35 protein-coding genes and 2 tRNA genes are annotated in these 41,270 nt (G+C 37.2%); 19 read left to right on the top strand and 18 right to left on the bottom strand.

The genetic code is table 11. The features are described from left to right. The 5 genes from AN34_RS16730 to AN34_RS16710 all read left to right on the top strand — a co-directional run. The coding region (locus AN34_RS16730; protein WP_029287221.1) for a hypothetical protein at positions 1-339 on the top strand (339 nt) is incomplete at its 5' end. Between the two features lie 89 nt (positions 340-428). Continuing rightward, complete coding sequence (locus tag AN34_RS21955; protein ID WP_231625572.1) at positions 429-1,610, top strand: Ig-like domain-containing protein; 1,182 nt, start codon at positions 429-431, stop codon at positions 1,608-1,610. Between the two features lie 18 nt (positions 1,611-1,628). After that, positions 1,629-2,642 carry a type IX secretion system membrane protein PorP/SprF gene (locus tag AN34_RS16720; RefSeq protein WP_029287217.1) on the top strand — a complete coding sequence of 338 codons (1,014 nt, stop codon included), beginning with the start codon at positions 1,629-1,631 and terminating at the stop codon, positions 2,640-2,642. A gap of 25 nt (positions 2,643-2,667) precedes the next feature. Continuing rightward, positions 2,668-4,626, top strand: a complete 1,959-nt coding sequence (locus AN34_RS16715) for an OmpA family protein (RefSeq protein WP_082468449.1) — start codon at positions 2,668-2,670, stop codon at positions 4,624-4,626. Between the two features lie 274 nt (positions 4,627-4,900). Next, positions 4,901-5,599: a LytTR family DNA-binding domain-containing protein gene (locus AN34_RS16710; RefSeq protein WP_029287213.1), complete on the top strand. Its 699-nt coding sequence runs from the start codon at positions 4,901-4,903 to the stop codon at positions 5,597-5,599. A 510-nt stretch (positions 5,600-6,109) separates the two neighbouring features. On the opposite strand, the gene AN34_RS16705 is transcribed toward AN34_RS16710, so the two are convergent. The 9 genes from AN34_RS16705 to AN34_RS16665 all read right to left on the bottom strand — a co-directional run bounded on the left by AN34_RS16705 (position 6,110) and on the right by AN34_RS16665 (position 17,524). Beyond that, positions 6,110-7,399 carry an HlyD family efflux transporter periplasmic adaptor subunit gene (locus AN34_RS16705; RefSeq protein ID WP_051666690.1) on the bottom strand — a complete coding sequence of 430 codons (1,290 nt, stop codon included), beginning with the start codon at positions 7,397-7,399 and terminating at the stop codon, positions 6,110-6,112. A gap of 36 nt (positions 7,400-7,435) precedes the next feature. Then, entirely contained in the window at positions 7,436-9,619 is a 2,184-nt protein-coding gene (locus tag AN34_RS16700; RefSeq protein WP_029287209.1) for a peptidase domain-containing ABC transporter, read from the bottom strand. Further along, a complete protein-coding gene (locus AN34_RS16695) occupies positions 9,616-12,690 on the bottom strand; it encodes a lantibiotic dehydratase (protein ID WP_029287207.1) in 3,075 nt (1,024 codons plus the stop codon). Before AN34_RS16695 ends, AN34_RS16700 begins: the two co-directional genes overlap by 4 nt. Positions 12,691-12,702: 12 nt before the next feature. Then, positions 12,703-13,935, bottom strand: a complete 1,233-nt coding sequence (locus tag AN34_RS16690) for a lanthionine synthetase LanC family protein (RefSeq protein ID WP_029287206.1) — start codon at positions 13,933-13,935, stop codon at positions 12,703-12,705. A 1-nt stretch (position 13,936) separates the two neighbouring features. Then, complete coding sequence (locus AN34_RS16685) at positions 13,937-16,357, bottom strand: erythromycin esterase family protein (protein ID WP_197285548.1); 2,421 nt, start codon at positions 16,355-16,357, stop codon at positions 13,937-13,939. A gap of 142 nt (positions 16,358-16,499) precedes the next feature. Then, entirely contained in the window at positions 16,500-16,745 is a 246-nt protein-coding gene (locus tag AN34_RS16680) for a class I lanthipeptide (protein WP_029287201.1), read from the bottom strand. Next, positions 16,735-16,944: a class I lanthipeptide gene (locus AN34_RS16675; RefSeq protein ID WP_029287199.1), complete on the bottom strand. Its 210-nt coding sequence runs from the start codon at positions 16,942-16,944 to the stop codon at positions 16,735-16,737. Before AN34_RS16675 ends, AN34_RS16680 begins: the two co-directional genes overlap by 11 nt. A 27-nt stretch (positions 16,945-16,971) precedes the next feature. Further along, positions 16,972-17,184 (bottom strand): class I lanthipeptide, encoded by a 213-nt coding sequence (locus tag AN34_RS16670; protein WP_029287197.1) that lies wholly within the window; start codon positions 17,182-17,184, stop codon positions 16,972-16,974. Positions 17,185-17,308: 124 nt separating this feature from the next. Next, positions 17,309-17,524, bottom strand: a complete 216-nt coding sequence (locus AN34_RS16665) for a class I lanthipeptide (protein WP_029287195.1) — start codon at positions 17,522-17,524, stop codon at positions 17,309-17,311. A 267-nt stretch (positions 17,525-17,791) separates the two neighbouring features. Here AN34_RS16665 and AN34_RS16660 point away from each other — a divergent pair, with 267 nt between their 5' ends. Further along, on the top strand, positions 17,792-18,502 hold the full coding sequence (locus AN34_RS16660) for a LytTR family DNA-binding domain-containing protein (protein ID WP_029287193.1): 711 nt from the start codon (positions 17,792-17,794) through the stop codon (positions 18,500-18,502). Between the two features lie 64 nt (positions 18,503-18,566). On the opposite strand, the gene AN34_RS16655 is transcribed toward AN34_RS16660, so the two are convergent. Further along, positions 18,567-18,640 (bottom strand) — tRNA-Asp (locus AN34_RS16655). Between the two features lie 445 nt (positions 18,641-19,085). Here AN34_RS16655 and AN34_RS16650 point away from each other — a divergent pair. The 7 genes from AN34_RS16650 to AN34_RS16625 all read left to right on the top strand — a co-directional run bounded on the left by AN34_RS16650 (position 19,086) and on the right by AN34_RS16625 (position 25,343). Further along, positions 19,086-19,646, top strand: a complete 561-nt coding sequence (locus AN34_RS16650) for a hypothetical protein (protein WP_029287191.1) — start codon at positions 19,086-19,088, stop codon at positions 19,644-19,646. 74 nt (positions 19,647-19,720) lie between these two features. Further along, a complete protein-coding gene (locus tag AN34_RS16645; protein WP_029287189.1) occupies positions 19,721-22,765 on the top strand; it encodes a fibronectin type III domain-containing protein in 3,045 nt (1,014 codons plus the stop codon). A 50-nt stretch (positions 22,766-22,815) separates the two neighbouring features. Then, complete coding sequence (locus tag AN34_RS16640) at positions 22,816-23,205, top strand: hypothetical protein (RefSeq protein WP_036677450.1); 390 nt, start codon at positions 22,816-22,818, stop codon at positions 23,203-23,205. Between the two features lie 217 nt (positions 23,206-23,422). Further along, positions 23,423-23,719, top strand: a complete 297-nt coding sequence (locus tag AN34_RS16635; protein ID WP_157263341.1) for a hypothetical protein — start codon at positions 23,423-23,425, stop codon at positions 23,717-23,719. After that, a complete protein-coding gene (locus AN34_RS21725) occupies positions 23,716-23,871 on the top strand; it encodes a hypothetical protein (protein WP_157263340.1) in 156 nt (51 codons plus the stop codon). The genes AN34_RS16635 and AN34_RS21725 overlap by 4 nt, the downstream gene beginning before the upstream one ends. Before the next feature lie 5 nt (positions 23,872-23,876). Then, positions 23,877-24,464, top strand: a complete 588-nt coding sequence (locus tag AN34_RS16630; RefSeq protein WP_082468447.1) for a PoNe immunity protein domain-containing protein — start codon at positions 23,877-23,879, stop codon at positions 24,462-24,464. Between the two features lie 42 nt (positions 24,465-24,506). Then, complete coding sequence (locus tag AN34_RS16625; RefSeq protein ID WP_029287181.1) at positions 24,507-25,343, top strand: hypothetical protein; 837 nt, start codon at positions 24,507-24,509, stop codon at positions 25,341-25,343. A gap of 317 nt (positions 25,344-25,660) precedes the next feature. On the opposite strand, the gene AN34_RS16620 is transcribed toward AN34_RS16625, so the two are convergent. The 3 genes from AN34_RS16620 to AN34_RS16610 form a co-directional block, all read right to left on the bottom strand. After that, positions 25,661-25,745: transfer RNA gene (locus tag AN34_RS16620), tRNA-Ser, on the bottom strand. 184 nt (positions 25,746-25,929) lie between these two features. Further along, complete coding sequence (pyk, locus tag AN34_RS16615) at positions 25,930-27,360, bottom strand: pyruvate kinase (RefSeq protein ID WP_029287180.1); 1,431 nt, start codon at positions 27,358-27,360, stop codon at positions 25,930-25,932. 150 nt (positions 27,361-27,510) lie between these two features. Beyond that, positions 27,511-27,930 carry an IPExxxVDY family protein gene (locus tag AN34_RS16610; protein ID WP_029287178.1) on the bottom strand — a complete coding sequence of 140 codons (420 nt, stop codon included), beginning with the start codon at positions 27,928-27,930 and terminating at the stop codon, positions 27,511-27,513. Between the two features lie 157 nt (positions 27,931-28,087). On the opposite strand from AN34_RS16610, the gene AN34_RS16605 reads away from it, so the two are divergent. The 3 genes from AN34_RS16605 (at position 28,088) to rnc (ending at position 30,423) form a co-directional block, all read left to right on the top strand. Further along, positions 28,088-28,324 carry an acyl carrier protein gene (locus tag AN34_RS16605; RefSeq protein ID WP_008508386.1) on the top strand — a complete coding sequence of 79 codons (237 nt, stop codon included), beginning with the start codon at positions 28,088-28,090 and terminating at the stop codon, positions 28,322-28,324. 21 nt (positions 28,325-28,345) lie between these two features. Continuing rightward, positions 28,346-29,599, top strand: coding sequence for a beta-ketoacyl-ACP synthase II (gene fabF, locus AN34_RS16600; RefSeq protein ID WP_029287176.1), 1,254 nt, complete (start codon positions 28,346-28,348; stop codon positions 29,597-29,599). A 95-nt stretch (positions 29,600-29,694) separates the two neighbouring features. Next, entirely contained in the window at positions 29,695-30,423 is a 729-nt protein-coding gene (rnc, locus tag AN34_RS16595; RefSeq protein WP_029287174.1) for a ribonuclease III, read from the top strand. On the opposite strand, the gene AN34_RS16590 is transcribed toward rnc, so the two are convergent. Next, complete coding sequence (locus AN34_RS16590; protein WP_029287172.1) at positions 30,424-31,146, bottom strand: hypothetical protein; 723 nt, start codon at positions 31,144-31,146, stop codon at positions 30,424-30,426. A 457-nt stretch (positions 31,147-31,603) separates the two neighbouring features. Between AN34_RS16590 and AN34_RS16585 the strand changes: the two genes are divergently transcribed. The 3 genes from AN34_RS16585 to nadD all read left to right on the top strand — a co-directional run bounded on the left by AN34_RS16585 (position 31,604) and on the right by nadD (position 33,833). Continuing rightward, on the top strand, positions 31,604-32,467 hold the full coding sequence (locus AN34_RS16585) for a YicC/YloC family endoribonuclease (RefSeq protein ID WP_029287170.1): 864 nt from the start codon (positions 31,604-31,606) through the stop codon (positions 32,465-32,467). A 69-nt stretch (positions 32,468-32,536) separates the two neighbouring features. Further along, on the top strand, positions 32,537-33,106 hold the full coding sequence (gene gmk / locus AN34_RS16580) for a guanylate kinase (protein ID WP_029287168.1): 570 nt from the start codon (positions 32,537-32,539) through the stop codon (positions 33,104-33,106). A gap of 124 nt (positions 33,107-33,230) precedes the next feature. Beyond that, positions 33,231-33,833, top strand: coding sequence for a nicotinate (nicotinamide) nucleotide adenylyltransferase (gene nadD / locus AN34_RS16575; RefSeq protein ID WP_082468446.1), 603 nt, complete (start codon positions 33,231-33,233; stop codon positions 33,831-33,833). A gap of 71 nt (positions 33,834-33,904) precedes the next feature. Here the strand turns inward: nadD and AN34_RS16570 are convergent, their stop codons facing one another. The 4 genes from AN34_RS16570 to dapF form a co-directional block, all read right to left on the bottom strand. Next, complete coding sequence (locus AN34_RS16570) at positions 33,905-35,305, bottom strand: efflux transporter outer membrane subunit (RefSeq protein WP_029287164.1); 1,401 nt, start codon at positions 35,303-35,305, stop codon at positions 33,905-33,907. Positions 35,306-35,318: 13 nt separating this feature from the next. After that, the gene (locus tag AN34_RS16565; protein ID WP_029287162.1) at positions 35,319-38,498 is read right to left on the bottom strand and encodes an efflux RND transporter permease subunit; all 3,180 of its coding nucleotides are present in this window, start codon (positions 38,496-38,498) and stop codon (positions 35,319-35,321) included. Between the two features lie 52 nt (positions 38,499-38,550). Next, the gene (locus AN34_RS16560) at positions 38,551-39,717 is read right to left on the bottom strand and encodes an efflux RND transporter periplasmic adaptor subunit (RefSeq protein WP_029287160.1); all 1,167 of its coding nucleotides are present in this window, start codon (positions 39,715-39,717) and stop codon (positions 38,551-38,553) included. 483 nt (positions 39,718-40,200) lie between these two features. Continuing rightward, the gene (gene dapF / locus AN34_RS16555; protein WP_029287158.1) at positions 40,201-40,983 is read right to left on the bottom strand and encodes a diaminopimelate epimerase; all 783 of its coding nucleotides are present in this window, start codon (positions 40,981-40,983) and stop codon (positions 40,201-40,203) included. Between the last annotated feature and the right edge of the window lie 287 nt (positions 40,984-41,270).

The following is a 41,270-nucleotide window of genomic DNA, read 5'->3' as shown; positions in this document are numbered from 1 at the left end:
CCTGCCATCCGTTTAACCAAAACCGGATCATTCGCTGATGCGAACAACAACGGCAAGGCTGAAGTAGGCGAGACGATCAACTATACCTTCAAGGTAGAGAACACGGGTAACGTAACGGTAAGCGACCTAAACATCACCGATACCAAAGTTACGGTAACAGGTGGCCCAATCACTTTGGCCCCTGGTGCAACAGATAATGCCACTTTCACAGCTGCTTATACGATTACACAAGCCGATGTGGATGCAGGAAGAGTGGACAACCTAGCTACTGCTACGGGTAAAGATCCAAAAGGAAACAACGTTACGCTACGGGTAAAGACCCTAAAGGCAACCCGGTAAGTGATGATTCAGAAAGCGGTAACCCTGCCGATCCGAACAACCCGGCTACCCCGGCTTGTCCGACTTGTACGGTAACACCATTGCCTCAAGTGAGCAGTATAGCGTTGGTTAAAACAGTAACCAACACAGGTACTGGTTTGAATGGAAGTTTTGTGCTCGGAAATAGCATTGAATATTCATTTACAGTGACCAATACCGGAACTACCATTTTAAGTAACATCGTTTTGAATGACCCAATCATAACAAGTGCAGCAATTAATATACCTGGAGTGTTAGCTCCAGGTGCTGCTGTAACAGTTAAACGTACATACTTAGTTACCTCTACAGATATTAATCGTGGAAACGTGACGAATACGGCAACTGTGACTTCAAAAGATGGCCAAGGTAGAACGGTTAGTGATGTTTCCGGATCAGGTGTAAGTAACGATAATCCAACAGTTACTAAACTGGAGCAACCACCAATTGCTACAAATGATAATGCGACTACCAACCAGGGTGTTCCAGTTAACATTCCAATATTAACCAATGATAAACCTGGAAGTACGCCGCTTGACCCGCTTACAATAGTAATTATTACGCCTCCGTCGCATGGTACTTTAACCATTAATAAAGATGGAACGGTTACTTACATTCCGGATCCTAATTATAGCGGACCAGATAGCTTTGTTTATACGGTGAAAGACCAATCTGGTGTAATATCCAGCCCTGCAACAGCCAATATCACTGTAATAGGTACAAAACCGGTTGCAGTGAATGATGTGACTACAACAGGATTTAATACACCTGTACAAATAGATATATTAGGAAATGACAAAGGAGATGGGTCTACAATAGACCGAAGTACGATCCAGATTATTACCCAGCCGAAAAATGGTAGCGTAAAAGTAAATACGGATGGTACGGTAGTGTATACCCCTAATCCAGGCTTTACAGGAGTAGATACTTTTATCTATCGTGTTAAAGATGCCCTAGGAAACTTTACGAATGAGGCTATAGGAACCATCACCATAGAAGGGTTCTTTATTCCAAATGTATTCACACCGAATGGCGATGGTAAGAATGATACATTCTTCATTGTCGGGCTGGAGGCTTATGATTCAGTAGACCTCGAAATCTATAATCGTTGGGGTAATCAGGTTTACAGAATGAAGGGATATAAAAATGACTGGACAGGTTATGGCTTAAATGAAGGTACTTACTTCTATAAGATCACACTTAAAAAAGGTGGTACTTCACAAACCGTTGCCGGACCAGTTTTATTAAAAAGATAATATTAAACAGAATCAACGATGAAGAAGCCTGTTATAAAAAAAGCCTTACTTGCTTTAGCAATAATTGTATTGCTAAAGCTACCCGCAATGGCACAGCAAAATATCCAGTTTTCACAATATATATTCAATTCACTGAGTGTAAACCCGGCTTATGCAGGTTATAAAGAAGAACTCTTTGCTCAACTTGCACTCCGTACACAATGGGCTGGATTAAAAGGCGCACCGCAAACGGGGCAACTTTCTTTGGATGGTGTAACGGAAAGCACTAAGAAAAATGTGGGCTTAGGTGTTCAGATTACGGCAGATAAGCTTGGCTCACAAACGGCCAATTCCATTTATTTAAATTATGCCTACCGGATAAGATTAAACAGTGATGATACTAAGCGGCTAAGCTTTGGCTTAGGCGCGGGTGTAACCAACTATGCTATTGACGGTGAATCTCTTCGTCCTGTTGAGTCGGATGATCCTACGGTTACCAGTGGCAACCTTAGTAGTTTTATCCCTGATGCCCGATTTGGTGTCTATTATAGTAGTCCCCGATATTATGTCGGGGCATCTGTAATGGATTTGTTTTCTGGTGATGCATCAAATGATATATTTAACTGGGACACCGCAACACAACAAAACATCAAGCGAAAACGCCATTATTATATCATGACAGGCGCGCTGTTTGAACTATCAGAAGGATTAAAGCTCAGACCAAGTTTGTTATGGAAAGAGGACTTTAAGGGGCCCAGCAGTTTGGATCTTAATGCCATGTTCGTGTTTGCTGATAAATTCTGGATTGGTGGTGGAATACGTACAGGTGTTAACCTTTGGGATAAAGCTTTCAGACAAGGACAAACATTGAGCAATTCTAATTCTCTATCAGGGATTGTACAATTCTATGCTTCTAATCGATTTAGGATAGGCTATTCATATGACTATATCACCAGTGGGTTGAGTAGTGTACAAAATGGTTCACATGAAATCACCCTTGGCTTAACCTTTCCATCAAAGTTAAACCGTTTGCTTAGCCCACGCTTCTTCTAATTCAGTATCATAACCAGTATAAGTCATGAATATAAATTTAAAATACATCTTACTTCCTCTTTTTACTGCAATGTTTTTTTATAATGAAGGTAAAACACAGGAGCAGCTTTCTTTGAGGGATCGGGCAAAACTTAAGTATGACAGTTACGATTATGCTCAAGCCATTCCAGCCTATCTTAAACTGGTGGATGTAAAAAATCCGAAAATGGCTGATATTGAAAAACTCGCTTATTGTTATGATCAGATCAACGATTACGAAGCGGCTGAAAATTGGTTTTCCCGATTAGTTACCTTTCCGGAAAGTAAAGATGAAAATCTACTAACTTACGGTTCTGTACTTAAATCAAATCTTCGTTACAAGGAAGCAAAAAAGGTGTTTGAAAGTTATGCGCAAAAAACTGGTGATCATAAAAAGGTGCTTAACGATATAATGGGATGTGATTCAGCTCAAGTATGGTTATCTAAGCCTACAGCTCATATGATCAGGAATGAAGCTGCAGTGAATACAGCAAACGCTGAGTTCAGTGTATTTCCAATGGTTGGAAATGCTTACTATACCGGAGAGGCAGAAACCAGTGAGTCTATTAAAATATCAGGAAGAACCGGCAATCCTTATTTGCGTATTTTTAAAGCAGAAATGGCTGAGAACAGTACACTAAGTATGCCAGCTCTTGATGCTGCTTCTTATAATATAGGAACTTATCATATTGGTCCTGTTGCCAGTAATAGGGCTGGAGATATGCTTTTTGTATCCCGTACGTATGTAGGTAAAAAGGATAGCGAAATTGAGAAGGTTGGAAATAGAAAGTTTAGAACAAATAATATAGAGCTCTTTATTTATACAAAAAAAGGTGACCAATGGGAAATGAAACCTTTTCCATATAATAATGTATCCAAATATTCACTTGGGCAGGCTTGTCTGAGCCTGGATGAGAAGACTTTATATTTTTCTTCTGATATGCCAGGCACAATGGGAGGTACAGATATCTGGTACAGTACTTTACATAGAGATGGCGGCTGGAGTAAGCCAGAAAATGCAGGTAAAGATATAAATACCAGTGGCAGCGAGATGTTTCCAGAGATGGGTGTAGATGGCCAGTTATATTATTCCAGTAATGGTTTACCGGGCATGGGCGGCTTGGATATATTCGTTGCCAAAGGCGAACAACATAGCTGGACTACCCCCATCAATCTGCATTATCCTATTAATTCACCAGGTGATGATTTTGCCTTTATAAAAATGTCTCTTCCTTCGGCGAATTTGGGAACAGGTTACCTGTCTTCTAACCGTAAGGGGGGGAAAGGTAATGATGATATTTACAGTTTTGGTATTCAAAAACCTAAAATCATTCTGGCTTTAAAGGGAATTACATTTGATAAAACCACGAGAGCCACACTTCCGCTTACCGATGTAACACTTATGGCCGATGCACGACGGGTTGTTGGCAAACAATTAACGGCAGATTCTGGCAAGTACTTTTTTGAACTGGATCAAAATATGAATTATACCTTGCTTGGGCAAAAAACTAAATATTATAGTGATTCTGCGAGTATAACTACAGTTGGTTTAATAAAATCAGATACATTAGAAGTGAACCTCTATTTACAGCCACTTTTTGTGGTAGGAACGAAGATCGAAATTAAAAATATTCATTATGATTTTGATAAAGACAATATCAGGCCAGATGCTGCTAAAATTTTAGATGAAACGGTTAGGATCATGAGAGACAATCCCACGCTGGAAATTGAAATGGGATCGCATACAGATAGTAGAGGCGTAGATATTTACAACATAGATCTTTCACAAAGAAGGGCACAATCTGCCGTGAACTATTTAGTGAGTCGGGGTATTGACAGAAGTAGGATGAAGGCCAAAGGTTATGGCGAAACTCAATTGTTAAACAGATGTAAGAATGGGGTTGCATGCTCTGTAGCTGAACATCAGGCAAATAGAAGGACCGAATTTAAGATCGTAAAATATTAAGGTATTTTTATAAAACACTATGCATTAAATCAATGCCTAAGGTGAGTTACAAGACCATAAGTTCGGGATAAATTCCTTGCTTTAGAAGTTAGTTTATCAGCTATAAATGGATGGTTACAGTTCTGGTAAACCAAGCTTATTTTTAGCTCATCATTAAAGGCTAATATAAAAAGCTAGATATAGTGTTGAAGGTATTATGGCTGTAAGATAGATTTATGATGAAGATATTCTTTCGTTGTAACCGTATTATGTATGTTAGTATAATATGTATTTAATGAATTGCTTAATTGTTGATGATAACCAGGTTTTTAGACTGCTACTTAAAAAATTAATAGCCATGGATAGTTCACTTGTACTTGTTGCAGAATGTGAAAATGCAATGGAAGCGCATCATCATATTATGAACAATCAGGTTGATATCATTTTTCTTGACATTATGATGCCCGGTATGAGTGGACTGGAGCTGGCAAAAATTCTGGAAGATAAGCCACCGCTAATTATTTTTACTACATCTGTGGCAGAACATGCCGTTGAGGCTTTTAGCCTAAATGTAGTTGATTTTTTGCTGAAGCCAATTTCGCCGGCAAGATTTTTAAAGTCTATTGAAAAAGCTAAATCAGCTAATCATAAACAACAAAAGAGTAGTGATACGCATTTTCCTGAATTCATATTTATCAGAGCTTCTAATACTGTACGAAGGGTAAAAGTTACGGATATTTTATATTTTGAAGCGATTGGCGACTATGTTAGAATTCAATTGGTAGGAAATATTGATTATTCTATTCATTCCTCATTGAAGAATATCGAAAATAAGTTGCCTCAACAAATTTTCTTGAGGGTGCACCGTTCTTTTATCATCAACTTAAATAAAATAGATGGTATTGAAGGTAAGACATTAATTCTAGATAAAAATTTGATTCCTGTATCAGATAGTTTTAGGGCTAATCTGAATAAGACTATGAAGTTTTTATAAACAAAAAAGCCTCAACTTTTTCAAGTTAAGGCTTTTGTTGCGGAATGGACGGGACTCGAACGTCCAACATATATCTTTGATTGTAAGAGTATTAAAATAAAATGATTAAAAATGCTCACCACATGCTCACCATTTTTTTGCAACCATTTGACTGTAATTGACTATCCTAAAGATAGGGATTAATTTGCATAATTTATTTATTTTCAGCTAGTATATATGCTAGACATGGAAAGCTCCGATATTTCTAATTAATATTAGTCACCAAGGTGATTCCCGGGCAACTAATAGGAAAGAGAAAAACGTATCAGACCAAACTATAAGTAAATTCAGGTTGGACAGTTGTTTAGAAGTCGAACGAGCGACCATTTCACCTGAAATATCCATCTATTTGAGCTAATGAAATTCCAATATCCGTTACCAAAATTAAAACTTCTAAATTTTTAAAGTTCGCTCATTAATAAATATTAATATAAACAGCTAACAGTAAAATAATCAGTTCTCCATAATTGGCTAGTTCAAATCGCTCCCTGTCATCTTGTAAAGCTTATTAAATAGTCTCTTCAACAAAGAGCTTTCCTCTGTAATTATATCTGCCTCTGCCTGCATTCCATTTTTCAGTAAAATCTTTTGTACAGGGTGTTTATTTTCAATTTGGTCAAAAGAAATTTTTCCGATAAAGACACTATCTCTATACGCAACATCTGATATATAGCTGAGATGCCCTCTAATCAATCCATATTCCTGATATGGAAAACTTTTAAGCTTAATCAATGCCCGTTCACCTTTACGAATTTTCCCCATATTATATTGCGGAATTTCCACCTCGCCAAAAAAAATGCTATTTCCTGGATTAATTATGAAAACTTCTTGATTTAAGGCCACGTTCTGATTCTGCTGAATAATTCCTGCGAAGCTAAGCTTTCCTGAGATTGAAGACGAAAGTATATGTTGCATCATCCAGTTATCGGTTTCATTAATAAGGCGATTGACACTTTGAAGAAACTTTGACTTCTCATCCAAAATAACATGCTGTATTTCAAGCAACTCCTTCTTTTTTGAATTGTAATTTGAGTTATTAATTAAGATCGAGCTCTCAACATCTTCCAATGGAGATTTTGAACTTAGGAATTTGTTCTCCTGGGCTAAAAACTCACTTCTAGAGATGACTTTATTTTTATATAGCTGTTTATAGGCTTGATACTCCTGTTCTTGATTTATATATTCCAGCTTTTTGATTTCTTTTTGTGCCAATATGGGCTGTTTTTGCAAATTGATATTTAACAGATCCTTTTTAAGATAATCCATTTTATCCTGATGATATCCCCCTTTGAGCGTAGAAAAATAATTCATACTTTCTTGAAAAAGATCTTGATAGCTAGCCTGGACCTCTCCCAAATTCAAGGTGGATGGAATAGTCTCTGTAATTTGAATGTTGGCAAGCAGCTTCTTTTTGAGATCTCTTAAATAATTGCTGATAAAACGAATATCATCTGGATTTGCGGTGCTTTCCAAATAAGCAAGTGGTTGACCTACCTTAACCATTTGCCCCTCTGTAACGAGTAAACGAACTAATTTTCCATTTTGTCTGGCTATTACCGTTTTCGGCGCATTAAGCGAATTGATTTTGAGATTTGTTGTAACTACATCAGGATATTTTAAAAATCCAGAAAAGATAACAACACCTAGTAATATTGAAAAAACCAGCGTAATTCCCCAGCGTAATATCCATGAAGGCACCGCAGTGATGATCTCATGTACTTCTTCACTATTGATCTGTTCACTAAAGTTTTGTGATGGCATGTTATTCTCTATTTTATTGTTATTTAGCGTCTTAAATTATGCTCCCAGTTCCAGTTGATTCTGCACAAGTCTGAAATAATCCCCCCTGTTCTGCGTGAGTTCTGCATGAGTCCCTTGTTCAATTACCCTGCCTTTTTCCAAAACAATTATATTGTCAGCATTCTTAACTGTACTTAATCTGTGAGCGACCACAACTACTGTTCTCCCTTTAAAAAAGGTTTCAAGATTTTCCATAATTACCTTTTCATTATTAGCATCTAAAGCATTGGTAGCCTCATCGAAGAAAATGTATTCAGGATTTTTATACACCGCACGAGCAATTAGTATACGCTGACGCTGCCCTTGGCTTATCCCGTTCCCCTCTGGTCCAATCTTGGTATTCAATCCCATGGGTAAACCTTCAATAAAATCAGATATATTGGCTACCATAACAGCATTCTGAAGTTTGGTCACGTCAGGATATTCATCACCAACTGCAATATTTTTTGCAATGGTGTCAGAAAAAATAAATCCGTCTTGCATAACTACACCACAAAGACTCCTCCACATCTTAAAACTGATATTTTCAAGAGGCATATTCCCCACTCTTAACTCACCATTCGATGGTGAATAAAATCGTAAAAGCAGCTTAAGGATAGTGGTTTTTCCACTACCGCTCATACCTACAATAGCAGTTGTTTTTCCTTCTGGAATATAAATATTAATGTCTGTCAGCACATTTTCATTGGCTGCACTAGGGTAAGAAAAATTCAATTTCGAGAGGCTTATTCCCTTCTCGAATGGTAGTTCATGGATAAACTCTATTCCTAATGGCTCTTCATCGTCCATTGCGTGAATCTCATTTAGTCGTTCAATACTAATCTTTGCATCCTGTAGCTGCTGAATAAATCCCACCAATTGCTCAATGGGACTGTTAAGCTGGCCCACAACATACTGAATTGCCATCATGGCTCCCAAAGTCAGCTGTCCCTCAATTACCGCCTTTGCAACGATAAAGGTGATTAATATATTTTTACCTTCGTTAATAAATGATGATCCAGCCTGCTGTATTTGACCAAGTGAAAGGCTTTTTACACTAAACCGAAACAGCCCTGTCTGCAACCTTTCCCATTCCCAACGCTTCTGTTGTTCACAATTATTCAATTTGATTTCTTGCATACCACTAATCAGCTGAACAACAAGACTTTGGTTTTTAGCGGAGATATCAAACCTCTTGAAATCCAACTCCCGTCTACGACGGAGAAAAAGAACAATCCAAATTCCATATAAAATACTACTTACTGCAAATACGATAAAGATAGTATAGTCATAAAATGCTAAAACTGCGCCAAAAATCACAAAGTTAAACATTGAAAACACCGTATTAAGCGTCGAACCCGTTAGAAAACTCTCAATACGCTTCTGATCGTTCATACGTTGAAGAATATCTCCGGTCATTTTAGTATCAAAGAAAGAAACGGGAAGTTTCATCAGTTTGATTAAGAAATCGGTCAGTATAGAAATATTGATTCGGGTACTTATATGTAATAATATCCATGACCGAATAAAATCAACACTGGTCCTGCCGATGAAAAGCATGATTTGCGCGATTAGGATTACATATATAAAATTTAAGTTTCTTGTGTTTATTCCAACATCAACTATCGATTGCGTTAGAAAGGGTAATATAAGTTGTAAAAGACTTCCCACCCCAAGTCCAACCAAAAGTTGGATGACTAATCGTCTATACAAATAGAGATATCTGAAAAAAAAACTAAAATTGGATTTTACAATTTTGTCATCCTCCTGCTCATAAAATAATGGTGTAGGTTTCATTACAAGGGAAAGCCCTTTTTGCCTTCCTTCGTCTTTCCCAATCCAGCTGTCAACAAAATCATCTTTACTATGAGTAATGAGGCCTATTACGGGATCTGCAATAAGTACCTTTTCATTTTTCTTTATTTCATAAACCACAACAAAGTGCTTCTGTTGCCAGTGTACGATGCACGGTAAAGGGATTTCTTTCAATTGTTCAAAGCTAATACGAACGCCTTGGGTTTGAAAACCAATCTTCTCTGCAGCCTGGCTTAACCCTAACAGTGAGACGCCAGCCTTATTAATCGAACTTAGGCCTCTTAAAAACTGTAAACTGTATCGTTTGCCGTAAAACTTGCTGATCATTCTCAGGCAGGTTGGACCACAGTCCATCAAATCATGCTGTATATAGTAGGGGTATCTCACTTTATTTCTTTATTTAAAAATCTTAATCTAGCCAACTTGCTTTTATAATGTTGATGTAACAAGTCATAAACGACCATTTCCTTTTTTCGTTGATTGTTCATAAACAATCTGTTCAAAAACATATGGATGTAGCTATTAATCTGATAATCAAAATCGCTTGATAAAACAACGGATTCAAGAAGTTTCGCAACTTGAATGCTTCTATTCCGAAAAAGAGGCTCAGGAAGATTCAGAGTCTCCTCTTCTAGTATTTGTTCTATTTCCGAGCGGAGCTTCCTGTATTTTATTTTGAAAGCATCGGTTTGATTTTTTTTTATACCAAATTCTAACTTGAAAGCCTGCTGCCAACTATCTGTCAGACTCATCCGTTTTTCCAAACTAATTCCAAAATCTTCCAAAAGTTTGTCCACCCCCTTTATTGCTACAACCCAATCCTTAATACCTTTCGCTAGACACTCCGTGACCAGTGAGCTATCTTCGAAAAACAAACGCTCAGACCCCTCTATCGCCCCATAACTGTACCTTTCTAACTCGCGATTGTAAGTATCTATTTTAAAAGATCTTAACTTTCCTGCTTCCAAATATTCTTCTACCGCCACTGATAAGGCACGAAGCGCTACACCATGTTGATCACCAACAATATGAAATCTAAGTCTTAAATGATATTCCGGATCGTTGTAGCGAATAAAAAACCAATAGTCAATAACACCAGTTTTTATTAACTTTTCCGTCAGCGGACGTAAGATGTGTCCAAGTATTTTGTTCGAAATCTTCGGCGAACAATAAAGCTTAAAATACATCCATTCACTTCCAGGTATAAAGTTCCGTTTATTTACCGCGATGTTGATTTTCTTTTCAAAAGAGAACTCAGTTTTTCCATTTTTGTAAAAAGGTATTATCAAATCATTGGTAAAACAGGACTTGGCCTTTGAAAGTAGAAATCCTTCCTTATGAAATAAATTTTCTTCTAGACGAACCGAAGATTTTTTTTTAGTCAGCTGCAATAAAATTTCCAATGAATACTCGTTTAGTAAATCGATAGGCATTTCGTAATCTTCTTCACGTATGGTAACATAGCGCGGTATTTTTCGCTCATCGAAAAAATTGCTAACATGGTTCATTGAAACATTTCTTGCCTCTGTTAATACTTGGAGATCAGATTTCTCTAAACCCCAACTTTCCCTTGACAGTATAACGTTTCCGTACTCAACTCTTGGTAAATATGACATACTTCCAAGAAAACCCCAGTCCCAATAGAGATCACCACTACTCCCTTGATATTGCAGATCACAAAGAAATCGATAATAGGAAATCGTATTTTGGGTGTAATTATGAGCCGTACTAAGTCGTGGGATCACTCTTTTTCCGTACTTTTTCGAACGTATCAAAAGTTTTCCATTTACAACCGAAAGCATCAAATCCCTTAACGGAATTTGTTCTCCACCAGCAATATTGGAGGACAAAATTGGAATATTGTAATCATAAAAACGCGGGTGTTTTGAGATATTACCAGCACGAGGCTGATTAATATGAAGTATTTCAGCGAAAATAACATTTTCGTCTGCCCTTTCCACCTCAACAGCTTTGATCGCATCTTCTCTAATTTGCTTTTCCAGATAGCAAAACCGACTGATGAGATCTATAGAAGATGGACCGCTTGTTAGTACGTGTAGCAACTTAAAGTTCTTCCTATCAAGATTCTGGTTTGGCCCGTGAAACAGTTTACATACTGAATAAGCTGTTTGTGGTAATTTATTAATATAGCCAGCATTTGGTAGTGCATCTGATTCAGTAAGTTCTATAACCTGATCGCCATTTTTTATAGCTTCCGTGTACTTTTCAAGTAGCTTCTTCTGCCATGGAGTCCATTTAAAGGTGGGATAATGTTGAGTAATAGTAGTAGAAGGTATGCCCGAGAGTAATTCACTGGCATCTTGACTCAAATCTATGCGATATGGATAGCCAATCCCCATTTCAGAATCCAGTGCCTCTAACAGAGGAACCTCACCATATTCATATCTGTCAAAAAAAACACTAGCGAATCTTTCAAGTTCAGATTTTTCAGGCTTTGTTTTAATTTTTTCCAAAAAACTCAATGCCTCAAAAAGTGCTTCGGGTACATCACGATCTATTTGAAGCTGCTCAAAGTCCCGCAACATATCTACCTGGAAAATAAATCTTTTGTCTATTTCTATCTCCAAGCTTTCAACTTCTAACATCAACTTCTTGTAATAGGGAACCGCATCAAATGACTCTAATGATGATCCGTTGATATCAGTCAGTAAAGACACAATACGATGAATAATTTGAAAATGCGGGTGCTTGGCTTGTTTTAGAATAGCAGCAATCCGGTTTAGTTCATTTTCACTTTCTGGAGAAAGTTCTAACTCGCTTATCAGTATCTTTGCTCGAATAAGCTCGTCCACATATTCCGTTGCCTCATCCACATCGATTCCACTTTCAGTAAGAGTTTCGCATATGGATCCATAACAAATTCCCTTCTCAGCTTTTAAAATTATCTCATCTAAAAACTCCGTCCTGTCGACACTAACCAATTCATGATTTCGACCACTACCTAAGTTAATGTATTCTAAATAACGTAGTTTATTTCCAAGTTCGCTTCGGGTATTGTTGGAAAAGAATTTTAAAAATTGGTTAACCTTTCCTTCCCCTAATAAAAACTCGACATAACGATTTAAAAAAGTCGTATCAAGCCTGCAAAATCTTTTATCAGCACCATGTGTTTTAAACTCTGTTTGGGTTCGGTCACAATAAGTACCATGACTAACTCCAGCGCTTATGCCGAACGGAGTGGATCTATAGGACATCCTACTGATGTATTTTCGCATTGTGTCCAAAACTTTATCACTATCTGATATACTGCAGTTTCCTTCAAGCCACTTTAACATTCTCTCATAGAAATCTGGAGAAGATAAAAAAATAGCCTCCCTAAGTAAATCATGTTTTTTGACCAGGGTATTAATTTCGGTTGCGCCAAGATTTTGGATGCTCTCATATGGTAATAATGGACTTCTCATCAAAAAGAAACCATTATACTTTAATTTACTCATTCTATTGTACTCTTAATTTAAAAGAAAAATTCTATCCCAATCTTGTCCTTCTGGCTCGAGGAAGGAGAGCAATACTAGACCTGCCCCGACAATTCCGTTTAGTAAACCAAGATCTACTTCTGTAAGCTCTGATTTATTCAATTTATCATAAATGGTGAGATTTGCTTCAACATTGATGATCGTATGTTCTATCCAGTAATGCATTTGATTAAACATCTCTATCTCCCCAGTTAAATGATAGATTTTATTAAACTGATGTGCTATACCACTTGTGCCGTGACAAAAACCGATATCCATCAAGCCTGTATTTTTATTAATAGCAATCCCAGAATTATGCACTGTGCGCTTTTTTAGTGCATTTATTGTTAAATAAATTTCATGCTTCCATTTTTTGTTCGGATATACTTGATCAATGGCTAGAAATGCCAAGGTAACTCCTAAATCGCCATAACACCATGCGAGTCTGCTTCCAGCTGTTGTTTCTGCGCCAGGCCTTACACTGGTAGAAAAACGTGAATAATAGCTTTCGCTAGCAGAAGACGCTATCCAATTTGCAATTGACACAGACATTTTATTTGACTGTTTCTGATTTTCTGTGGTCCATTTCAACAAGAAAACTAATATCCCAGGCAGTCCATGTGCAAGACCAAGATTTACAATTCCTTCTTTTTTGTAGTCTGGATCAATCCAGTAACACCCATCATCTTCCCAAATAGCAGTTTGGCATAGTATATCAATTGCCCTTTCTATTTGTCCGGCATCTTGACTACCTATTTCAATTAGCGCAATTATTTTTCCTATGTAACCATATAGCAAGTCATAATTATTTCTTTTGATATCAATATCAAGCGACCGCTTAAATGCATTTCCCATATCAGCATCAAAGACATCCATTTCCTCTGCTGAAAGTATCCCAAGATTCTTTAAATGAGCAAATATCCACATCATTCCTGCTATTCCATCAGCCAGATTAAATGATTGAGAAGCGTTATTGAATGCGTGTATCGACCGGCCTAGATGCTCATAGATAAGATTAAGTACTTTCTCATCCTTTGTTATAACATAATAATGGCTTTGATATAGAGCTGCACCTAATTCACCTTCAAACAAACCTGTCTTTGTGTAGGTAGCATGATATTCAGAAAGCAAAGTTGAAATTCTTGGTAATATGTCGCTTATGCGTTTTTTAATATCAGTATTTGAATCAGACATACTGATTTTGCTTTTGAGAGCGTCGTTATTCATATTAAACTGGTCTTCGAAATCCCTTCCAAAAGGAAATGTTGTATTTAACTTGATTGAAGTTTATGACTTTTTGGAAGTTATCAATACTGGCATCTTCTGGTTTTGCATCCATGAAATAAACCCTTGTTTCTGACTTTAGAAGAATCGGTTTAGCTGTATCGATATCTACGCCTTTTTGATTCCTAATTACCGTTGTTTGAGCAGGATAATAATATCCATCACGATATTTATTATATGCGGTCTTAATAGTAACTTCATCATTATCTAAAATATTTAGGAAAATTGAAGCATTATCGCCTTTCCTTTTATCAAAATTTCTTGCAAAACGATTTAAAGTTGTGGTATCTAGTTGATAATTCAAAGTAGTTTCCATGATGGCATAATCTGCCTTGCTAATAATAATCGAACCCGAAAAACGCTTTAGGTAGTAACCATTGGTGACGCTATGAGCACGTGTCCTGCTCTCAAAGCCAATAATATAATTTTCACCAGTATCCTCAAGTATTTCATAGCGATACTTCCCAACCACTTTTGTATCGAACATAGGGTGCTGCAAAACTACATTGCCACCATTGATGTGCTGATATCCATCCAGATAGCGGATACTATTTCTTATTTGTTGATCAGAGGATTTACTTTTTTTAAGCCAATGCAATTCAAGTACCTTAGATAAATATTTATCTCGGCTTTTTTTCTGTTTATAAAATGTGCCCGTATATTCCAGGTGATATGTCGTGCTGTCCAAATCTGCTACCTTTGTATCGACATAAAAAGCCATACCATATGCATCTTGGTTCAGATGGGTATCTATCGCTGCAAATGTTTTTTTTATAATCTGAACAGCATTTTCATCGCTTGGTCTGATCTGGATATCTTCTAAGTCTATACTGGCCTTTTTTAGCTTAATAGACAAGGGGGTATCTCCAATCTTTATTGTAGTATCCATGTAACCAATACTGCTAACACTAATCATTGCACCTTTAGTAACTGTATTACTGGAAAAAACAAAATTGCCTTGAAGATCACTGATTGCGCTTTCTTTAGTAAGAAGAAATTTGAGAGTTGCAGATGCGATTGGTTGTCCATCCTCAGCATCGGTTATATTCCCACTGGTGACGAATGCACCAGATTTTCTGATTTTCAATAAGCTTTTGCTATCAGGCATTAACCTATTGATATTTTTTAATGGCTCATTACCTTGTGGAACATCCTGATCCGAAGTTTTCTGAAGAACTGGCAGAACCGGAGCATATGTTTTAAAGTATAGTATTCCGTTAACAACTTTAGACCAATCGCCCCTAAGCGGTATATAGTCGAACATAGTCGATTCCCTCACGCCTATTCCATTTAGCGTTTTTGCATCCATATACTGATAATCTCCCAAGTTATTTTCCACGAACATTTCTTCAAGAGAGCCCGTCGCGGCTTTAGGTACAGGTTTAGAATCTGTGTCAAACCAGCTTGCATAGGTTCCTGCAGCCGATGTTGTGGCTAAGGTATAAACCCGGTCATTTCCAACTACCTCTCTTACCGATTGGCCCATTGGTTTGTATGACTTAAGCTCATTGTTTTCTAAAGTGCTGGGTTGCATAGCAAAGTGAAGTGCTGCTCCCCAACAAATGATTTTTTCATTTGGATACTGCCTGATATAGTAGGATAAGTTATCAGCCATTTGCAAATCTCTAGGATTGCTATCCGATGCTTTAAAATCTTCAGCAGACTTTTCACTAGGTCTGTTTCTATAGTAATCTGTTGCGAGTGCTTCCAGACTTTTCAAATTCTGAAGCCAAAACCCTGCTGATTTTGAATCAGAAGCAGAGAGATTTTTCAATATCTCCTTTGCCTTCTTTAATTCTGCAGTAAATGCAGGAAAAGTTATGCCATCAGGGAACACTCCCTCACTAAGGGATTCCAACACCTCTGAAAGTAGCATATCGTTAAGGTTGTAGCTTACTCTGCGATCTACTACATATTTTTTTAGGGCAGGGAGAAAATCGTTAACTACTTGTTGATTGATCTGGGGATCAAAACCCATTATTTTCAAACTATTCTTTTGCGCTTTAATATATTCCATCAAAGGGCGAAACTCAGCGCTTCTCGTCCATATCGGAAAAAGGGCAAGATCAAGTGCTTCCACGACATCTCCACCACCGTTGATTTTTTGCTGTGCCTGCTGAACTTCAAAGAAACCACTTTCGAAAGCAATCACATTGAAGCCCATTTGTTCATGTAGGAATTTTATCATCCTAATCTTAGCCGAGAAAACATTTCCCTCCCGATGGCTTGGTTCTCCAAGCATTACAACGGTTTTATCACTAAGCTCTTGTCTAAGGAAGTTCAGATCACTGTATTCTTTGTTATCCGGGTCAATACTTTGAATTTGGCGTACCTGAGCATGAACTACGTTAAAAGTTAGTAGCAAAGATAGGAGAAAGCAAATTTTAATTGTACGCTGCAAATTTTGATACCTCATGTGATACAAAAGCCCCATTTGCCTTATTGCAAATGGGGTATTAAGATTCTGCAAAGAAATATTCTTCGGCCTAAAATTCCAAGAACTATTCTTATGGTTCAATAGATTCCTGTTCGTCAACTACATGAGGTGGGTGTGCGGAACATTCTTCAGCTGTCTCTGCACCAAATGATTTGGAGTTTTTGCAATAGGAACCTAATGAAAGACTGTAAGTGAAACCTCCATTAGTTTGTCCCATTTGAATACTATCCAACGTTTCTATTGTTTCCTTATTTAAAACAAGCTTCGAAATTTTATTTCTCATATCCAATTTGTTTATCTTACTTTTAGCCCTCATTGTAGATTGGATCTTCCTCTTCGGCAGACAATTTACCACACTCAAAGGCATTGTCTGCACCTAAAGACTTTGATTGTTTACATACAGCGCCCAAAGAAAGTGAGTAAGTAAACCCACCTGTAGTTTGATTCATTTCTGCGTTATCTAAAGTTTCAATTGTTTCCTTATTAAGCGCAAGTTTTGATAGGTTATTTCTCATAATGATTTTTGAAAGTTAATTTTTGATTTAATTGTTGTCTTCTTCAACTTCTTCTTCAACAGAAGGTGTCAGTTTTCCACATTCGTAGGCATTTTCAGCTCCAAGGTATTTTGATTGTTTGCAAACCGTACCTAAGGATAAAGAGTAAGTGAATCCACCGTTGGCTGCATTCATTTCCTGAGCATCCAAAGTTTCAATAGTCTCTTTGTTTAATGATAGTTTTGAAATCATTTTTTTCATTTTTGTTAATTTAAATTTTAATCCCTTCGTGTTGCGATCATTGTTACACCGTAGCCCACTACATCTACAGAATTCCTTGATTATGTAGAAGAGCCCCTTAGAGTCAATAAACACATAGCATTAACTAAGCGTAAGCTGTTTCCGGATCGACTTCCTCCTCTACTGGTTCCTTTTGCCCGCATTCAAAAGCATTTGAAGCTCCAAGCTCTTTTGACCTTCTACAGATTTCTCCCCATGACAATGAGTAAGTAAAACCACCATTGGTCTGCGCCATTTCAGCAACATTAAGTGTTTCAATGGTCTCCTTGTTGAGTGTTAATTTTGAAAGTTTCTTTTCCATTCTTTTTTGTTTGTTTTTAAATCTCGTTTTAGGCTGATTTTTGTCGAAGCAGAATCTTCTACACAATTACACAATATCGAAAAGGTGCAAACTGTGAGCATAAAGGTGTAGCTTTTTCATGAATGAAGTACATTTATTATGTAAGCCTCCACAAAATATTATGTGAACGAAGAAAAACACGCTTTATTTAAATAAACAAACCTTTATCTTTACATCGATCTCCTTATTCTAAAATTTAACGATTGCTAACTCCTTTATTTATTCTTTTTGAACACTTTCACTTGCATTATTGTTGATGACGACCATTATTCTACTGAACAGCTTAAGGAGTATATTTCGTACACACCAGCTCTCAAACTTTTATATTGTTTTAATGATTCCGTCGAGGCTTTAACAGAAATAAAAAAAATTAATGGTCAGGTAGACTTTCTTTTTACTGATATAGAAATGCCTAAGTTGAATGGGCTAGAATTATCAAAACAAATCCTTTCTAAGTTTAAAAATCTGATATTAGTTAGTGCCCATGTTAAATATGCCCCAGAGGGTTATTCACTAGAGGCAAAGCAATTTTTGACTAAGCCATTTGACTTTAAAAAATTTAGCAAACTGGTCCATTCTGTAATTCAAAGATTTATAACTGATAAGCCATTTATTATGATGAAACTTGGCGCAAAGAATGATATGGCCAAAATTTACACAGACGAAATCATCTTTATCGAAGGTGCATCGAATTATATCCAAATACATACGATAGCTCGAACCTACGTACCTTACTATAAAATATCAGTAATCGACGAAGACCTCAAAGATCATCCCTATTTTTTACGAATTAATAAGTCTAATATCATATCTGCCAATCATATAAAGTCGGTATCAAGTTATAAAATCTTAATGTCTAATGGGAAGGAGTTGAATGTTAGTTCAGCCTACAAACAGAAATTCGACTGGTTTGTAAAAAATGTTATATTTAAAAAATGAGAAAACGAAAAAGCCTGTAAATATTTAATTTACAGGCTTTTAGTTAAATTTAAAACTATTTTCGCGGAATGGACGGGACTCGAACCCGCGACCTCCTGCGTGACAGGCAGGCATTCTAACCAGCTGAACTACCACTCCTTTTGTTCAGTTTAAAGTTGAACCTCTTCTCTTTCGAGGATGCAAACATAGAAACTATATCTCTTTTATTTGCATAACTAATCATTTTTTTAGCTGATATTTTATAACTCATTGATTGTTATTGTGAATAATTTAACAGCACATAAAATTCAAGTTAAATAATCAGCTTAATAGTGCGGAGAGGGCGGGATTCGAAATCCTCTTAAATATGCTTGATAACCAACATTTTGTGATCGGTATATATACAATACTTACAGCTTAAATTTTATTGGTAAATTTAAAAAGATTATTCGCACCGATGCTTTTTTTGAATCAGATATTTTCTCGACGCATTTTGATTGTCAACAAATTTTGATATTTTAGCTACTGTTATCGCAGGATAATTTATTGAATCATCTCTATTTTTTTGTTTGCAGTACCCAATAGGATTTTTTAATAAATATCAATGATAATAAGTTTACGCCAAAAAAAACAAGTGCAGTCCAATGGCCGGGCATCCCGATTTTATTCCTTCTGCCTCTTAACTGCACTTTTCCTTTTTTCCTTTGGCTCAAATGCCCAGATCTATCCGGTAACGGTCAATGTGCAGATGCCCATGCCGTATTCGCTGAATACCAGCGATTATTACAATGGAACAGTTGCCAGGCTCATCGTTACCCTAATCAATACTGACATCCAGAAACCCATGCTGAGCGTTAGGCTTAGGATGTCTATTGAGAGCCAGGGAGCCAAACTGCAGAGCAGAGACGGTGTCTATTATCCGACCATCAACTTGGATGCAGGAATTCCCCATCAGGTAATACTGGGCGACCTTGCCCCATACTTTAATATCGACAACCTCAATTTTTCGGGCATTACCCGGGCTATGTACGCCCAGAACGGCAAACTTCCCGAGGGAAACTACAGTTTCTGTTTTGAGGCGATAGAGGTAAACACAAGGACGGGTGCTGAGCCGGAAGCAGTGCAGCATGGGCCTACATCACCCTATCTGACCCACCACTGCTGAACCTGCCCGTTAAGGGTAAGCGCATTGCCAGCAGGGAAGTCCAGAATGTGGTTTTTCAGTGGACACCCCGCAACTTGGGCAGCCCGAACGGCGCTTTCAATACCGAATATGAATTTACTTTAAAAGAACTTTGGGATACCGGCATTGCGCCCGAAGCAGGTTTTGAAAGCAGTCAACCGCTTTATCAGGTTACGTTAAGGCCAACTACCTTATTGATGGGGCCAGCCGAACCACAGCTGATTCCGGGCAAGCGTTATGCCTGGCGGGTAAGGGCCGTAAGCACCTCGCCTACGGGTGAGCAGGCTGATAGTTATCGCAACAACGGCTACAGCGAGATCTATTCCTTTACCTATCAGGACAATTGTAAGCCTCCGGTTGGGATAAATTCCAGTATAAGCTCTGACAGGGCAACCATTAACTGGATGGCCGATGCTATCAGTGGCGGGACACCCGCGGGCGGCTACACGGTTCAGTACCGTGAAAAGCGGCTGAACGACAACAAGTGGTACAGTGCACGCACGCTGAACACCCGGGCCATGCTCTATGACCTGAAACCAGGAAAAACTTACGAATACCGGGTGGGTGCAACCTGTGTAGTGGGCGATTTTGGCTATGGGTTGGATATGGCGACCTATTCGGATATCCTGACTTTAGAAATGGCTGGAAAGGGTGATACTTCCACGGTAAACTGTGGGATGATCAGCCCGGAAATCGCCATCACCAACCGAACACCAATAAAAAGCTTAAATGCTGGTGAACTTTTTACCGCCGGAAAATTCCCGGTAAAGCTGACCAGGGTATCGGGTGGGGGAAGTTTCAGTGGCGACGGTTATGTAACCATTACCATGCTGGGCTATGCGAACATCAAGGTTCGCTTCAGCAATATCCAGGTGAATACCGACAGGCAGCTTTTTGCAGGCGTGGTAGAAACCAGCTATAACCCTAAAGAAGAACAGCTATCGGATGTAAATACCATCTATAACGATATCAAACAGCTCGTCCAGGAGATCACTGATTTGCTCAAAAAAAGAACAGGCTACCTCGATGCTTACAGCGGAACAGCAAAAGACAAAAAAGAGGCTGAGGACAGAAACAAGGAAGAAGACAAAGCCTATGAAGCGCTCCTTAAAAGCCCAAATCTTTCTGAGAGTGAAAAAACAGAACTAAAGGCCGAACAGGCCAGCAAAAAGGAGGGTTACTATGGGCTCGCAGGCGACAAGGACTGCCAGGGAAATGAGATCGTGCCCAAAAAAGGGCCGAATGTTGATTTTGAGCAATACCGGGATGTCGACTGCTTTAAGAAAAAGATTGCGGAAGCGACCAAGTTAAAGGAATACGCGGAGAAGGCTTCGGCTGCCGAGGCCAAAAAGGCAGGTGCACTGGGCTATCAACAGGATCTTGCCACCATATATACCGGGCCTGCGCAGAAAACTACGGACGAGCTGACCGCATTTCTATCGCCTATGGGCGCACCGGTCTACCTGAAAAGAGCCGATGTAGTAACCTATAGCTGCAACAATACCACGGGTGTTCTGGCAGGCTTTACTCTTTCTGATGGAACAGTTTATAAATTTAGTCCGGCAGACAGCAGCTACAAAACTGCAGATGGGGCAAGCTATGCCAGTGGCAAAATACCTGCAAAGGGAAAGATAGAAGTACTGCTGCTCAAGAAACTGGACTGCAAGGCAGAGCTGTATTCGGTCTGGATAGACTATCCGAACCTAAAAAGGGAGATTCCTGCAATCCAGGGTGCCCAGTTGAAGGAAAGCATCACCCTGAAATGTATCGATACCTATTTTGATGAGCACGGGACGGAATTTATCTCGACTCTGCAAAAAATATATAGTATTTACAGCTATTATGAGCAATGCAGTGAAGAACAGTGGAAGCCCTATGAGGATAACGGGATTGTGCCTTACTGTTTCTGGCGAAATGCTGGCACAGCAGAAAGCAGTTACTATTACCTGACCGACAGGCCCTATACCTCTGGAGTAATTGATGGAGCCTATGGTCAGGTCAAAGGATTGTACGACATCCATAAAAACTTTGAAAAACTCATTGATGCTTATGGCGTTGGCCTACTGGAATGCGACAACCTGCTGGATGATTACCAGAGCTATGAGCGTTTGCAGGAAAGGATAAAACAGCTGGAAAAAGAAGACGGTTTCTGGGCGGCGATTAAGAACTCCGTCAACCGGTATGTGGCCAGAAACAAGGCGGATAAGATCCTGGCCTGCCTGGCATCCGAAAAGGTAAGGGACGATTCAGAGGAAACCATTACCAAGCTTTATGAAGTGGTCAGCAACAGCGAAAAACTGGCTACCGCTTCGGCATCGATTGCAAAGCGTCTGGAGGCTTATTTAAAACAGATCACCAAAACCGATGAAATTGCCCGCTACAAACAGGGAAAGCTGGTCGCAGACTTGGCCACGCTGTTTATCGGTACAGGTGAGGCCAACAGCGCAAGAAAAATTATTACTTTTGAAGAGTACCTTGGAAAGTCTGCAAGCAATGTAGAAAAGGCGGGAGCTGAACTGCTTGAAAGGTCGAAAGGGATTGAAGGACTGGCTGATAATTTAGTTGTTGGATCAGGGAATGACTTACTTTCGTTTGTAAATAAAACACTTGCACAGAAACTAGAGTACATAAAAAGTATTTGGAATACCAAATATCCTGTGCAAGAAATGCTTGAAGGTAGAAGCTTTTTTGAGGATATTATGGGGCAGTATCGTTACACTAAATCTTATGGATGGGAACATACTGGCGATATTTCTGATTTTTTTAAAGGAGTTGATTTTTATAAAGGGAATGCAGTAGGCGACCAAATATTTGCAAATACAGCAGTATCTATGAAAACCACCATTACTACCAATGTGGATACTTGGTTGGCTTCTGCTCCAATACAAAAGAATATTAGATTTTTAAAAGATGGTTTAGATTTTTCAAAAGGTTTGTTAAGTAATGGTAAAAAAATGGTGATCACCAATGCAGAAATTCATATTTATATGCCGAAGGTAAACATAACTGAATCACTAAAAACTACTTGGATGAACAAATTAAATATTGTAGATCCTAAAATTAAATTTGAGATTAAAGCATTAGAAGATTTTATTCAATAAGTATTATGAAGTTTAACAGAAGTACACATTTTTATATTGCCACAAACATAATGGATTCAGTTTTTAAAAAGATTCAGCCATTAAACTATGAGAAGTGGGTTGATTTTGTTAATAGAAACCAAAGCGAATTTATTTGGTATGAAAAAACAAAAAGTGGATTGGAGGCAGCTGCAAACATTGACAAAGTACCAGAAGATTTTAAAGAAGGAGTTGTGGCTAGTTTAAATAAAGTCAGTTGTTTTAAAGAGTTTGATGAAAAGAAAGGGTACTATAATATTAACTGTGGTTTTAGCTCTCGAAATAACTGGATAAGCATTGGTTTTGAGCGAACTCCAAAATTAGAAGATTTAAAAATCTTTGTTGAAATGGCAAAACATTTAGGCGCATTGCTATTAGTAGATGGGACAGGAATAATAGATGAAAAAATGATAGAAAATTAATGACAATATAAAAATGTTTATTCTGGATGCAGAAATTCATTTTTATATGCTGAAGAAGAATTTAACGCCATCTTTGAAAACAGAGTGTTTAAATTCACCATAAATGATATGCCAACTGAGTTCGTCTATTGCAAATATTATTCTTATACAAAGGTTCTTTTGTGTTGAAATGAGGTAAAGAGCTATTGGAATAAGTTCAGCTAATCTTGCAAAAGTATTGATACACCAGCGAGACAGGGTATTGATGGCGTGTTTAAGAAGGGAAATGAATATTTTATTGTTGAATCTAAATAGTGGTACGGCTACTTTAAGTACTTTAACTGATGGAACTAAACAAATGAGTGATGTTTGGATTGGACCTCGCATTTTGGATGCTGTGAATGGAAATACAAGTTTGAGAAATAAAATTGCTAATAATTACAGAAGACTACTGGCAGAAATAGCACCTGACGGAACAATTATTTATAAAGAGTTAGATGCTAACGCATCTGTAATCGGAGTTTTTAAACCATGAGAGATAAATTAAAAGATAAGACTTATTTCGATAAGCAAGTTTCTGTTTTTAAGGATAGCATACAAGAAATTGAGAGTATGATTGTAAGTGGAAAAACAGCACCAGATAGAGTTAATTTCATGAAACGAATAGCGATTCATTCAATATTATAAATTCTTTGTATTCTGGAGGCAGTCCTATATCTGATATTAAATTGCAAATACCTATTGGTTTAAAATTGATTTCTGAAAGTTGGGACGGCTTTTGGCTTATTGATCATAATGGTAAAAAATTAAATCAATACGGATTGTCAGGTTATGATGAAATGCTATGGATGTTATCCTTAGGATATTTGCTAAATATAGATGAGGCAGACTTTAAAAAGCTGGTAGCTGTAATAGATCGTGATGGCGTAAAGGATTATTTGTTTGAGTTTATCATACGAGCCAAGTTAAAAGATAGGCAACCGATTTCACAAGAAAGCTATGTGGAGTTTTTTGGAGTGCCTGAAATATTTGAAAAGTTACGCCAAGCCATTAATGAAACAGATAAAGCAAACGCCGAAAAATTAGTGAAAGAATTTGTTACAAAAGATTGGTGTAAGAACCATAAAGATGCTGGCTGGTACAACAGCCATAAAAGCAAACATGATACCTACTTTGGTTACTGGAGTTTTGAAACTGCCGCGGTTGTGAAGATTATGGGGTTGGACGACGCTAGCTTTAGAGACTGTCAGTATTATCCTAAAGATTTGGTGCATCAGTAAAATAGCTAAAAGATTATAACTACATACCCAGTATAACAAGATATGAAAAAAATATTGCTGCTACTTTTGGTTCTGAATATTAGCGCTGCCTTTGGACAGCGTAAAGAACCCTTAAAGCCAGATTCCATACTTCGTCTTTTTAAGACCTATAAACCTTTTGAGGTTAAGGAAAGAATCTATAGGGCTAACTATTACAATATGGATTTTAAGGCACTGTATCAGGATTCGCTATTAAAACCCTATTTTATGAAGTGGCTGGATGTAAATGAATACAGCCGATACCTCAAAGGGAAAAAACCTGTGCATGTAAAAGTAAATGAAATTCCAGATCCGAGTTTCTTTGTCATGCTGCCTTATCCAGAGAGTTATGAAACCGTTAGAAAATGGTATGAATCAGGAAATGATTACTGGAAGGAGATACTGAATTATACCCTTTTGGGTATGAACGATCCTGATGCTGAAAAACGCTTCGATGCAGAAATTAATAGAGCACTCGAAAACCATCCATCTGATACCGTGCTGTGTAATATTCAGAATAAACTGGCTGGACTGTGCACCCTGTACAGCATCGGCAAGGTAGTGGAGCTTCTGGAAAGTAATATAGAATTTACGGAACTAATCAAAGGCAAGCCTAGATTTTCTTTTAGATGTGCACTGCTCTCCAATCTGGAAAATTCCATGGCCATTCACGGGGTCGATATCCCAGTTACAATCTATAATACTGACGAAATTAGGGGAGCTGATGATATAGATACATGGAATTATCGATTAAAGAAACACTTGCCAGAAATAAAAGTACTTGCTGAAAAGCTAAAGACCAAGATTCGATCAGAACAGCTTTACTGGATGAAAGATATGCCTTTTTACAAGGGGATCTAAAAAATATCATTTTAATAAAGGGAATTAGAAAATGCATTTCCGTATTGGCCAAAGCGATGACAGTGTTGGACGCTTGTTAGTAGGGGTTTAAAGTGAAACAAAATTAAGCTTACAGGAGGTTTTTAAACAGATGCCCTGTTGCTGGAAATGCTGATTATAGATAGTTGTAACCAATTCGGGCATTGGTTGTTTTCTTAAATCCATGCAACGAAATACACCACATTTTTGTTGCTAAATGGTAGATAATCTACCATTTTAGTCGCCAAAACAAAAGCCTGCAATCTTTTGATTTGCAGGCTTTAAGGTATTTTTATTCGCGGAGAGGGCGGGATTCGAACCCGCGGTACCTTGCAGTACACACGCTTTCCAAGCGTGCTCGATCGACCACTCTGACACCTCTCCGTTTTTTAGTGGAGTGCAAAAATATAGTTTTTATTGAGATTTACATTAATAATTTAAAGAATCAATAACTAATAGTCGAGTATTCTAAAAATTAAAGAATATTGATGATAGCTTTCCTTAAAAAATAAAATATTAAAAAAAAACGCCTTGCAGTACAAGGCGTTTTTTTTTAAATATTTAATGATTAATCAATCACTGTGATTTTTAACATATTCGTTTTGCCCTTTGCGTCAATTGGAATCGCAGCAGTATTAATAATAATATCACCTTGTTTAACCAGTTTCTTGCTTTTTAAGAACTCATTAACCTCAATGATGGTGTTATCTGTGCTCTCCCATTTATCATAGTAGAAACCTCTAACACCCCAAAGTAAACTAACTGCATTTAATAAAGATCTGTTGCTGGTAAAAATAAATGTTAAAGCTTCTGGTCTGTGACTTGAAATTTCAAACGCAGTATAACCGCTTAAAGTCATAGAAACAATACCAACAGCGTTAGTCTGTTTAGCTAAGAAACAAGCAGAATCACAAATCGCATCACTTAAGAATGATGGTGATTTTGGCTTTAAAAATTTATCAGGGTTAAATGGATAGTTGTTTTGTTCAATGTTCTGAATAATTTTCTGCATCGTTTCAATTACGATTAACGGAAACTCTCCAACAGATGTTTCACCACTTAACATAACCGCATCTGCGCCATCCAAAACCGAGTTAGCCACATCATTCACTTCCGCACGGGTAGGGCGAGGAGTAGTAATCATGCTTTCTAACATTTGAGTAGCTACAATTACAGGTTTAGAAGCCGCTCTACATTTAGCTACAATCATTTTTTGTAACAATGGCACTTCTTCCATCGGACATTCAACACCCAAATCACCACGTGCAACCATAATACCATCAGAAACAGCAATAATTTCATCAATATTCGCAATTGCTTCTGGTTTTTCAATTTTAGCAATTACACGGGCAGTTTTACCACGTTCAGCAATGATTTTTTTAAGCTCGATAATATCATCTGCTTTACGAACAAATGATAAACCAATCCACTCCACATCATTTTCAAGAACAAATTCTAAGTTCTCCCGATCTTCCGGAGTTAATGATGGAATAGAAACTTTTGTATTAGGAAGGTTTACACCTTTTCTTGAAGTTAAAATACCTCCATGAACGATTTCACAAACTACTTCGTCTTTTAAATTAGTAGAAACTACTTTCATTTGCAGCTTGCCATCATCCAAAAGGATAATCTCGCCAGCCTGCACATCCTGAGGAAAACTTTGATAAGTAATATAAATGCGTTCCTCATTACCAATACATTCGTTGGTGGTAATTACAGTAGTTTTACCATTAATCAGGTTAATACCACCTTCTTTTACTAAACCAATACGAATTTTTGGGCCTTGTAAATCGGCAAGGATACCAACATTATAGTCGTATTTTTTGTTCAGATCTTTAATGGTATCTAAAACGGCCTGGTGATCTGCCTGAGATCCATGTGAAAAGTTTAAACGGCAAACGTCTAAACCCGCGTTAAACATACTGTATAATACATCTGGTTTTGCTGATGCGGGCCCAAGCGTGGCAACAATTTTGGTTCTCGAATGAAAAGGTTTCATTTAATTAATTGATTTTAACAATGCAGTTAATTGTAGCGCTAATTATTATCAAAAATAATTAAACTGCATTAAGTTTTATATATTTTGTTCTTTGTTTCGTCGTTTATAACCCTCAAATATAGTGTATTTAATACACCAAGTATATAATTTTTATATTACCAAATTCTCTTTACTCTTTAACTTGGTGGGATCAATTTTTGCAGCTACCTGTATATCAGGGAGTTTGTTGAGCCCGTTAATTAAATAATTCAAATCTTCCTGGTCAATAAATTCTTTTATAATGATGAAAAAATCAACATTTCCCATCTCTGGAATGAGCAGCCCGTCGCTGCTTCTGTTGCTAATTAAATAGTATTCTATCTCACCTTGCTCAACAAAAAAGTAATATTTAGAGAAAGCCCAGGCAGGTTGATCGATGTTAAAAAATATTTCATGGTCTTCTATTTTTTCGAATTGCGTGTTCAATCGCGTATTAATTTTGTGGCATAACACGTAGTCTTTCAGTGGTGCTGTAATCGCAATGAGTATGAAATCAAGGTCTAAGGTTAATTTTAGGTAAGTTCTGTTCAAATCGAAATAAATTATTTACAGAACGAAATTAAAAAACTAATTCTATATTCGCTTGTTATTTCAGAGCCAAATTAAGGTAGTGAAATAAAAACATTTGAAAATTGTAAGAATTTATTTTTCTTTGCACAGAATTATTTAACCATTAAATTATAAAATTATGTCTGATATTGCTTCAAGAGTTAAGGCTATTATCGTAGAAAAACTAGGTGTTGACGAAAGCGAAGTTACGCCAGAGGCTTCATTCACCAACGATTTGGGTGCAGATTCTTTAGATACCGTAGAATTGATTATGGAATTTGAAAAAGAATTTAATGTAGCTATTCCTGATGATCAGGCTGAAACCATCGGTACAGTTGGTCAAGCAATTGCTTATTTGGAAAAAAACGTTAAATAGAATTACGCTTTTTCAGTATAAATGGAATTAAAAAGAGTAGTAGTAACAGGGTTGGGTGCGCTCACTCCTATAGGCAATAATGTTCCTGAATTTTGGGAAGGATTGACTAACGGGGTGAGTGGCGCTGCTCCTATTAAAGGTTTTGATACTGAAAAGTTCAAGACGAAATTTGCATGCGAAGTAAAAAACTTTAATCCGGAAGATTTTCTGGAGAAAAAGGAAGCTCGTAAGCTTGATCCATTTGTACAATATGCTTTAGTAGCTACAGATGAGGCTGTGAAGGACGGTGGTTTTGATTTTGAAAAATTGGATACCAACCGAATTGGCGTAATCTGGGGTGCTGGCATAGGTGGATTAAAAACTTTCCTGGATGAAATCTCTAATTTTGCAAAAGGAGATGGTACGCCAAGATACAATCCATTTTTTATTCCTAAAATGATTATAGATATTGCCCCAGGGCATATCTCAATTAAGTATGGCTTACGTGGGCCAAATTTTGCAACTGTTTCTGCTTGTGCTTCATCAACCAACGCGATGATTGATGCCTTTAACTATATCCGTTTGGGTATGGCTGATGTCATTATTAGTGGAGGCTCTGAAGCCATTATTAATGAAGCAGGAATGGGTGGCTTTAACGCCATGCATGCACTTTCAACACGTAATGATGATCCTGCAACAGCTTCCCGTCCTTTTGATAAAGATCGTGATGGCTTTGTAGCAGGAGAGGGTGCAGGAACCATTATCCTGGAAGAACTTGAACATGCTAAAGCCAGAGGTGCAAAAATTTATGCCGAACTGGTAGGTGGTGGAATGAGTGCTGATGCGAATCACATCACTGCACCACATCCTGAAGGTTTAGGTGCCAGAATGGTGATGACAAATGCACTTAAAGATGCAGGTATGACTACCGCTGATATAGACTATATCAATGTGCATGGTACTTCTACACCACTCGGTGATATTAGTGAAACCAAAGCCATAGGTACATTATTTGGTGAAGATGCTTATCGATTAAACATCAGTTCTACCAAATCAATGACAGGGCACCTTTTAGGAGCCGCTGGGGCTGTTGAAGCTATTGCAGCAATTTTAGCTGTAAAAAATGATATTGTTCCTCCAACAATCAATCACTTTACAGATGATCCTGCTTTTGATCCGAAATTAAATTTTACTTTTAATAAAGCTCAGAAACGTGAAGTTAGGGCAGCACTAAGTAATACTTTTGGTTTTGGTGGCCACAATGCTTCAGTTATCTTCAAAAAATACGAAGATTAATTAAAATAGCCTTGTTATATAATTTTGTATGCTAAGTAAAAATAGATAACTTAGTTAAATATGCTCATTAGCCCATTAATTGTGTTATTTATTTAATGCCGATATTAAAATTATATAAACTTTATCTCTCTCCCGAAAAGGAGTTTGTTAAAAAGCTGCGAAACATTTTAGGCTTCGTACCTGGTAATGTCACCCTTTATAAAATGGCGTTCAGGCATCGCTCTGTAGCCAAAGTTTTAAAAAATGGTAGCAGAAGCAGCAATGAACGTCTGGAGTTTCTGGGCGATGCCGTGCTCGGATCAGTAATCGCTGAATTGCTTTTCAAGCATTATCCTTATAAAGAAGAAGGTTTCTTAACCGAAATGCGATCAAAGATCGTAAACCGGGCAAACCTAAATCAGCTGGCAAAAAAGATAGGTTTTGATAAGATGATTCAATTTGATCAAAGATCTGTGAGCATCCAAACCAAACATAACTCTATGTTGGGTGATGCTTTTGAGGCAATTATTGGCGCAATCTACATGGATAAAGGGTATAATTTTACCAAAGAGTTCTTATTGCGCAGAATTGTAAAGCCACATATTGATATCCATACCTTAGAACTTACTGAAACCAATTTTAAAAGTAAATTGATTGAGTGGTGCCAACGCCACGGTAAAGATGTGATGTTTGAATTGGTTCAAAATGGTGAAGGTGAAAGTGCAAAGCTTTTTACCATTAGCGCCCTGGTAGAAGGTGAGAAATTTGGTACAGGAAGAGATTACAATAAGAAAAATGCTGAAAAGCTAGCAGCAGAGAAAGCCTGCGAAGCTTTATCTATCTAATTAAGGCTTTAAATCGTTCGCCTTTACCGGGTTTTCTTCAAATTTCTTTGCAGATTCCTTAATGTATTTAATGTAGTCATAAACGTTCCAATGTTGTGCTTTTTCAAAATCGGGGCGATAATTGAGCATAAACGTTTCCAGGTCTTTTCCCCTTAAATCTGTATTATTCTGGATAATAGTGCCATTAAAATATTGATCAATTTGCGTTTGCTTTAATTCATTATCCGCATACCGGTTAAACCTGCGGGCATTCTTTGGATCTTTACCAATTAAATTATAAAGACCATTTAAAGGATGAAAAACGGAAGACAGAACGGAAGATTTCCCTCCGTTATAAACACCTTTATTTCTAAAATCTCTTTTTAAATCTTCCAGGTCTTGCTTTTTAGTACTTCCAACAATGGTTACTTCATCGAGCATGGTACTGCCCCTTACCAGATAGATCAAAATATCTTGTGTACCATGAACAACAATCTGCTGATCATTTAAACTCCTTTTGGTAATTAAAAGTGTATCACCTACTCGTGCCTGAATCTGAAAAAAGCCCAAATCATTACTGCCCACGCCCATTTGTGTTCTTTGGTTGGTAATTTCTGCCAACGCAACCCTGATATTTGTTCCCTTCTCAAAAACAACACCTTTGATAATCAGGTCTTGCGCTTTTAGCATATTACCAGTAAGCATAAGCAAAAGAAGTAGCAATGACAGTTTAAAAATTTTCATTAGGTATGTTTATTTACAGTTCAAATTTATCATAAGTGTTTTCGACTTCTAAAAATTCTTTTGAGGCTTCAATAGAATCAGTAAAATGCCTAAATCCAGATGATTTGCCGTAAAAGTATGTTTTCTTTCAGTGTTCTAATCTAACAACAGATAAATTTTCTTGTTTTTTTAAGGTATATATTTACTTGTAACAGATAGCTAATGATGAACATTGTTTTCAATGCTCATTGGTAAGAATATGTTTCCATATTAAATAACGGCTTTAGCGCACATTATGCTATACTCAACGCGTATTTATTTTTTCTATAAAATTAATATTTGTTAACCTTCTTAATTGTTAAATAACGTTAAGGTATGCCATACAATTTGTTAAGCTTATAATTTACTGTTCGCAAACATCGGATAGCTGTCTGCAAACTCTAAACTAATTTTTCTATCTTTGCGCATGATAAAATCCATGACAGGATACGGCTTAGCTACAGCCGATTATGCAAATGCAAAGTATAGTGTCGAAATCAAATCGCTCAACAGTAAGTTTCTTGAACTCAATTTAAAATATCCAAAAGCTTTTTCAGATAAGGAATTGGTTTTACGCAATGTGTGCAGTAAAGATATTGAGCGAGGAAAAGTAAGCTTGAGCATTAATGTAGAACGTGCAGGTGGAGAGGTAACCGGCGCAACCATTAATACCGCATTACTGAGCCATTATTACAATCAACTCGTAGCAGTTAATGATGAATTAAATGCCGGAAGTAGTAATTTACTTCAAACTGCGTTAACTTTTCCTGAAGTAATTAGCTATAAAGAGGAAAGCGTAAGTGAAGATGAATGGAATCATTTGTACCAGATATTTATCACCGCCTTAACCAATTTTAATAGATTTAGAGAAGATGAAGGTGCTGTTTTAAAGGCAGATCTTGAACTTAGAATAAAAAATATTTTAGGTTACTTCAAATCTGTTGAGGAATTAGAGCCTAAAAGGATTACTGTCATTCGTGATAAATTTGCGCAGTTTCTGGATGATGCCGTTGGTAAGGTAAATATTGATCAAAACAGGTTTGAGCAGGAGTTAATCTATTATATCGATAAAATTGATATTACAGAAGAAAAAACCAGGTTGAAAAGTCATTGTGATTATTTTCTTCAAACATTAACCAGTAAGGAGGCCAATGGTAAAAAATTAGGGTTTATCTCTCAGGAGATTGGACGGGAAATTAATACCATGGGTGCAAAAGCCAATGATGCCCAGATGCAACAATTTGTGGTAGGTATGAAAGAAGAATTAGAAAAAATTAAAGAACAATTACTGAACGTGTTATAGAAAGCTTAAAGCTTAAAGCTCAAAGACTAAAGCTTTGATCTTTCGGCTTTGGTCTTTAGTCTTAAAAAAATGAAACAAGGTAAATTAATCATATTTTCGGCACCATCAGGCGCTGGTAAAACTACAATTGTACATCATCTCTTAAAAAAGTTTCCGGAACTGAGCTTTTCAATTTCTGCTACCACGAGAGAGCTAAGAGGTGATGAAACCCACGAAAATGATTATTATTTCATTACAAAGGAAGAGTTTTTACATAAAGTAGCCCACCAGGAATTTGTTGAGTTTGAAGAAGTTTATAATGGAACTTTTTACGGCACCTTGCGTTCGGAAATAGAACGTATCTGGGAAAACAACCAACACGTTATTTTTGATATTGATGTGGAAGGTGGCATTCGTTTAAAAAGAAAATATGAAGAAGATGCTTTGGCTATTTTTGTTCAGCCACCATCTTTAGAGGTTTTAAAGGAACGCTTAAGTGGTAGAGGAACGGATAGCCAGGAAAAACTTCAGGAACGTTTTATCAAAGCTGAAAAGGAATTGCTTTATGCAGATAAGTTTGATGTGATTTTAAAAAATTATGATCTGGATAAAGCCTGTGCAGAAGCAGAGCAGTTGGTAGGGGATTTCTTGAAAAAATAACTTTTTGGAGTTGATTTAATAAATAAATTCGTCATTGCGAACCGCAGCGACGGAAAAGCGCACAAGGGTGAAGCAATCTTTCTCGCAAAATAGATTGCTTCAGCTCCCTTAATCCAGCCTAGCAATGACGATCAATAATACTGAAAACCGTAAACTGAAAACAGGTCTTTTCTTTGGCTCTTATAACCCCATTCATACGGGGCATTTAATTATTGCCAATTACATGGCAAACTATACTGAGCTGGATGAAGTTTGGTTAGTGGTTTCACCCCATAATCCGCTAAAAGAAAAAAGCGGTCTAGCCAATATGTACGATCGCTTAGAGATGGCAAATCTGGCTACAGAAAACACTGAAAATATTAGGGTGAGCGATATTGAATTCTCCTTGCCAAAGCCATCATATACTATTGATACCTTAACCTATTTACAAGAGCGATTTCCTGCTAAAGAGTTTGTGTTAATTATGGGAGCAGATAATCTCGTCTCTTTTAAAAAGTGGAAGAATTATGATGTGCTGCTAAAAAACTATCAGATTTATGTTTACCCTCGTCCAGGTGCTGATGTGAGTGAGTGGGCCAATCACCCGGCAATCACATTTACTAACACCCCTTTAATGGAAATATCTTCAACGTTTATTCGTAAATCAATTAAAGAGAATCAAAACATTCAGTTTTTTCTGCCTGAAAAGGTAATTGCTTTTATTGACAGCAAGGGCATGTATAAGTAGAAACTTTCGATCAATAAAAAAAAGCATCTTGAATAAAATCAAGATGCTTTTTTATGATAATAAAAATTATATTATTTCCATCCGCCACCCAGGGCACGATATAAATTTACAACTGACTGCAATTTTTGTAACCTGTCATTAATCCCGTTTAATTGAGCTGTTAATAAACTCTGTTCAGAGGTTAATACATCAGTATAATTAGTTGCTGAACTGTAGCGTAGCAATTCTTTGGTGAAGTCTACCGCTTTGGTTAATGATGCAATCTGTTTTGCCCTGGTTGTTTCCTTCTCTTCAGCTGTTTGATAAGCATACAAGGCATTTGAGACCTCTTGTCCGCCAGTTAAAAGTGCTTGCTGGAAAGTGTAAAATGCAATTTGTTGGTTTGCCTGAGCGGTGGTTAAACGTGCTTTATTAGCACCTTTAGCAAAGATAGGCTGGGTTAATCCACCAACTAAATTGTAGAAAATAGAATTGTCGAAAAAGTTACTTAACTGTAAACTGGTTAAGCCCCCGGCAGCTGTTAAGGTTAGGGCCGGATAGAAGTATGTTTTAGCTACATTGGTATTCTCAAATGCAGAACGGAAGCCAAATTCAGCCGCAATAACATCCGGGCGATTTTGTAATAACTGAGCAGAAACCCCAGTCTTTAAGTCTGCATAAGGAACTTGTTGATCCAATGTTGTTCTATTAACCGTTCCAGGAGCCTGCGCTAATGCAATATTCAAAGCATTTTCAGCTTCCTTAATGCTTCTTTTTAAATCTGGTAAAGTTACTTGAGCTGCATATAAATTCGCCTCACTTTGTACCACAGCAGCACCATTTACAACGGCACCTTCTTTTAGTGCTTTCATGGTTTCAACATCCTGCATTCTGATTTGAATAGTTTGTTCAGTAATGGCCAGTTGTTTATCTAAGGCCAGCAGCGTATAATAGCTATTGGCAATAGTTGCGATTAATTGCGTTTGAACTGCTCGTCTAGTCGCATCACTTTGCAATAAAGTGGCATATGCTGCTTTTTTTGCGCTACTCAATTTGCCCCAGATATCGGCTTCCCAAGACGTACTTAATTGTGCCTTATAGGTTTGCGTTTCTAGATTAATATTGATGCCAGAAGGAAAATTTAAAGCTGCCTGTGCCTGTTTGGCATCTGTAACTGAAACATCTGCCTGTAAACTCGGCAAAAATGCTGCACGACTTTGTCTTAAGGTAGCCTCTGAAATTTTAATTCGCTCAATGGCTTGTTTTAAGTCTAAATTCTCATTAATCCCTTTTTGAATTAATGATTGAAGCGTTGTATCAGAGAACAACGTTTTCCATGGCAAATCTGCCATAGTTGTGGTATCGGAGGTATTAATATCTCGGTACAATCCTTCATTTTTAACCTGCGGGCGTTCGTATTTTTTAGTTACGCAAGCGCTCAAGGTTAATATGGTAAAGCCGATTAAAATGGAATACTTATATCTGAGTTTCATATATTCTTAACAATTAGTGTTTGCTTTTACTGGTAGCTAACTTATATTCTTCTGGTGTTTGTTCCTTTTCAACTCCTTCATTAAAAGGTGATTTGTTACTAATCCTTTCCTGCAAACTTTGGAAAATGATAAATAACGCGGGGATTACAAATAAACCAAATATGGTTCCAATTAACATTCCGCCTACGGCACCAGTACCAATAGATTTATTACCTGAAGCACCAACACCTGATGACAACATCAGCGGTAATAAACCAAGGATGAAAGCAAATGATGTCATTAAAATAGGGCGTAAACGAGCTGTAGCTCCATCGATGGCGGCATTGATAATACTCATGCCTCTTTTTCGTCGGTCAACCGCATATTCCACAATCAGGATGGCATTCTTTGCCAGTAAACCCACAAGCATAATCAGCGTAATTTGTGTATAAATGTTATTATCTACACCAAAAATCTTATCAAAAACAAACACACCAGCTAAACCAATAGGCAATGAAATTAATACAGCCAAAGGCAAAATATAACTTTCGTATTGTGCTGCCAATAAGAAATAAACGAAGATGATACAAAGTAAAAAGATAAACACAGTTTGACTTCCGCCACTGATTTCTTCCCTTGATAAACCTGAGAATTCATAGCCATAACCTGCTGGTAAAGTTTGTGCGGCAACTTCTTGTACGGCTTTTAATGCATCACCAGAACTAAAGCCAGGATTCGGGTTACCAGTAACTGAAATCGAAGTAAACAAGTTGAAACGAGAGATGGCCTGCGGTCCATAAACCTTCGTTAAGGTAATAAATTCAGATACAGGTGCCATTTGTCCGCTACCATTTCTAACGAAGATTCTGGTTAGGGTTTGCTCATTTGAACGGTATTGGGCATCTGCCTGATACATTACCCTGAATTGCTTACCAAACTTATTGAAGTTGGAAGCATATACACCACCATAATAACCTTGCATTACGCCTAAAACATCAGCAACGGTTAAGCCAGCCTGTTTTACCTTCGCCACATTCACATCAATTTGATACTGTGGGAAATTTGGGTTAAAGGAGGTTGAGGCATATTGAATTTCCGGCCTTTTACTTAGGGCAGCTAAGAATCCATTTCCAATCTCATTGAATCTTTTAATATCTCCACCGGTTTTATCCTGTAATTGAAATTCAAAACCACCACTTGTTCCAAAACCCTGGATGGTTGGAGGCGCGAAGAAAATAATTTTAGCACCCTTAATATTAGCTGTTTTGGCAAAAAGTTCACCAATAATGGCTTTAACATCACGTTTTCGTTCATCCCAGGGAATTAACCTTCCAATAACCATCCCATAAGAACTGCCAGAACCACTAATTAAACTTCGGCCTACTACCCTCAAAGAATTTTTAATTTCAGGAATGGTGTGCGCAATGCTGTCAATTTGTGAAATCACTACGTTAGTTTCTTCCTGTGATGTTCCTGCAGGCAATGAAATATCTGAGAAAACAGTTCCTAAATCTTCATTCGGAACAAAACCTTTTGGTGTGGTATTCATCATCCAAACCAAAACAATCGTGAAAAATAAAACACCCAGTCCAACTATCCATTTTTTATGAGATAAGAAACTAACTGATTTTTTATATTTATTGGTTACAGTATCAAATGAGGTGTTAAAAGCGATATAAAAACGATCCAGGAAGTTTTTCTTTTTTCCATGATCATCAGTATGTGGTTTAAGAAATAACGCACATAATGCGGGACTTAATGTTAACGCATTAACTGCAGACAAGATAATGGAAATCGCCAGTGTTAAACCAAATTGCTTATAGAATACGCCTGATGAACCCTGAATAAAACTTACCGGGATAAATACCGCAGCCATAACCAGTGTAATGGAAATAATCGCACCGCTAATATCATCCATGGCATCTATAGTCGCCTTCTTTGCATCCGTATAACCTTCGTCCAATTTCGCATGGACGGCTTCCACCACCACAATTGCATCATCTACCACAATACCAATGGCCAGTACCAACGCAAACAGGGTTAATAAATTTATGGTAAAACCAAACAAGCTTAAGAAAAAGAAGGTACCAATAATGGCTACGGGAACACTAATTGCTGGAATTAAAGTGGAACGGAAATCCTGTAAGAAAATGAAAACCACTAAGAATACCAGAATGAAAGCTTCTATTAACGTATGAATTACTTTTTCGATAGACGCATCAAGAAAATCGTTTACGTTCACCAATGTAGAATAATGAACGCCTTTTGGAAACACCTTTTGTGCCTCATCTAAAGTTTTAATCGAGTTGGAAATAACTTCACTAGCATTTGAGCCAGCAGTTTGATTAATGGCGATACCTAATGCCGGCTTACCATTAAAACTTACTGAACTGGCATAACTTTGAGCACCTAATTCAATTCTCGCAATGTCTTTTAAACGAAGAATCTGCCCATTATCTGCTGTTTTAATAATGATGTTGCCAAATTGTGCTTCATCTTTTAACCGACCTGTATATTTTAAAGTATATTGAAATGCCTGATCTCCCTGTTCTCCAAACTGACCCGGCGCTGCCTCCACATTCTGATCGGCAAGAGCTGCGTTCACATCACTTGGTACCAAACCATAGGTTGCCATTACATCTGGCTTTAACCAAAGGCGCATGGTATAATCCAAAGTTCCGAAAGCACTTGCATCACCTACTCCGTTAATCCGCTTAATTTGTGGAATTATGTTAATGTTGGCATAATTCTGTAAAAACTTTTGATCGTAAGATGGATCATCACTATACAAACTAAATATCAAAACGTTACTGGCTTGTCTCTTTGCCGTAATTACACCAGATTTTGTTACTTCTGCTGGTAACAGACTGGTTGCTCTGGCTACCCTGTTTTGAACATTTACTGCAGCTAAATCGGGATTAGTACCCAATTTAAAGTTAACCGTAATGGTCGCTGATCCATCATTACTGGCAGTGGAAGTCATGTAAGTCATATCTTCCACACCATTTATTTGTTCTTCCAGCGGAACAACTACGCTATTCATAACCACATCGGCATTTGCACCCTGGTATGAAGTTGAAACCTGCACAGTAGGTGGTGCAATTTCAGGATATTGGGAAATCGGTAAAGTAACTAAACCTAAAATACCGAGAATAACGATAATAATGGATATTACCGTTGATAAAACCGGTCTTTCTATGAATTTCTTAAACATAATTAATATTGATTACCTGATGAGAGGTGTAATTACACTGCTCAAGTTATTATTATTTAATCTCTGCGTAAACTGAATCAGCACTCTTTTCTTCAGGTTTGATTTTAACACCATCTTTTAATGACTGGAAACCTTCCAACACGATTTTATCACCAGCTTTCAGGCCTTTGGTTACTACATAGAATTTATCTTTCGCTAAATCCATAATCTGAATTTCAGTACTGATAATTTTAGCCGAATCGCCCAAAACATACACGAATTTCTTCCCCTGCAAATCAATAGTTGATTTTTGAGGAACCAAAATAGCATTTTCAACTTTTTGTGGAATCCTGACTGATGCACTACCACCAGATTTTAATAAGGCGATAGGGTTAGGGAAAGTTGCTCTTAAACTAGCTGAACCTGTGTTGGTATTAATCTGACTATTAATAGATTCAATTTTACCATTTTGAGCATAAACAGTACCGTCGGCCAATACTAAACTTACAGCCGGAATGTTAGCCATTTGTTGCGCCAGTGTATTGCCTTTATAGGTTTTGGAGAAATCCAGAAGCTGCTTTTCATTTAAAGAGAAGTAAGCATAAACTTTAGAGGTGTTGGCAATGGTGGTTAGCGGTTCTGTGCTAGAGCTGCTTACTAAGCTTCCATTTCTAAATGGAATGCTACCTACAATACCATTAACAGGGCTGGTAATAGAAGTATAGCCTAAATTTACCTGTGCATTTGCTAAAGTAGCTTTTGCCTGTGCTAAAGCTGCTTTTCTGCTTTGAAGTGTAAGCTGAGCGGCGTCTAAATCATATTTACTTATGATGTCTTTTTCTACCAGCGGTTTAGTTTTATTTACCTGCAATTGAGCAGCATTTACATCAGCTTCTGCACTGCTGATTGCAGCTCTTGCTGTTCTAACTTCCTGCTCATATTGTGGTGCCATGATGGTAAAAAGTAATTGACCCTTTTTTACAACAGCGCCCTCATCTACCAGTATTTTGTCAATAAAGCCATCAACCTTAGGGCGGATATCAATATTTTGAATTCCCTCAATAGTTGCAGGGTAATCTGAATTTAATTCTGTGGTTTGTGTTTTAACTGTGAAAACTGGATAGGCTTGAGGACCAGCCGCTGCAGCTGCTGCCGCCTTTTTTGCATCATCATTATTTCCGCAGGATGCTAAAAGCATTCCAATGCTCATGCTAAAAAAGAGAGTTGTTACTTTTCTCATGGAGTATTCGTATGTGTGTGTTTAAAATTATTCCGGGTTAAATCGCCATCAAATTTGGATTTTGATTTCGCGATTTATGCCCAAAAATAGCGCCTAAAAAAAAATAAATCTGTCCAAATTCTGTCATTTAATCAATCGATTGATTTATTTTTGATCTCGAAATTGTCTCATTTGTCCTTAAATGACTATATAAGAGGGGTTTGTTAGTTATTATTGGCTTAAAAATAGTGTGTAAATTAATTGAGACAGATGTTAAAAATCGTTAATATGACTGTTCAAATCTCATGAAATGTTTTAAAAAATAGCCATTTTACTAAAAAGATAGTGTGAAAAATACACATGCTAAATACATTAAAATTTTTGGCTGTACTAATCATGTACACTTGTCGCTACTGAAAATGCCGAAAGAATGAAGATCACATTATATTCTATAACATATAGCATACTCTTGATGATAGAGAAGCTGACTGATTTTAAGAGATGTTAATTTACTTCCCCTTCAAAAACCAGTTTTGCCGGGCCACATAAAAATACATTGGTGAAGCTTTTTTCATCATAATCAAATTCAATTTTAATATCTCCACCTAAAACTTTAATGTTGGTTTTGATATGACCACTTTGATTTTTATGTTTGGCCATAGCCATAGCCACGGCTGTTACACCGGTACCACATGCAAAAGTTTCATCTTCTACACCTCGCTCATAAGTACGAACAAACAGATGATCGCCAAAATCTTCTACAAAATTTATATTGATACCCTTCTCACTATAAGTTTCATTATAACGAATATTTTTACCCTCATTAAATACATCAAAATCTTTCAGGTTTTCTTGCGTCTTTACATAATGTGGAGATCCGGTATTCAAAACATATGCATCGCCATCACGGGTTACCAACTCTACATCAATCATTTGAAGATCAATCCATTCGCCATCTTCTGAAATTCTGGCATAATGTGGGCCATCTACTGCCAAAAAGTTAGTTTCTTTGTTGATGATACCCAGGTGTTTAGCAAATGCAACGATACACCGACCGCCATTACCACACATACTACCTAATTTACCATCTGCATTAAAGTAATGCATTTCAAAATCATAATCCTGGTGTTTGGTTACAAACATTAATCCATCAGCCCCTATACCAAACCTGCGGTGACAAAGTTGCTCAATCAATTCATTATCAATGTTTTCTAATGGTTTTGCAGTATGGTCTATTAAAATAAAATCATTACCTGCGCCCTGATACTTAAAGAAATTAATTTTCATTGGATCTTCATTATTTAATGCAATATTTGAATTGCAGATGCTTGTAAGTCTCCTGGTGTAAATTGTTTTTAACATTTTTTAACACCAATGTAGATGCTTTAGTGATGCAAATATCGTTGATATGGTATTAAATTTGAATAAACTTATAAAAGAAAATTTAAGCAGATAAATAACTGCTGGAGCGTTCTGCTTAAACAAAGAAAATACAGCGCTCCTGTCAAATAAAAAACACAAAGGGTTTGTAAGTATACCAAACAATTTGCCGGCAATGGAACTTATAATCACAG

Origin of the sequence: Pedobacter sp. R20-19 (assembly GCF_000708265.2) — a bacterium.
In the GTDB taxonomy this organism is placed as follows: domain Bacteria; phylum Bacteroidota; class Bacteroidia; order Sphingobacteriales; family Sphingobacteriaceae; genus Pedobacter.
The sequence above is the reverse complement of the archived record's forward strand: the minus strand, read 5'-3'. Positions and strand labels throughout refer to the sequence as shown.

Coding starts and splice junctions, on each gene's coding strand:
- nadD (WP_082468446.1), top strand. CDS start 33,231: ATGACGATCAATAATACTGAAAACCGTAAACTGAAAACAGGTCTTTTC.
- AN34_RS16585 (WP_029287170.1), top strand. CDS start 31,604: ATGACAGGATACGGCTTAGCTACAGCCGATTATGCAAATGCAAAGTAT.
- AN34_RS16605 (WP_008508386.1), top strand. CDS start 28,088: ATGTCTGATATTGCTTCAAGAGTTAAGGCTATTATCGTAGAAAAACTA.
- AN34_RS16690 (WP_029287206.1), bottom strand. CDS start 13,935: ATGAATAACGACGCTCTCAAAAGCAAAATCAGTATGTCTGATTCAAAT.
- AN34_RS16570 (WP_029287164.1), bottom strand. CDS start 35,305: ATGAAACTCAGATATAAGTATTCCATTTTAATCGGCTTTACCATATTA.
- AN34_RS16705 (WP_051666690.1), bottom strand. CDS start 7,399: ATGCCATCACAAAACTTTAGTGAACAGATCAATAGTGAAGAAGTACAT.
- AN34_RS16565 (WP_029287162.1), bottom strand. CDS start 38,498: ATGTTTAAGAAATTCATAGAAAGACCGGTTTTATCAACGGTAATATCC.
- AN34_RS16715 (WP_082468449.1), top strand. CDS start 2,668: ATGAATATAAATTTAAAATACATCTTACTTCCTCTTTTTACTGCAATG.
- AN34_RS16710 (WP_029287213.1), top strand. CDS start 4,901: ATGAATTGCTTAATTGTTGATGATAACCAGGTTTTTAGACTGCTACTT.
- AN34_RS16640 (WP_036677450.1), top strand. CDS start 22,816: ATGGATTCAGTTTTTAAAAAGATTCAGCCATTAAACTATGAGAAGTGG.
- AN34_RS16560 (WP_029287160.1), bottom strand. CDS start 39,717: ATGAGAAAAGTAACAACTCTCTTTTTTAGCATGAGCATTGGAATGCTT.
- AN34_RS16680 (WP_029287201.1), bottom strand. CDS start 16,745: ATGAGGGCTAAAAGTAAGATAAACAAATTGGATATGAGAAATAAAATT.
- AN34_RS16590 (WP_029287172.1), bottom strand. CDS start 31,146: ATGAAAATTTTTAAACTGTCATTGCTACTTCTTTTGCTTATGCTTACT.
- dapF (WP_029287158.1), bottom strand. CDS start 40,983: ATGAAAATTAATTTCTTTAAGTATCAGGGCGCAGGTAATGATTTTATT.
- AN34_RS16695 (WP_029287207.1), bottom strand. CDS start 12,690: ATGAGTAAATTAAAGTATAATGGTTTCTTTTTGATGAGAAGTCCATTA.
- AN34_RS16650 (WP_029287191.1), top strand. CDS start 19,086: ATGATAATAAGTTTACGCCAAAAAAAACAAGTGCAGTCCAATGGCCGG.
- AN34_RS16665 (WP_029287195.1), bottom strand. CDS start 17,524: ATGGAAAAGAAACTTTCAAAATTAACACTCAACAAGGAGACCATTGAA.
- AN34_RS16675 (WP_029287199.1), bottom strand. CDS start 16,944: ATGAGAAATAACCTATCAAAACTTGCGCTTAATAAGGAAACAATTGAA.
- gmk (WP_029287168.1), top strand. CDS start 32,537: ATGAAACAAGGTAAATTAATCATATTTTCGGCACCATCAGGCGCTGGT.
- AN34_RS21725 (WP_157263340.1), top strand. CDS start 23,716: ATGAGAGATAAATTAAAAGATAAGACTTATTTCGATAAGCAAGTTTCT.
- AN34_RS16720 (WP_029287217.1), top strand. CDS start 1,629: ATGAAGAAGCCTGTTATAAAAAAAGCCTTACTTGCTTTAGCAATAATT.
- fabF (WP_029287176.1), top strand. CDS start 28,346: ATGGAATTAAAAAGAGTAGTAGTAACAGGGTTGGGTGCGCTCACTCCT.
- AN34_RS16625 (WP_029287181.1), top strand. CDS start 24,507: ATGAAAAAAATATTGCTGCTACTTTTGGTTCTGAATATTAGCGCTGCC.
- AN34_RS16670 (WP_029287197.1), bottom strand. CDS start 17,184: ATGAAAAAAATGATTTCAAAACTATCATTAAACAAAGAGACTATTGAA.
- rnc (WP_029287174.1), top strand. CDS start 29,695: ATGCCGATATTAAAATTATATAAACTTTATCTCTCTCCCGAAAAGGAG.
- pyk (WP_029287180.1), bottom strand. CDS start 27,360: ATGAAACCTTTTCATTCGAGAACCAAAATTGTTGCCACGCTTGGGCCC.